This is a genomic window from Streptomyces sp. NPDC057617 (assembly GCF_042800555.1).
Taxonomy (GTDB): Bacteria; Actinomycetota; Actinomycetes; order Streptomycetales; family Streptomycetaceae; genus Streptomyces.
Genome location: NZ_JBHVGV010000018.1, coordinates 35382 through 91721, shown reverse-complemented (window position 1 = coordinate 91721; position 56340 = coordinate 35382). Strand labels below are relative to the sequence as shown.

At 71.2% G+C, this 56340-nt stretch carries 53 protein-coding genes and 1 riboswitch (1 of these 54 cut by a window edge); of the genes, 27 read left to right on the top strand and 26 right to left on the bottom strand.

The features are described from left to right. Both ACFU9P_RS32260 and ACFU9P_RS32255 read left to right on the top strand, forming a co-directional pair. A protein-coding gene (locus ACFU9P_RS32260) for an aldehyde dehydrogenase (NADP(+)) (protein ID WP_384087752.1) crosses the window boundary here: on the top strand, nt 1-794 show its 3' portion. 751 nt of this gene lie to the left of the window's left edge; only the last 794 of its 1545 coding nucleotides appear in the window; its start codon lies off the left edge, out of view; it ends in the stop codon at nt 792-794. Beyond that, nucleotides 787-1446 (top strand): DUF1349 domain-containing protein, encoded by a 660-nt coding sequence (locus tag ACFU9P_RS32255; RefSeq protein ID WP_384087749.1) that lies wholly within the window; start codon nt 787-789, stop codon nt 1444-1446. The genes ACFU9P_RS32260 and ACFU9P_RS32255 overlap by 8 nt, the downstream gene beginning before the upstream one ends. A gap of 141 nt (nt 1447-1587) precedes the next feature. On the opposite strand, the gene ACFU9P_RS32250 is transcribed toward ACFU9P_RS32255, so the two are convergent. Beyond that, complete coding sequence (locus tag ACFU9P_RS32250) at nt 1588-2490, bottom strand: alpha/beta hydrolase (RefSeq protein ID WP_384087746.1); 903 nt, start codon at nt 2488-2490, stop codon at nt 1588-1590. 79 nt (nt 2491-2569) lie between these two features. On the opposite strand from ACFU9P_RS32250, the gene ACFU9P_RS32245 reads away from it, so the two are divergent. Next, nucleotides 2570-3388, top strand: coding sequence for a TetR/AcrR family transcriptional regulator C-terminal domain-containing protein (locus tag ACFU9P_RS32245; protein ID WP_384087743.1), 819 nt, complete (start codon nt 2570-2572; stop codon nt 3386-3388). Between the two features lie 326 nt (nt 3389-3714). Continuing rightward, a complete protein-coding gene (locus ACFU9P_RS32240; protein ID WP_384087741.1) occupies nt 3715-4515 on the top strand; it encodes an SDR family NAD(P)-dependent oxidoreductase in 801 nt (266 codons plus the stop codon). 130 nt (nt 4516-4645) lie between these two features. Here ACFU9P_RS32240 and ACFU9P_RS32235 read toward each other — a convergent pair whose 3' ends face one another. Next, the gene (locus tag ACFU9P_RS32235) at nt 4646-5038 is read right to left on the bottom strand and encodes an ester cyclase (RefSeq protein ID WP_384087738.1); all 393 of its coding nucleotides are present in this window, start codon (nt 5036-5038) and stop codon (nt 4646-4648) included. A gap of 204 nt (nt 5039-5242) precedes the next feature. Here ACFU9P_RS32235 and ACFU9P_RS32230 point away from each other — a divergent pair, with 204 nt between their 5' ends. The 4 genes from ACFU9P_RS32230 to ACFU9P_RS32215 all read left to right on the top strand — a co-directional run bounded on the left by ACFU9P_RS32230 (nt 5243) and on the right by ACFU9P_RS32215 (nt 8546). Then, on the top strand, nt 5243-5824 hold the full coding sequence (locus ACFU9P_RS32230) for a TetR/AcrR family transcriptional regulator (RefSeq protein ID WP_384087735.1): 582 nt from the start codon (nt 5243-5245) through the stop codon (nt 5822-5824). 292 nt (nt 5825-6116) lie between these two features. After that, nucleotides 6117-6857: a DsbA family oxidoreductase gene (locus ACFU9P_RS32225; RefSeq protein ID WP_384087732.1), complete on the top strand. Its 741-nt coding sequence runs from the start codon at nt 6117-6119 to the stop codon at nt 6855-6857. Nucleotides 6858-6926: 69 nt separating this feature from the next. Continuing rightward, entirely contained in the window at nt 6927-7970 is a 1044-nt protein-coding gene (locus tag ACFU9P_RS32220) for an aminotransferase class V-fold PLP-dependent enzyme (protein WP_384087729.1), read from the top strand. Nucleotides 7971-8165: 195 nt separating this feature from the next. Continuing rightward, nucleotides 8166-8546: a VOC family protein gene (locus ACFU9P_RS32215; RefSeq protein ID WP_384087726.1), complete on the top strand. Its 381-nt coding sequence runs from the start codon at nt 8166-8168 to the stop codon at nt 8544-8546. Nucleotides 8547-8746: 200 nt separating this feature from the next. On the opposite strand, the gene ACFU9P_RS32210 is transcribed toward ACFU9P_RS32215, so the two are convergent. Further along, the gene (locus ACFU9P_RS32210; protein WP_376382661.1) at nt 8747-9235 is read right to left on the bottom strand and encodes a MarR family winged helix-turn-helix transcriptional regulator; all 489 of its coding nucleotides are present in this window, start codon (nt 9233-9235) and stop codon (nt 8747-8749) included. A 246-nt stretch (nt 9236-9481) separates the two neighbouring features. Here ACFU9P_RS32210 and ACFU9P_RS32205 point away from each other — a divergent pair, with 246 nt between their 5' ends. After that, nucleotides 9482-10546 (top strand): alkene reductase, encoded by a 1065-nt coding sequence (locus tag ACFU9P_RS32205; RefSeq protein WP_384087723.1) that lies wholly within the window; start codon nt 9482-9484, stop codon nt 10544-10546. A gap of 94 nt (nt 10547-10640) precedes the next feature. Here ACFU9P_RS32205 and thpD read toward each other — a convergent pair whose 3' ends face one another. From thpD to ectA, 4 genes are all read right to left on the bottom strand, one after another. After that, nucleotides 10641-11555: an ectoine hydroxylase gene (gene thpD / locus ACFU9P_RS32200; protein ID WP_376382617.1), complete on the bottom strand. Its 915-nt coding sequence runs from the start codon at nt 11553-11555 to the stop codon at nt 10641-10643. A 2-nt stretch (nt 11556-11557) separates the two neighbouring features. Then, complete coding sequence (locus ACFU9P_RS32195; protein WP_376382615.1) at nt 11558-11986, bottom strand: ectoine synthase; 429 nt, start codon at nt 11984-11986, stop codon at nt 11558-11560. A gap of 126 nt (nt 11987-12112) precedes the next feature. Then, nucleotides 12113-13471 carry a diaminobutyrate--2-oxoglutarate transaminase gene (gene ectB, locus ACFU9P_RS32190; protein ID WP_384087720.1) on the bottom strand — a complete coding sequence of 453 codons (1359 nt, stop codon included), beginning with the start codon at nt 13469-13471 and terminating at the stop codon, nt 12113-12115. Between the two features lie 330 nt (nt 13472-13801). Beyond that, the gene (gene ectA / locus ACFU9P_RS32185; RefSeq protein WP_384087717.1) at nt 13802-14422 is read right to left on the bottom strand and encodes a diaminobutyrate acetyltransferase; all 621 of its coding nucleotides are present in this window, start codon (nt 14420-14422) and stop codon (nt 13802-13804) included. 428 nt (nt 14423-14850) lie between these two features. Between ectA and ACFU9P_RS32180 the strand changes: the two genes are divergently transcribed. Continuing rightward, entirely contained in the window at nt 14851-15954 is a 1104-nt protein-coding gene (locus ACFU9P_RS32180) for an amidohydrolase family protein (protein ID WP_384087714.1), read from the top strand. Between the two features lie 308 nt (nt 15955-16262). Then, on the top strand, nt 16263-17231 hold the full coding sequence (locus tag ACFU9P_RS32175; protein WP_384087711.1) for an SCO1860 family LAETG-anchored protein: 969 nt from the start codon (nt 16263-16265) through the stop codon (nt 17229-17231). A 101-nt stretch (nt 17232-17332) separates the two neighbouring features. Here the strand turns inward: ACFU9P_RS32175 and cobC are convergent, their stop codons facing one another. The 3 genes from cobC to ACFU9P_RS32160 all read right to left on the bottom strand — a co-directional run bounded on the left by cobC (nt 17333) and on the right by ACFU9P_RS32160 (nt 19230). Next, nucleotides 17333-18394 carry an Rv2231c family pyridoxal phosphate-dependent protein CobC gene (cobC, locus tag ACFU9P_RS32170; protein ID WP_384087708.1) on the bottom strand — a complete coding sequence of 354 codons (1062 nt, stop codon included), beginning with the start codon at nt 18392-18394 and terminating at the stop codon, nt 17333-17335. Then, nucleotides 18378-18530, bottom strand: coding sequence for a hypothetical protein (locus ACFU9P_RS32165; protein ID WP_384087705.1), 153 nt, complete (start codon nt 18528-18530; stop codon nt 18378-18380). Before ACFU9P_RS32165 ends, cobC begins: the two co-directional genes overlap by 17 nt. 238 nt (nt 18531-18768) lie before the next feature. Next, complete coding sequence (locus ACFU9P_RS32160; protein ID WP_384087702.1) at nt 18769-19230, bottom strand: cobalamin biosynthesis protein; 462 nt, start codon at nt 19228-19230, stop codon at nt 18769-18771. A gap of 99 nt (nt 19231-19329) precedes the next feature. Between ACFU9P_RS32160 and ACFU9P_RS32155 the strand changes: the two genes are divergently transcribed. Further along, nucleotides 19330-20244, top strand: a complete 915-nt coding sequence (locus ACFU9P_RS32155) for a ZIP family metal transporter (RefSeq protein ID WP_384087699.1) — start codon at nt 19330-19332, stop codon at nt 20242-20244. Between the two features lie 122 nt (nt 20245-20366). Here the strand turns inward: ACFU9P_RS32155 and ACFU9P_RS32150 are convergent, their stop codons facing one another. The 7 genes from ACFU9P_RS32150 to ACFU9P_RS32120 form a co-directional block, all read right to left on the bottom strand. Then, nucleotides 20367-21758 carry a cobyrinate a,c-diamide synthase gene (locus tag ACFU9P_RS32150; RefSeq protein ID WP_384087696.1) on the bottom strand — a complete coding sequence of 464 codons (1392 nt, stop codon included), beginning with the start codon at nt 21756-21758 and terminating at the stop codon, nt 20367-20369. Next, nucleotides 21752-22351, bottom strand: a complete 600-nt coding sequence (cobO, locus tag ACFU9P_RS32145) for a cob(I)yrinic acid a,c-diamide adenosyltransferase (RefSeq protein ID WP_376382602.1) — start codon at nt 22349-22351, stop codon at nt 21752-21754. The genes ACFU9P_RS32150 and cobO overlap by 7 nt, the downstream gene beginning before the upstream one ends. Beyond that, entirely contained in the window at nt 22351-24609 is a 2259-nt protein-coding gene (locus tag ACFU9P_RS32140) for a putative cobaltochelatase (RefSeq protein WP_384087693.1), read from the bottom strand. The genes cobO and ACFU9P_RS32140 overlap by 1 nt, the downstream gene beginning before the upstream one ends. A 79-nt stretch (nt 24610-24688) precedes the next feature. Continuing rightward, on the bottom strand, nt 24689-26308 hold the full coding sequence (locus ACFU9P_RS32135) for a cobyric acid synthase (RefSeq protein ID WP_384087690.1): 1620 nt from the start codon (nt 26306-26308) through the stop codon (nt 24689-24691). Then, nucleotides 26305-27381: a cobalamin biosynthesis protein gene (locus ACFU9P_RS32130; RefSeq protein WP_384087687.1), complete on the bottom strand. Its 1077-nt coding sequence runs from the start codon at nt 27379-27381 to the stop codon at nt 26305-26307. Before ACFU9P_RS32130 ends, ACFU9P_RS32135 begins: the two co-directional genes overlap by 4 nt. Nucleotides 27382-27413: 32 nt before the next feature. Continuing rightward, nucleotides 27414-27556, bottom strand: a riboswitch (cobalamin riboswitch). A 97-nt stretch (nt 27557-27653) separates the two neighbouring features. Beyond that, entirely contained in the window at nt 27654-27890 is a 237-nt protein-coding gene (locus tag ACFU9P_RS32125; protein ID WP_384087825.1) for a hypothetical protein, read from the bottom strand. 37 nt (nt 27891-27927) lie between these two features. Continuing rightward, nucleotides 27928-29154 carry an anion permease gene (locus ACFU9P_RS32120; protein ID WP_376382595.1) on the bottom strand — a complete coding sequence of 409 codons (1227 nt, stop codon included), beginning with the start codon at nt 29152-29154 and terminating at the stop codon, nt 27928-27930. 180 nt (nt 29155-29334) lie between these two features. On the opposite strand from ACFU9P_RS32120, the gene ACFU9P_RS32115 reads away from it, so the two are divergent. From ACFU9P_RS32115 to ACFU9P_RS32085, 7 genes are all read left to right on the top strand, one after another. Then, nucleotides 29335-29997 carry a class II aldolase/adducin family protein gene (locus tag ACFU9P_RS32115; RefSeq protein ID WP_384087683.1) on the top strand — a complete coding sequence of 221 codons (663 nt, stop codon included), beginning with the start codon at nt 29335-29337 and terminating at the stop codon, nt 29995-29997. Nucleotides 29998-30183: 186 nt separating this feature from the next. Continuing rightward, nucleotides 30184-31311, top strand: a complete 1128-nt coding sequence (locus ACFU9P_RS32110; RefSeq protein WP_376382591.1) for an alpha/beta hydrolase — start codon at nt 30184-30186, stop codon at nt 31309-31311. A 132-nt stretch (nt 31312-31443) separates the two neighbouring features. Then, nucleotides 31444-32838, top strand: a complete 1395-nt coding sequence (locus ACFU9P_RS32105) for a hypothetical protein (RefSeq protein ID WP_384087680.1) — start codon at nt 31444-31446, stop codon at nt 32836-32838. A 295-nt stretch (nt 32839-33133) separates the two neighbouring features. Continuing rightward, the gene (locus tag ACFU9P_RS32100; RefSeq protein ID WP_384087677.1) at nt 33134-33994 is read left to right on the top strand and encodes a hypothetical protein; all 861 of its coding nucleotides are present in this window, start codon (nt 33134-33136) and stop codon (nt 33992-33994) included. A 97-nt stretch (nt 33995-34091) separates the two neighbouring features. Continuing rightward, nucleotides 34092-35690, top strand: coding sequence for an ABC-F family ATP-binding cassette domain-containing protein (locus ACFU9P_RS32095; RefSeq protein ID WP_384087674.1), 1599 nt, complete (start codon nt 34092-34094; stop codon nt 35688-35690). A gap of 454 nt (nt 35691-36144) precedes the next feature. Beyond that, complete coding sequence (locus tag ACFU9P_RS32090; RefSeq protein ID WP_046508694.1) at nt 36145-36366, top strand: helix-turn-helix domain-containing protein; 222 nt, start codon at nt 36145-36147, stop codon at nt 36364-36366. 130 nt (nt 36367-36496) lie between these two features. Beyond that, entirely contained in the window at nt 36497-37300 is an 804-nt protein-coding gene (locus ACFU9P_RS32085) for an enoyl-CoA hydratase/isomerase family protein (RefSeq protein WP_384087671.1), read from the top strand. A gap of 98 nt (nt 37301-37398) precedes the next feature. Here ACFU9P_RS32085 and ACFU9P_RS32080 read toward each other — a convergent pair whose 3' ends face one another. From ACFU9P_RS32080 to ACFU9P_RS32070, 3 genes are all read right to left on the bottom strand, one after another. Continuing rightward, on the bottom strand, nt 37399-38208 hold the full coding sequence (locus ACFU9P_RS32080; RefSeq protein ID WP_376382581.1) for a family 1 encapsulin nanocompartment shell protein: 810 nt from the start codon (nt 38206-38208) through the stop codon (nt 37399-37401). Then, nucleotides 38205-39323: a Dyp-type peroxidase gene (locus ACFU9P_RS32075; protein WP_376382579.1), complete on the bottom strand. Its 1119-nt coding sequence runs from the start codon at nt 39321-39323 to the stop codon at nt 38205-38207. The genes ACFU9P_RS32080 and ACFU9P_RS32075 overlap by 4 nt, the downstream gene beginning before the upstream one ends. Before the next feature lie 157 nt (nt 39324-39480). Then, entirely contained in the window at nt 39481-40194 is a 714-nt protein-coding gene (locus ACFU9P_RS32070) for a nucleopolyhedrovirus P10 family protein (RefSeq protein WP_384087666.1), read from the bottom strand. Nucleotides 40195-40289: 95 nt separating this feature from the next. Here ACFU9P_RS32070 and ACFU9P_RS32065 point away from each other — a divergent pair, with 95 nt between their 5' ends. The 5 genes from ACFU9P_RS32065 (at nt 40290) to amaP (ending at nt 42766) form a co-directional block, all read left to right on the top strand. After that, the gene (locus ACFU9P_RS32065) at nt 40290-40781 is read left to right on the top strand and encodes an Asp23/Gls24 family envelope stress response protein (protein ID WP_376382575.1); all 492 of its coding nucleotides are present in this window, start codon (nt 40290-40292) and stop codon (nt 40779-40781) included. An 87-nt stretch (nt 40782-40868) separates the two neighbouring features. Then, nucleotides 40869-41060 (top strand): hypothetical protein, encoded by a 192-nt coding sequence (locus tag ACFU9P_RS32060; RefSeq protein WP_217309248.1) that lies wholly within the window; start codon nt 40869-40871, stop codon nt 41058-41060. Between the two features lie 41 nt (nt 41061-41101). Then, complete coding sequence (locus ACFU9P_RS32055) at nt 41102-41461, top strand: hypothetical protein (protein WP_376382655.1); 360 nt, start codon at nt 41102-41104, stop codon at nt 41459-41461. Further along, complete coding sequence (locus ACFU9P_RS32050) at nt 41458-42183, top strand: DUF6286 domain-containing protein (protein ID WP_384087662.1); 726 nt, start codon at nt 41458-41460, stop codon at nt 42181-42183. Before ACFU9P_RS32055 ends, ACFU9P_RS32050 begins: the two co-directional genes overlap by 4 nt. A gap of 4 nt (nt 42184-42187) precedes the next feature. After that, nucleotides 42188-42766 (top strand): alkaline shock response membrane anchor protein AmaP, encoded by a 579-nt coding sequence (gene amaP, locus ACFU9P_RS32045; RefSeq protein WP_384087659.1) that lies wholly within the window; start codon nt 42188-42190, stop codon nt 42764-42766. Between the two features lie 507 nt (nt 42767-43273). On the opposite strand, the gene ACFU9P_RS32040 is transcribed toward amaP, so the two are convergent. The 5 genes from ACFU9P_RS32040 to ACFU9P_RS32020 all read right to left on the bottom strand — a co-directional run bounded on the left by ACFU9P_RS32040 (nt 43274) and on the right by ACFU9P_RS32020 (nt 51215). After that, a complete protein-coding gene (locus ACFU9P_RS32040; RefSeq protein ID WP_384087656.1) occupies nt 43274-44029 on the bottom strand; it encodes an SDR family oxidoreductase in 756 nt (251 codons plus the stop codon). 4 nt (nt 44030-44033) lie between these two features. Further along, nucleotides 44034-45941, bottom strand: coding sequence for a glycoside hydrolase family 15 protein (locus ACFU9P_RS32035; protein WP_384087653.1), 1908 nt, complete (start codon nt 45939-45941; stop codon nt 44034-44036). 55 nt (nt 45942-45996) lie between these two features. Continuing rightward, on the bottom strand, nt 45997-46803 hold the full coding sequence (locus ACFU9P_RS32030; RefSeq protein ID WP_384087650.1) for an SURF1 family protein: 807 nt from the start codon (nt 46801-46803) through the stop codon (nt 45997-45999). A 158-nt stretch (nt 46804-46961) separates the two neighbouring features. Beyond that, complete coding sequence (locus ACFU9P_RS32025; protein WP_376382565.1) at nt 46962-48026, bottom strand: DEDDh family exonuclease; 1065 nt, start codon at nt 48024-48026, stop codon at nt 46962-46964. A gap of 111 nt (nt 48027-48137) precedes the next feature. After that, nucleotides 48138-51215: an NACHT domain-containing protein gene (locus ACFU9P_RS32020; protein ID WP_384087647.1), complete on the bottom strand. Its 3078-nt coding sequence runs from the start codon at nt 51213-51215 to the stop codon at nt 48138-48140. Between the two features lie 127 nt (nt 51216-51342). On the opposite strand from ACFU9P_RS32020, the gene ACFU9P_RS32015 reads away from it, so the two are divergent. Then, on the top strand, nt 51343-52242 hold the full coding sequence (locus ACFU9P_RS32015; protein ID WP_384087644.1) for a sterol desaturase family protein: 900 nt from the start codon (nt 51343-51345) through the stop codon (nt 52240-52242). 21 nt (nt 52243-52263) lie between these two features. On the opposite strand, the gene ACFU9P_RS32010 is transcribed toward ACFU9P_RS32015, so the two are convergent. Continuing rightward, nucleotides 52264-53835, bottom strand: coding sequence for a S8 family serine peptidase (locus tag ACFU9P_RS32010; RefSeq protein WP_384087641.1), 1572 nt, complete (start codon nt 53833-53835; stop codon nt 52264-52266). A 247-nt stretch (nt 53836-54082) separates the two neighbouring features. Between ACFU9P_RS32010 and ACFU9P_RS32005 the strand changes: the two genes are divergently transcribed. Together ACFU9P_RS32005 and ACFU9P_RS32000 are read left to right on the top strand one after the other, a co-directional pair. Continuing rightward, on the top strand, nt 54083-54478 hold the full coding sequence (locus ACFU9P_RS32005) for a DUF485 domain-containing protein (RefSeq protein WP_376382557.1): 396 nt from the start codon (nt 54083-54085) through the stop codon (nt 54476-54478). A gap of 8 nt (nt 54479-54486) precedes the next feature. Further along, a complete protein-coding gene (locus tag ACFU9P_RS32000) occupies nt 54487-56127 on the top strand; it encodes a cation acetate symporter (RefSeq protein ID WP_376382653.1) in 1641 nt (546 codons plus the stop codon). The last annotated feature ends 213 nt before the right edge of the window (nt 56128-56340 follow it).

Here is a 56340-nt window from a genome sequence, read left to right as displayed (position 1 = left end):
CGGTGGTGGTCACCGCGGCGGCGGCGGCCGAGCGCGCCGAGCAGATCGGCGCCGGTCTGGCCGGCTCGATGACGCTGGGGGAGGGGCAGTTCTGCACCAAGCCCGGCTTCGTCCTGGCGCCCGCCGGAGCGGCCGGTGACCGGCTGGTCGCCTCCCTCACCGCCGCCGTCAGCGAGACCGAGCCCGGGGTGATGCTGGACCACCGGATGCGGGACGCCTTTGTCGCGGGCGTACGGGAACGGGCCGAACTCCCGGACGTGGACGCCCCGATCACCCCCGGCGCGGGCGGCGAGCACACCGTCAGCGCGGGCTTCCTGACCCTGCCCGCCGACGTCCTCGCCAAGGACGGGCCGCACGATCTGCTGCTGGAGGAGTGCTTCGGGCCGGTGACTGTGGTCGCGCGGTACGCCTCGACGGACGAGATCAGCGCCGTACTGGCCCGGCTGCCCGGCAATCTCACCGCCACGCTCCAGATCGCGGAGGCGGAGGCCGAGGGGGCCGTGCCCGGTACCGCCGAACTGCTCGCGGAGTTGACCCCGCTGGCCGGGCGGGTCCTGGTCAACGGCTGGCCGACCGGCGTCGCCGTCGCGCCCGCGCAGCACCACGGCGGGCCGTACCCGGCGACCACCTCGACCTCGACCTCGGTCGGCGCGACGGCCATCGAACGCTGGCTGCGGCCGGTCACGTACCAGTCCACCCCGGAGGGGCTGCTTCCGCCGGAGCTGAGGGAAGCGAATCCGCTGGGGCTGCCGCGGCGGGTGGACGGGCGGCCGGAGAATCCGGCGCATGAGTGAGGGGGAGGCGGGGGGTGTGGGTGGTTTCGCGGTGGAGCTTCCTGAGCCGGTAGTCCTTCCTGAACTGCCGTTTCCGCTGCGGGCGTACGGTCCCGAGGGCGCCTGGGCGTACGGGGACGGCGCGCTCACCGGCCGGGCGGGCGCCCGCCAGGACCGTTTCGTACCCCCGTCGTCGGAGTCCCTGGAACCGGCCTCCGACGCGCCCCGGCTCCTGGGCGTACCGGAGGGCGACTTCCGGCTCCACGCCCGGGTGACGGTCGGCTTCGACGCCGCCTTCGACGCGGGCGTGCTCTGTCTGGAGGTCGCCGAGCAGCAGTGGGCCAAGCTCTGTCTGGAACTCTCCCCCGACCACCCCACGATCTGCACGGTCGTCACCCGCGGCCACTCCGACGACGCCAACTCCTTCCAGGTGGCGGGCGACAGCTACTGGCTGCGCATCAGCCGTACGGGCAGGGCGTTCGCCTTCCACGCTTCCCCGGACGGCGAGAACTGGACATTCGTCCGCGTGTTCACGCTGGGCACGGCGGCGGAGGCCGCGTCGGCGCGGGTCGGGTTTCTGACGCAGTCGCCGAGGGGCGAGGGGTGCGCGGTGAGGTTCGACGGGATCGCCTTCAGGCCGGGGGGCCTTGAGGACCTGAGGGACGGAAGCTGAGGGGGCGTCTTGAGGGGGTGTCTTCGGGTACGGCGGCCGATCCCGGTCGCGGTGCCGGCGGCCCAGGTCCCCGAACCTCGACCGCCGGTCAGCGACTGACGGAACGTCGGGCGGGCTGGGGGTAATCGGGGGTTACGGAGGTCACGGGCTCAGCCGGGAGGCCAGCCAGGGCTTCAGTACGGGCAGTACGTTCGCGGGCTGCATGGCCTGCGTGTGGTCGAGCCCGTCCAGGACCCGTACATCCCATCCGGCGGCTTCCAACTCGGCGCGCTGGTCCATGACCGCGCCCGCGATGTCCACGGTCACGCCGCCCCAGCCCTCGCCGTACGGGATCTGGTCCGCCGACCCGGCGAAGCACAGCCGCGGGCAGGTGATCCGCGTCTGCGCGGCCCGGTCGTCGAAGCCTTGGAGCGCTTCGTACAACGTGACGAACTGGCGAGTCTGAGCTTCCGTCGCCGAGACTTCAACGGCGGACCAGTCGTAGGCGTCGGGGTCGCCGGCCGACTGCTCGGGGTACGACTGCGTGCCGGGGCCCGCGCCCGACGTCTTGTGCGCAGCCATTTCGTGGGCGGCCGTGGTGACACGGAGCATCTCGGCGTACGGGCCGCCGATGGGCGGGAAGCCGCCCATGACGAGCGCCGAGAGCCGGTCGGTACGGATCGCGAGCTGGAGCCCGCTCAGCGCCAGCCACGAGTAGCCGTAGTACGCGAACCGGTCCGCCCCCGCGGCATCGGCGACCGCCAGCAGATCGGCCGCGACATTGGCGGGGGTCAGGGTGTCCGCCTTGGGTGTCTCCATGACGTGGCCCTCGTAGGCGAACGCGACCACTCGGAACGTATCGCTCAGCCCCTCGACCAGAGACCGGCCCAGCGCGGGGTCCACGCCCCACCGCCGCAGCTCGTCGGCCTTCGCACCCTCGGCCGGCCTCGGGTCGACCGGGAGCAGAAGAGTGGGGCCGGTGCCATGGATCTCCAGCTCGATGGGACTTCCGTCGTGCAGTTCCGCTTCGGTCGGTTCCGCATCGGTCAGTTCCGCTTCGGTCATCGTTCTCTCCGGGATGGTTTCCGTAGGCTGTAAGGAGATCGGGCGAGTCACAATACCGTACGGCGTAAGGAATTCAATCGTGAGCATCATCGCAGGTCAGGGAGACGCGGCCGTATGCATGGCCCTGCTGTGGGCCGAACCGGGAGATCAGGGCCCGCGGACTGCTCCCGGCCCCAAGCCCGCGCTGAGTGTCGACGCCATCGTGGAAGCGGCGATCGCGGTGGCCGACGCGGACACCATGGCGGGCCTGTCGATGCGTACGGTGGCCGAGCGGCTGGGGCGCTCCTCCATGGCCCTCTACACGTATGTCCCCGGCAAGGCGGAACTCCTGGACCTGATGTACGACCGCGCCCACGCCGAACTGTCCAACGGCCACGACTTGGGCGAAGGCTGGCGGACGGCGGTGGAGTCCTGGGCCGGGGACCTCAAAGCCTTCTACCTGCGGCACCCCTGGGTACTCCAGGTCTCCTACGCCCGCCCGGTCCTGGGCCCGCACGAGCAGGCCGTCCTGGAATCACTGGCGGCCATCCTGTACGAAACAGCCCTGCCGGCCAGAACCCTGCGGGCCGTCGTCAGCTCCCTGTTCCACTTCGTACGAGGCTCCGCCCAAACAACCGCCGAGTCACGCCAAGCGGCATCGGCCACAGGCGTATCCGACCAGGCCTGGTGGACCACCCGCTCAACCCTCCTGAACGAGGTCGCTCCGGACTTCGCGGACCGTTTCCCCCTGTCAGTACGCCTGGCCAAAGAAAGCGCCGCTCCCCTCGACGGCGAGCCCGCCCCGTCCTGGGACCAGCAGCTCGACGACACCTTCACAGTCGGCCTGAAGGTCCTCCTGGACGGAATCGAAGCGACGAGCGGAGTCGGTCGGCGCGAAGTCCCGTTCAGCGACCGCTGAGACGCTCCGGTGCTCCGAGGAGCAGCAGGCGATGTACGGCACGACATCCGGCCGCCGTACCGCACCCGTCGGAGGCCGCTCACCCTCCGACGCCGACACATCAGGCCGGAGGGAAAATCGAACGGAGACTCGCATTCCGCCCTCTCGGGCCGCCTCCCGCGGGCGGCATGACCCGCATCGCCGACGTGACAACTTATATACCGTTCGGAATATAAGTCGCGGGGTCGAGGTTCCCCTCCGTGACGGCCGCCGCGACGAGAGCGTGGGAGGGCGTCGCACGTCATCAGCGCCCAGCACCGCCCGATCCGGGGCGACAGAAAGGCATCATGTCTGACACCGACCTGCGCGACATCGAAGCGCCCGACGCCCGTGAGTCCGACCGCGTCGCCGTTGTCACCGGCGCCAGCCGTGGCATCGGGGCGGCCATCGCCGGCCGTCTCGGCGCCGACGGGTACACCGTCGCAGTTCACTACCGCCAGGACTCGGCCGCCGCGGCCGACGTCGTCGAGAAGATCACCGCGGCCGGCGGCACGGCGTTCTCCTTCGCCGCCGACCTGGCCGCACCCGACACCGGCACCGCGTTCTGGACGTCCTACGACGCGGCTGCGGGCTCGCTGCGCGACGCGCCCGTGCGGGTGCTGGTGAACAACGCCGGGATCGCCCTGCACGGCACCATCGAGGAGTTCGGCGCCGAGGACTTCATCCGCCAGCAGCAGATCAACGCCACCGCGCCGTTCCTGATCATCAAGGCCGCTCTGCCGCGCCTGGCCGACGGCGGACGCATCGTGAACATCTCCTCGGGCACTTCCCGCGTCGCCCTCCCCGATCTCATCGGCTACACCATGACAAAGGGAGCCATCGACGCCCTCACGCTGCCCCTCGCCCAGCATCTCGGCCCCCGCGGCATCACTGTCAACACCGTCGTGCCCGCCACCACCGACACCGACATGAACGCGTCCTGGTTGCGCGGCAACTCCGAACTCGTCGCCGACATCGCCGCACAGAACGCCCTCGGCCGCATCGGCGAACCCGCCGACGTCGCCGACGTAGTCGCCCTTCTCGCCTCCCACGACGCCCGGTGGATCACGGGCCAACTCATCGACGCCACCGGCGGCTTCCGCCTGTAGGCGGTATCCCTCCGGGGACACAGGAGACATCCGAGTCGCGACATGGCCGACACACAACGAGAGCCCGGCCGGTGGCCGGGCTCTCGGAGGTGCGGTGGCTTCAGCTGCAGGCGAGGGTCGCTTCCGGAGGTCAGATGCCGAGTTGTCGCTGTACGGCCTGGGCGTCGATCAGGTAGTTCATCTCGTAGAAGCGTCCGTCACGCACCTTGTGGAAGGAGTACTCGGCGTACTCGATCGTTTCGCCGGTCGGAGCGACGCCGAACCACTCCTTCGCGGGGGTGCCCTTGTTGAACAGACGGGCTGCGACGCGGTCACCGTCGATGGCCACGTCCCGTACCCGCCAGGTGAAGTCCGGCACCGCGTCGCCGTGCCCCTTCAACTCCGCGATGACGTCGTCCCGCGTGACCGGCCGGCCGTTCTCGGTGAGCTCGTCATGAATGAACTCGGCCATCCGGTCGAACTCATGGGCGTTGAGCGCCTCGATGTAACGCTCGAAGACTTCGCGCACTTCCATCTCGGACATGCTGACCTCTCTGCCGCCCCGAACCGCGGGGCGTGTATTCGGACGATGATCGACCTGCGACGACGCCCTTCCACGAACTCGCTGCGGTGACTGCCGTCGTGGGTAGGAACCGAGAGTACAAGATTTCTATTCCGATCGGTATAGAAGTCGTGGATCACTACTCGGGAGTACGCTGCACACATGGCTGGTTCACGGAGCGCCGTCATGGGTCGGCCTCGAGAATTCGATATCGACGAGGCGCTCGAGCGCGCCATGCAGCTGTTCTGGGAACGGGGATACGAGGGGGTCAGCCTCACCGATCTGACCAAGGCCATGGGCATCACGAAGCCAAGCCTGTACGCGGCCTTCGGCAACAAAGAGGAGCTGTTCCGCAAAGCTCTGGAGCGCTACACCGAGGGTCCGGCCGACTACGGGACGCGCGCCCTGGAGAAGCCGACCGCGCGAGGCGTGGCCGAGGCGATTCTGCGCGGAGCGGTTCGGACCACGACGCGTCCCGGAGGCCCTGCGGGATGCCTGGTCGTGCAGGGCGCGCTGGCGTCGAGCGATGCGGGCCGGCCCGCGCACGACATGCTGGCCGAGTGGCGGAACGATTCGGGTCTACGCCTTGAGGAGCGCTTCCAGCGGGCCGTCGACGAGGGCGATCTTCCGCGCGACGCCGACCCCCGACAGCTCGCCCGATATGTCATGACGATGGCGTTCGGCATCGCCGTCCAGGCCGCCGGCGGCCTCGGCCGCGACGAACTCCAGGACATCGCCGACATGGCACTGGAGCGCTGGCTGCCGTAGCGGGCGTGCGGCGGACGCGCACGGGGCGTTCCGGTTGAACAAGCGGCACTCAAGCACCTGGTCGGCCACGGGCTGATCATCGAGCCGGAGTCCGGCCGCTCATCCTTGAAGCGTCAGCCCGCCGGCTGCGCCGTCCTGTCACGCATGCCGAGGCAGGGTTGCCCGCATCGCCAAGGGGCTGACCGGCAAGGGGAACCGGGTTCGCCCGGCCTCCGAGCGGGGGTGCTCGGGTAGGTGGAGGGGGCCTCCGTATGATGGGGAGCCGGTATGCCGGGCTGGGAGGAGCGGGCTGATGCGGGTGGAGATCTGGGGGGACATCGCTTGTCCCTGGTGTTATATCGGGAAGGCGCGGTTCGAGAAGGGGCTCGCGGCCTTCGCCCATCGGGACGAGGTCGAGGTGGTGTACCGCTCGTTCGAGCTGGATCCCGGGCGGGCCAAGGGGGACACCGGGCTGGTGACCGATCTGCTGGCGGAGAAGTTCGGGCGGACCCGTGAGGAGGCGCTCGCGATGGAGGAGCATGTGGCCTCCAACGCGCGGTCCGAGGGGCTCGGTTATGTGATCGAGGGGCGGGACTACGGCAGCACCTTCGACATCCACCGGCTCCTCCATCTCGCCAAGGCCCGCGGCCGCCACGACGAGCTGCTCGACCTCGCCTACCGTGCGAACTTCGCCGAGGAGCGTTCCGTCTTCGACGACGAGACCCTGGTCTCCCTCGCGGTCGACGCCGGTCTGGAGGAGGCGGAGGCCCGTACGGTCCTCGCGGACCCCGACGCCTACGCCGCCGACGTACGGGCCGACGAGCGCGAGGCCGCCGCGCTGGGGGCCAGTGGGGTGCCGTTCTTCGTACTCGACCGGCGGTACGGGGTGTCCGGCGGGCAGCCGGCCGAGCTGTTCACCCAGGCGCTGGAGCAGGCCTGGGAGAGCCGTGTGCTCACGCCGCTCGCGCCCGCCGTCCGGGACGAGGCCGCGGGCGGTGCCGTCTGCGACACCGACGGTTCCTGCGAGATTCCGCAGGCCGGAGCCCATTCATAAGGATCGCTTGGGTATGCCCATCAGAATTACGCAATTGACTACGAGGTGACCGGGTTCCAGGGTGGGTTCATGGACACCCTGGGAGGCGCCGAGTTCGCGCCGGAGATCACCTATCTCAACACCGCGAGCTGCGGCCTGCTGCCCCGCAGGTCCGCCGCCGCCGTACGGGCGCTGGCCGAGCTGAACGGGACCGGGCGGCTGGGCTCAGGCAGCTTCGAAACCGTCGACGCCGCCCGCGCCTCCTTCGCCCGGCTCACCGGAGTGCCCGCCGAACGGGTCGCCGTGGGCAGCGCGGTCGCCGTCCATGTCGGGCTGGTCTCGGCCTCGCTGCCGACTGGCGCCGAAGTCCTCTTCCCCGAGGGCGACTTCAGCTCGGTCATCAACCCCTTCGCCGTCCGCGGCGACCTCAAGCTGCGGTACGCGCCGCTGGAGGACCTCGCGGAGGCGGTACGGCCGGGCACCGCGCTGGTCGCGTTCTCCGCGGTGCAGTCGGCCGACGGCAGGACCGCCGATCTGGCCGCGGTACGGGCGGCCGCCGCCGCGCACGGCGCCCGTACGCTGGTCGACACCACCCAGTCGGCCGGCTGGCTGGCGGTGGACCCGGGGGCGTACGACTACACCGTCACCGGCGGCTTCAAGTTCCTGGTCTGCCCGCGCGGTACGTCCTTCCTCACCGTGCGCGAGGAGGCCCAGGACTCACTCGTACCGCTGCACGCGGGCTGGGTCTCGGGCGGGGACATCTGGGCCAGTACATACGGCCCGGTCGAGCGGCTGGCCGACTCCGCACGCCGTTTCGACGAGCCGGTGTCCTTCCTCTCGTACCACGGCGCCGCCGAGTCCCTCGCGCTGATGGAGGAGATCGGGACCGATGCGGTCCACGCGCACAACACTGCCCTCGCCGCCCGTTTCCGCGAGGGCCTGACCGGCCTCGGACACGACCCCGTCCCCGGGGACTCGCCGATCGTCTCCGTACCGCGCCTGACACACCGTCACCCCGACCTGGAGCGCGCGGAGGTGGCCGTCTCGGTCCGCGCGGGCTATCTGCGGGTCGCCTTCCACCTCTACAACTCCACGTCGGATGTGGACCGGGTGCTGGATGTGCTTGCGGGCTAGGCCGTGTCTCGAAGTCGGCTCACCTTCCGCATGGCCAAGGGCCTTGCCCCGCTGCCCGGACGGGGGCGGCCCTGAAATTGCTTCGCCCGTGCTCGTCTCGTCCGGTACGGTCGCGGGGTTGTTTTCGCTGCGGGGAGCGCATGAGGTTTGCGTGTGGCCTCCCTGGCGGTTCCCAGGCTGAGAGCGGGTTTGGTTATGGCGTGTCGTATCGGTGAGCTGGTGCTCGGTTGCCGCGAGCCCGAGGTGCTGGCGCGGTTCTGGTGCGAGGTCCTGGACTTTGTCGTGCTCCATCGCGAGCACGACGGCTCGATGGAGATCGGGCCGCGTGAAGGGTTCGGTGGTCCGCAGCCGACGATCTTCCTCAGCCGCAGGGATGAGCCCGAGAAGGGGAAGTCCCGGCTGCACATCGACGTCAACGCCACCGACCGCGATCAGGACGCCGAGCTCGAACGTCTTCTGGCACTCGGTGCGCGCCCGGCGGACATCGGCCAGACGGGGGAGGAGCAGTGGCATGTCCTTGCCGACCCCGAAGGCAATGAGTTCTGCCTGCTCAAGGCCCGCCTGAACCCACTCTGACACTTATCGGCCACGCCTCGGCACCAGCTACCCGGGGTCTGCCGGTTTGTCCTCAATCGCCGGACGGGCTCAAATATCCGGCGTGCGGCCGAAGCGCGGACGGGCGGGATTTCGCGGCCCGCGCCGGAAAGCGGCCCACCGCAGAATCAAGCCCGTCCGGCGATTGAGGACACAGGAGCCCGCGCCCGCGGAAACCCCCGCTACGCCCCGTCCCGCAGCAGACGGCCCTCCGTCCGGCGTTCCGGGCAGCCCTCCGTCTCCTTGCACAGGTTCTCCTCCACCTTGGCGAGCAGCCGCGCCAACTCCGTACGTTCGGCGCCGTCGAGACCCGCGAACGTGTGCTCCTCCAGGTCGGCCCAGGCGTCCCCGACCTCCCAGCGCAGTGCGCAGCTCTCCTGCGTCGCCTCGACCAGCACCGCGCGGCGGTCGTCGGGGTCGGCCGAGCGCTTCACATAACCCGCGTGGTCCAGCCGCTGGAGCATCTTGGTGACGGTCGAGGGGTCGAGGTCCATCGACTTGATCAGCTCGGACTGGCGCGCGGGGCCGGCGCTCCAGAGGCGCATCATCAGGAGTTCCTGGCCCGGATAGAGGCCGGTGCGCCGCAGCAGTTTGCCCGCCGCGATGCGGTGCAGCCGGGCGACGCGGGACAGGGCGTGGCTGAGCGGGCCGCCGCATGCGGCGCCGGGCACGTCGCCCGTACAGGCAGGGTCGTCCGTACGGTCCGACGCGCGGCCGTCCGTACGGTCGTCCGCGCGGTCCGACGTACGGTCCGGCGTGCGGTCCGAGGTCACGAGATCAGCTCCTGCGTCATGGGAACGAGTTTAGCTTGGCCGGCCAAGGAATGAGCTAGAGTCGTCCACTGTTGAATGCTTGGCCGACCACATATCCGGTCGGTCAAGCCTGTTGTGCCGCCATTTACCGCTCTGGGAGCCTCCATGACCACCGCGTTCGACCCGATCGACCTCTCGGGTACGCAGCTCGCCAACCGCATCGCCATGGCCCCGATGACCCGCAGCCGCGCCTTCGGCCCGGACCACTCGCCCACCGGTTCGACGGTGACGTACTACGCACAGCGCGCCTCGGCCGGTCTGATCATCACCGAGGGGACCCAGCCGTCGGTGGTGGGGCAGGGATACCCGGACACCCCGGGGCTGCACAGTGCCGAGCAGGTCGCGGCCTGGCGCAAGGTCACCGACGCAGTCCACGCCAAGGGCGGTGTCATCTTCGCCCAGATCATGCACGCCGGCCGGATCGGTCACCCGGACCTGCTGCCCGACGGACTGGTGCCGGTGAGCGCCTCCGCCGTCGCCGCGCAGGGGCAGGTCTACATGCACGACGGCCCGAAGGACTTCGTCACCCCGCGCGAGCTGACCTCCGACGAAGTACGGCAGACCATCGCGGACTTCGCCTCGGCGGCCCGCAACGCGATAGACGCCGGCTTCGACGGTGTCGAGCTGCACGGCGCCAACGGTTATCTGATCCACCAGTTCCTGGCCCCCGGCTCCAACCTGCGCACCGACGAGTGGGGCGGCTCCGTGGAGGGCCGTATCCGGTTCGCCGTCGAGGTGACGCGCGCGGTGGCCGAGGAGATCGGCGCTTCGCGCACGGCGATCCGCATCTCGCCCGGAAACCAGTACAACAGCATCGTGGAGCCCGAGCCGGACGCCGCGTACACGGCGCTCGTCAAGGAGCTCGAACCGCTCGGCCTCGCCTATCTGCACCTCATCGAGAACACGCGCGAGCTGACGACCGCCCTGCGCAAGCTGTTCTCGGGGACGCTCGTGCTCAACGTCGCGACCGAGGGGTTCACCGGCGCCGACGAACTGAAGCTGATCGAGGACGGTACGGCCGACCTCATCTCCTTCGGAGCGCTCTTCCTCGCCAACCCGGACCTGCCGGCGCGGCTGAAGGCCGGCGGCCCGTACAACACCCCTGAAATGGCGTCCTTCTTCGGGGGCGACGACAAGGGCTATATCGACTACCCGTCCCTGGAGGGCTGACGCGCGAGGGTGGGGCAGGCCTGTGTCGCCTGCCCCACCCGCCCCGTACGGAGTCCGTCGTATCAGCGCACCGTCGTACCGGCGCACCGCCGTATCAGCGCACCGGCGTGAAGTCCCGCGCCCCGATGAACTCCGGGCGCGGCGAAGGCGCCGCGAACGGCTCCACCGCCGTGTTCTCCACGCTGTTGAACACGATGAAGACATTGCTGCGCGGGTACGGCGTGATGTTGTCGCCCGAACCGTGCATGCAGTTGCAGTCGAACCAGGTCGCCGAACCGGCCCTGCCCGTGAAGAGCCTGATGCCGTGCCGGTCCGCCATCCGCGTCAGCGCCCCGTGCGAGGGCGTACCGGCGTCCTGCATCTTGAGCGACCGTTTGTAGTTGTCGCGCGGAGTCTCGCCCGCGCAGCCCAGGAACGACTGATGCGAGCCGGGCATGATCATCAGCCCGCCGTTGGTGTCGTAGTTCTCGGTCAGCGCGATCGAGACCGACACGGTCCGCATCCGCGGCAGACCGTCCTCCGCGTGCCAGGTCTCGAAGTCCGAGTGCCAGTAGAAGCCGGACGCTCCGAAGCCCGGCTTCACATTGATCCGCGACTGGTGGACATAGACCTCCGAGCCGAGGATCTGGCGCGCCCGGCCCGCCACCCGCTCGTCGCGTACGAGTCCGGCGAAGATCTCGCTGATGCGGTGGACCTCGAAGACCGACCGTACGTCCTGGGACTTGGGCTCGATGACCGAGCGCTCGTCGGCCCGTAGCCCGGGGTCGGAGATCAGCCGGTCCAGCTCGGCGCGGTAGAGCGCCACTTCGTCCGGGCCGATCAGTTCGTCCACGGTGAGGAAGCCGTCCCGCTCGAAGCCGCGCAGATCCGCCGGGGAGACAGGGCCCGCCTCGCCGGGCGCGGACCAGACGACGGGGTCCTGGCGCGGGGTGGTCACCTCGCGGGGGCCGCGGGTCGGATAGAGGTCGGTCCGCTCGGTGTCTTCCGTGCGTACGGGAGTGGTGGTCATCGTCAGACCTCCTCTGAGGGCTCTGCGGGGTGTGCGGCCGGCTCGGTCAGCAGCGGGTAGACGCCGTTCTCGTCGTGGTCCTCGCGCCCGGTCACCGGCGGGTTGAAGACACAGACACAGCGGAAGTCGGTCTTGGGACGGAGGGTGTGGCGCTCGTGCCCGTCCAGCAGATACATCGTGCCGGGCCGGATCCAGTGCGTCTCACCGGTCTCGTCGTCGGTGAGTTCGGCCTCGCCCTCCACACAGAGCACGGCCTCGATGTGATGGGCGTACCACATGGACGTTTCCGTGCCCGCGTACAGCACGGTCTCGTGGAGGGAGAAGCCGACGTTCTCCTTGGCGAGCACGATGCGCTTGCTCTCCCAGGTGCCCGAGGCCGACTTCACATGGCGGTCGGTGTTCTCGATGTCCTTGAACGATCGGACGATCACGGTGTGTTGCTGCCTTTCTGTGTGCTCTGTGTGCTCTGCGCGTTCTGTGCGCGTACGCCTTCTGCGCGCGTACGGGGGGTGCGGCTGCGGGTGTCACCGGGGGTGTCGCCGGGCGGGTACGGCATGTCAGGCCGTCTCCAGGACCGCGCGGGACAGCGTGCGCAGCCCCTCGTCCAGCTCTTCGGGGGTGATGGTGAGCGGCGGCAGCAGCTTCACCACTTCGCCGACCGGGCCCGACGTCTCCAGCAGCAGCCCCAGCTCGAACGCCCGGGCGCAGACGGCGGACGCCCGCTCCTTGTCGGCGAACTCCAGGCCCCATACGAGGCCCCGGCCCCGGAACTCGGCGCCCGTACCCACGTCCGTACCACTGCTCGTACGGCTCGCGCTGCTCGTACCGCTTCCGTTGCCCGTACGGTTTCCCTTGCCCGTACCGCTCCCGCTGCCGGCGCTTTCGGCGCAGATCGACGCCAGCGCGCGTTCCACCTGCTCACCGCGCGCGATGGTCTGCTTCTCCATCTGGCCGTCCGCCCAGTACGTGGTGAGCGCGGCGGCGGCGGTGACGAAGGCCGGGTTGTGGCCCCGGAAGGTGCCGTTGTGCTCGCCCGGCTCCCAGATGTCCAGCTCGGGGCGGAACAGGCAGAGCGACATGGGCAGCCCGTAGCCGCTGATCGACTTCGACAGCGTGACGATGTCCGGTGTGATGCCCGCTTCCTCGAACGAGAAGAAGGCACCGGTACGGCCGCACCCCATCTGGATGTCGTCGACGATCAGCAGCATGTCCTGGCGGCGGCAGAGATCGGCCAGCGCGCGCAGCCACTCGGGGCGCGCGACATTGACACCGCCCTCGCCCTGGACGGTCTCGACGATCACCGCGGCGGGCTTGTTCAGGCCGGAGCCCTGGTCCTCCAGCAGCCGTTCGAACCAGAGGAAGTCCTCGGTCCGCCCGTCCAGATAGTTGTCGAACGGCATTGGCGTGCCATGGACCAGCGGTATACCGGCACCGGCGCGCTTGAACGCGTTGCCGGTGACGGCGAGCGAGCCCAGCGACATGCCGTGGAAGGCGTTGGTGAACGAGACGATCGACTCGCGGCCCTTCACCTTGCGGGCCAGCTTGAGGGCGGACTCGACCGCGTTGGTGCCGGTCGGCCCCGGGAACATGACCTTGTACGGCAGGTCGCGCGGCCGGAGCACCACATGCTGGAAGGACTCCAGGAAGGCGCGTTTCGCGGTCGTCGCCATGTCGAGGCCGTGGGTGATGCCGTCGCGCTCGATGTAGTCGATCAGCGCGCGTTTCAGCACCGGGTTGTTGTGGCCGTAGTTGAGCGCTCCGGCGCCGGCGAAGAAGTCGAGGTAGCTGTGGCCGTCCTCGTCGGTGAGGCGGCTGCCCTGCGCCCGGTCGAACACGGCGGGCCAGCCGCGGCAGTAGCTGCGCACCTCGGACTCAAGGGTCTCGAAGACGCTCAGTGCGGGCGGGGTGATGGTCACAGGAATCTCCTGCCGATGGGGGTGGCCGATGGAGGTGGGGGGAGCCGATGGGGGGAGGGGCGCGGCGAGCGGGGGTGCGCCGGTGCGCACTCGGCCCGGGTGCCGACTCGTTCCCGTGCGGCTCGTTCCCGTGCGGCTCGTTCCCGTACGGGTCGGGCCTGTACGGCTCGGGCCTGTACGCGGCGGGGCCGTGCGGGTCGGGCCTGTGCGGGTCGGGCGTAGGGCTCTGACGTACGGCACTCGCGTGACGGCTGACAGGCGTACAGCTCTCGCAGCTCTCGCGTACGGCTGAGGGGCGGCCCGGCCCGGTCCGGTTGTGGCCCGGTGTGCTCAGGGTGTGGGACGGGCGTGCCCCGCGGCCCGGGAGACCCGCGCGGTACCTGGCCGCGCGGGCCCTGGGAGCGGGGAGAGCGGACCGATCCGGTACAGCACCTCCGGCTGGTGCGCCCCGTCACCGTCCCCGTCCGGGAACAGCCCTCCGTCGAAGAGGACCTCGCGCTCCAGCGCCGCGCCATGACGCGCGGCGAACGCCGTGAACAGCCGGTCCGAGGCCGTGTTGTCAGGGGTGACGGTCGTCTCGATCGCCGATATGCCCAGCTTCCGCACCACCCGGGCGGTGAGCGCGTCGAGCAGGGTGCCGGCGAGCCCGCGCCCCCGCCGCTCCCGGTCGACGGCCACCTGCCAGACGACCAGTGCGTCGGGGCGCTCGGGACGGATGTATCCCGTGACGAAGGCGATCGGTACTCCTCCGGCGTCACGGGCGACGACGGAAGTGGCGGCGAAGTCGCGGCACCACAGCAGGTAGCTGTACGAGGAGTTGAGGTCCAGGACCTCGGAGTCACGGGCGATACGCCAGATCGCGGCTCCGTCCTCCACTCGTGGGGCGTCGATCGTCGGGGATGGGGGGAATTCGCTTCGGGCGCCTGCAAAGTCTGCTTGTGCGGCGGTCATAGGTATTGAATTTACCCAGCGAAAACAAAAGATGCATCTTGAGCGGGGGTTGGGCAAGAGGCGGACTTGTGTTATCGCGCGTGCGCGGCTGCCCCTGCGTGCGTGGGTAAAGTTGGGTAGAATGTGCGCAGATTTCCGGGCGATATGGCGCCGATACGGTGCCGCCTGTGGGGTCGGTCACATCTCCGTAACGCCCGGGAAATCGCGGTGTTTAGGGCCGGGGAGAGCGGGCAGGCGAATAGGGGAAGCTGCCCGCGATAAATGACCTGCGCTCTTTTGTGTTTTTCGGTGTGTGCCTATTCGATATTCAAGAGCAGCAATTGATGTCGCTCGCGATTTCCGGGGCGCCTGTCCTGGCCCGCGTCCTGGCCGGTGGAAGGCGCCCACGGCCTCTTACGGTCCTGCCCGCGCCTCGTACAGTGCTGCCCATGAGCGATCACACGGTGCTGCGGGTGAAGGGGCGGGTGCTCGTCGGACCCGAGGAGGTCAGGGACGAGCTGTGGGTGGTGGGCGGCAGGATCACGTACGAACGCCCGTCCGGCGCCGCCGCCCGCGATGTCCGTACGGTCCAGGGCTGGGCGCTGCCCGGTCTCGTCGACGCCCACTGCCATGTCGGTCTGGACCACCACGGTGCCGTCGACGCCGCGACCAGCGAGAAGCAGGCGCTCGGCGACCGGGACGCGGGCGCCCTGCTGCTCCGGGACGCCGGTTCGCCCGCGGACACCCGCTGGATCGACGACCGCGAGGATCTGCCGAAGATCATCAGGGCGGGCCGCCATATCGCCCGTACCCGCCGCTACATCCGTAACTTCGCCCATGAGATCGAGCCCGAGGACCTGGTCTCGTATGTCGCCCGGGAGGCCAAGCGCGGTGACGGCTGGGTCAAGCTCGTCGGCGACTGGATCGACCGCGACGCCGGTGATCTGACCGCCTGCTGGCCGCGCCCCGAGGTCGAGGAGGCCATCGCGGAGGCGCACCGGCTCGGTGCCCGGGTCACCGCGCACTGCTTCGCGGAGGTCGCCCTGCGCGATCTCGTCGAGGCGGGGATCGACTGCGTCGAGCACGCGACCGGACTCACCGAGGACCTCATTCCGCTCTTCGCCGAGCACGGTGTCGCGATCGTCCCGACGCTGGTGAACATCGCGACCTTCCCGCGGCTCGCGGCGGGCGGCGCGAGCAAGTTCCCGCGCTGGTCGGCGCATATGAACCGGCTGTACGAGCGCCGCTACGACACCGTGCGCGCGGCGTACGACGCGGGCATCCCGGTCTTCGCCGGTACGGACGCGGGCGGCGGGCTCGCCCATGGACTGGTGGGTGCCGAGGTGGCGGAGCTGGCGAAGGCCGGGATCCCGCCCGTGGAGGCCATCTCGGCGGCGGCCTGGGGCGCGCGGCGCTGGCTGGGCCGGCCGGTGCTCGACGAGGGCGCCCCGGCGGATCTCGTGGTGTACGACGAGGATCCGCGGGCGGACGTACGGGTGCTGACCGCGCCGCGCCGGATCGTGCTGAACGGGCGCGTGATTGACGGAGCGTGACGCGAGGGCTGCCGACGTCGTTGAAGTGCCTTATGCGCGCTCGTCAGCGGCCCTTTGTCTGCGCTTCGGTGATGGGCCGGCGTACGCCCCCTGACCCCGACCTGACCCTGTTGTCGGTGGGGCGTCGAAGAACGCATGTGCCACAAGAATCGAATATTGGCCCGGAAACCCCACTTTGGAGTGAACTCACCCCAGGTGTCTGCCAGTTCACTCTTCGTGCGTAAAGATTCCGGTGTCTCGGTCGCCACCGCCGCGTGTCCCCGTTCGGCGGACCGGCGACGCCAAGTCTCTTGTGGGGGTTCCACATCGTGAACAGCAATACCTTCCGCATGCCCGTACGCCGGTGCGCCGGTGTCATGGCCGCCGCCGCGCTGGCGGCGGGGCCCGCGTTCCTCGCCGTACCCGCGCAGGCCACCGAGGGCCCGGGCAGCGGTACGGGCGGTACGGGCGGCACAGGCAAAGGGCGGGCGAGCGCGGTCGTACTGAAGACCGGCCTCGATGTGTCCCTGCTCAACAAGACCGTCCGGGTGCCGCTCAGGGCCGCGCTCAACGAGGTGCAGGCGCCCGCCAGTTCGGAGAAGACCGCGCTGACCGTCACGCTGGACGGCGTCGACGGCGGCAGTCCCGTGAGCGTGCTCCGCGCCGATGTGGCGACCGCGAAGGCGACGGCCGACGCGGGCAGGGCGGAGGGCTACACCAATCTCGCCCATGCGAAGGTCCATGTCCCCGGGCTGCCGCTGCTCTCGCTGATCGAGATCCAGGAGGTCACCTCCAAGGCGGTCTGCGAGGCGGGGAAGCGGCCGGTCGCCGAGTCCAATCTGCTGGGCCCGGTGACGGTCCTCGGCAAGCGGCTCACGCTCTCCACGGGCGGTACGACCCGTGTCGAGGTGCCGGGCGTGGGCGAGGTGACGCTCGAACTGTCCAGGACGAGCACCACATCCCGTACGGCAGCGGCCGCCGCGCTCGAACTCAGGGTGTCCCTGAACCCGCTCAAGCTGAATGTCGCGGAGGTCGAGGGTACGGTCACACTCGCCGGCGCCACCTGTGAGTCACCGGCGGCGCCGGAGCGGCCCACCGACCGGGCCGTTCAGCCCGAACAGCCGGAGCAGCCCGAACAGCCGGATCTGAAGCCGCAGTCCGCGGCCGAGCCGGCCGGGCCCGACCTCGCCGAAACGGGCGGCAACTCCGCGACGCCCTGGCTGGCGGGCGGCGCGGCCCTTCTGCTGGCGGCCGGCGGTGCGACCGTGGCCCTGACGCGGAGCCGCGCGAGGCGCTGAGTCAGTCGCTCCTCAAGCGTCGGACGGGCTGAGCAGCACAACAGCCCGTCCGGCGCTCGCGGACACAGTGCGACGCCCGCCCGGCGCCGCGCGCCTCCCTCTCAGCAGCCCACCGCCGTCAGCGACTGGTCCAGGGCCTGGAGGAAGCGGTTCGTCGTGGTGCGGTCGCGGACCGCCAGACGCAGCCAGTCGGTGTCGAGCCCCGGGAACGTGTCGCCCCGGCGGGTCGCGAAACCCAGGGTGCGCAGCCGCGCCCGTACCGCGTCCGCCCGGGTCATATGGGCGAGTACGAACGGCCCCTGCGCCGCCTCCACGGTCCGTATCTCGTCGAACTCCGCGAGCCCGGCCAGCAGATGGGCGCGCTCCACCGCCGTCCGGCAGGCCGCCTGCTCCGCCTCCGCGAGTGCCACGGGCGACATGCACGCCTCCGCCGCGGCCAGCGCGGGTGTCGAGACCGGCCACAGCGGCTGGGCCCGCCCCAGCGCGGACACCGTGTCCGGTTCGGCCAGGACATAGCCGATCCGCAGCCCCGCGAGCCCCCAGGTCTTGGTGAGGCTGCGCAGGACCACCAGCCCCGGCACATCCGTACGCCCCGCCAGCGCTTCCGGCTCGCCCGGCACCGCGTCCATGAACGCCTCGTCCACCACCAGCGTCCGGCCGGGACGGGCGAGCTTGGCTATGGCGTCGGCGGGGTGGAGCACGGACGTCGGGTTCGTCGGATTCCCGATCATGACCAGATCCGCGTCCTCCGGAACCGCCCCCGGATCGAGCCGGAAACCGTCCGCCACGTCGAGCAGCACGCGCCGTACCGAGTGGCCCGCGTCCCGCAGCGCCGACTCCGGCTCGGTGAACTGCGGATGCACGATCACCGGCCGTTTCACCGGCAGCGCCCGGGCCAGCAGCACGAACGCCTCCGCCGCCCCCGCCGTCAGCAGCACCCGTTCCACCGGCAGCCCGTGCCGCGCCGCGACCGCCGCCCGTGCCGCCCGCCCGTCGGGGTACGCGGCGAGCCCGGCCAGCGAGTCGGCGATCCGGGCACGCAGCCACTCCGGGGGAGTGCCCGTACGCACATTGACCGCGAGATCTATCAGCCCCTCCGCACCGTCCCACAGCTCGACATCGCCGTGATGGCGCAGATCATGGAGATCACCGCGCGTAGACATGGCGGCCGTCCGGGTGATCGCCGGACATGGATATGCCCATGTCAGGTACGGATACGAGGGTCCGGCAGGGCCGCTGCGGGTGCGGCCCTCGTGCGCGGGGCGCGACGCTCTCGATGGGCTGGTCGACGCGGGTCACCGGGCTCCCTTCCGAATGCCACCGGGGTACCGGGGCGTCATGGCGCGGCGCGCGGTCGCGCGTGGCCGCTGTTCTTTTCCGTTGTTCTATTCCGTCAACGGTTCTCGTCGGTCAACTGTTCACCGATGGCAGCTTGTCGCCACTGCCGGCCGCTGTCATCCACCGGTCGCAGTATTCATCGGTCCCTGTCATTCACCGGCCGCAGTATCCACCGGTCTCTGTCATCAACCGGCCGTCGTCATCGGCCGGTTTCTGTCGTCGACACCGACATCATCTCCGCTTCCGGCGGTTCCACTCCGCACCGGCCTCTGTACGCCACCGCACAGGTGACCGCCGCCGGCCGGCCCTCGGGACGCGATGTCCTTTTCGGTACGAGAAGTGCGCCCCCGCCCGCGAGCGCGGCGGCCTCCGCGACCGACGCCGTCCCCACCGCGGCCAGCGGCGCAGCGGAGGGATGGGGTACGGGGACGCTCGCCAGCAGACCGGCCGCGTACCCCCGTACCGGTAGGCCCAGCCGTGCGGCGGCCCCGGCGATCGCGGGGGCATCGGTCTTGGTGTCGACGGTCGCCAGCTCCACGACCGAGCCCGGCGCGAGCCCGGCGTCCCGCAGGGTCTCCTCGATCAGCCCGAGCACTTCCCCGACGGAAGCGGCCCGGCTCGCGCCCACCCCCACCACCAGATCCCGGTCCGGTGGCGGCACGAGCCTTGGCGGGGGCACGAGCCCCGGCGCCGGCGCGGGTCCCGGCGGCGCGGGTCGTGGATGTGCGGAAGGGCCGTCCGATCGGCTATGCAGGGGCGCATGGCCGTGTTCGTCGCGCTCGGCGCGTTCCTCATGACGCTGTTCGGCGGCTGGACGGCGCAGCGCGTCACCGACCGCCGCCATCTCGTACTGGGCCTGGCCGGGGGCCTGATGCTCGGTGTCGTCGGACTGGATCTGCTGCCGGAGGCGATGCGTGCCGCTGGTCAGGAGTTCCTCGGTGTGCCGCAGGCGCTGCTGCTCTTCGTGGGCGGCTTTCTCGTAGCCCATCTGGTGGAACGTTTGCTCGCGGTTCGTCAGGCCTCCCACGGCGCTGCCCCGCAGGAGAGCGCCGCGCAGGAGGGGCCCGTACCCGAGGCGGTCCCGCCCGGGGCCGTTTCGTACCCCGCGGGCCGGAGCGAGGGCCCCGGCGCGGCCCGTAGCACCGTTCGTGGCACCGGAGGCCGAAGGACCGATGCCCGAAGAAGCACCGCGGCCCGAGGCACCGCCCCCGGCGCCGGCAGCAGCGGCGCCGTTCGCGTGCCGCAGGTCGGGCTCACCGCCGCCGCGGCCATGGTGGGCCACAGCCTGATGGACGGCATCGCCCTCGGCGCGGCCTTCCAGGTCGGCGGCGGCATGGGCGCGGCCGTCGCCCTCGCCGTCATCGCCCATGACTTCGCCGACGGCTTCAACACGTACACGCTCACCAGCCTGTACGGGAACGACCGCCGCAGAGCGGTCCTGATGCTCGTCGCGGACGCGGTCGCGCCGGTCCTCGGCGCCGCCTCCACCCTGCTGTTCCACCTGCCGGAGGAGGCGCTCGCCAGCTACCTCGGGTTCTTCGGCGGCGCCCTGCTCTATCTCGCCGCCGCCGAGATCCTGCCCGAGGCGCACCACGAGCATCCGGCCCGCTCCACCCTGCTCTGCACGGTCCTGGGCGTGGCCTTCATCTGGCTGGTGGTCGGAATCGCCGGCTGACAGGGCAGAGCGCGCAGACCAGGCACGGCCCGCTGAGGCTGACAAGGCGGGGCTCGCTGAGCGGGCAGGACTTGCCGGCAGCGCGGGGCCCGCCGGCAAGGCAGGGCTTCTGCTCATTCTGCTCATTCCGTGCATTGCGCCACGAACCGCCGCGCCATCTCCGGCGCCGCCGCCCAGTGCGTATGCAGATAGCTCGCGTGCACACCCCGCCGTACGAATCCCTCCACCCGGCGGTCCGGATGTACCACGCCCCAGGCCGGAGCGTCCCCCGCGCCCGGTTCCAGTACCGTCCGGTGGAACTCGTGCCCGCGCACCCGGGTCCCGGCCCGCGCCAGCGCGCTGTCGCCGACGGCCACCGCCTCCCGGTAGCCCAGCGTCAGCCGCTCCGACATCCGCGCGTCGGCGGCCAGCACCCCGCACATCGGCTTCCCGTCCAGCGACCGCGCCAGATACAGCAGCCCGGCGCACTCGGCGGCCACGGGCGCGCCGGCGTGCGCCAGCTCCGCCACCGCCTTCCGCAGCGGCTCATTGGCCGACAGCTCCGGTGCGTACACCTCCGGAAAGCCGCCGCCGATCACCAGCCCCCTGGTCCCGGCCGGGAGTTCCTCGTCCCGCAGCGGGTCGAACGGTACGACGTCCGCGCCCGCCGCCGTCAGCAGCTCGGTGTGCTCCGCGTACGAGAAGGTGAACGCGGGCCCGCCGGCCACCGCGATCACCGGCCGCCCGCGCCCCGCGGGAACGGCCGGCCCGCCCGTTGGCTCCCACGCCGTCGTGTCCAGCGCGGGCGCGCTGCGCGCCAGCGCCAGCAGTGCCTCCAGATCGCATCCGGCCCGTACCCGCGCGGCCAGTTCGCGCGTCGAGGCGACCGCCTCCGCGCGCCGCTCGGCGACCGGCACCAGACCGAGATGGCGCGACGGCGTCCCCACCTGTCCGGTACGCCGCAGCACGCCCATCACCGGCACGCCCGACTCGTCCAGGGCCTCGCGCAGCAGCCGTTCGTGCCGGTCGGTGGCGACCTTGTTGAGGATCACCCCGCCGATCCGTACCTCCGGGTCCCAGGAGGCGAAGCCGTGCACCAGCGCGGCCACGGAGCGGGACTGCGACGAGGCGTCCACGACCAGCACCACCGGGGCCCGCAGCAGCTTCGACACCTGGGCGGTGGAGGCCAGTTCGCCCTGCCCGGACGCGCCGTCGTACAGCCCCATCACGCCCTCGACGACCGCCAGATCGCAGCCCGCCGCGCCATGTGCGAACAGCGGGCCGATCAGTCCGGGACCGCACATGTACGCGTCGAGATTCCGGCCGGGGCGCGCCCGCCCGCCGGCGGAGACGGCCCGGCCGCCCGAGGAGACCGCCAGCGCGTGATAGCCCGGATCGATGTAGTCGGGCCCCACCTTGTGCGGGGACACGGCGAGGCCACGCTCCGAGAAGGCCGCCATCAGCCCCGTCGCGACGGTGGTCTTGCCGCTGCCGGACGCGGGCGCGGCGATGACCAGCCGCGGGACGGTCACCACTCGATGCCCCGCTGGCCCTTCTGGCCGGTGTCCATCGGGTGCTTGACCTTGGTCATCTCGGTGACGAGATCCGCGAAGCCGACCAGCTTCTCGGGGGCGTTGCGGCCGGTGATCACCACATGCTGGGTCCCGGGGCGGTCCCGCAGCACCTCGATCACCTCGTCGGTGTCCACCCACCCCCAGTGCAGCGGATAGGCGAACTCGTCCAGGACGTACAGCTTGTGGGTCTCGGCCGCCAGATCGCGCTTGACCTGCTCCCAGCCCTCGCGCGCCGCCTCCTCGTTGGAGAGCTGGCTGTCGCGCTGCACCCAGGACCAGCCCTCGCCCATCTTGTGCCAGACGACGGGGCCGCCCTCGCCGCTCGCGCCCAGCACCGTCAGCGCCCGCTCCTCGCCGACCTTCCACTTCGCGGACTTGACGAACTGGAAGACCCCGACCGGCCATCCCTGGTTCCAGGCGCGCAGGGCGAGGCCGAAGGCCGCCGTCGACTTGCCCTTGCCCGGGCCGGTATGGACGAACACGAGCGGCCGGTTGCGGCGCTGGCGGGTGGTGAGACCGTCGTCCGGAACGGTTTCCGGCTGTCCCTTCGGCATTACGCGGCCCTCCTGGTGCGTCCGTTGCCTGCCGCTGTGCTTGCGGCTGCTGCTGTGCGTGCGGCTGTGCCTGCCGCTGTGTCCGGCTGTTGTGCGTCCCGCTGTACGGTCCGGTGTACGTCCCGCTGTGCGCCGCCGCGCTGTGCGTCCGCGCGCATGTCCCGTTGTACGTCCCTGACCAGGCCGGCGATGCTGTCGGCCCGCAGTTCGTCGAGGGTGATGGCCGCGCCCCCGAGCGCGGTGGCCAGCGAACCGGCCAGACCCAGCCGTACCGGCCCCGACTCGCAGTCCACGACCACCGAGGCCGTCCCCTCCGCCGCGTGCAGCCGGGCCGCGCGCTCCGCCAGCGCCACCGGACCGGGGCCGCCCGTCGCCCGTCCGTCCGTCACCACCAGCAGCAGCGGCCGGCGCGCGGGATCCCGCATCCGCTCCACGCGCAGCACGTCATGCGCCTTGAGCAGCCCGGCGGCCAGTGGCGTGCGCCCGCCCGTCGGCAGCGACTCCAGCCGGGCCGCCGCCGCGTCCACCGACGAGGTCGGCGGCAGCGCCACCTCCGCCTCCTTCCCCCGGAAGGTGACCAGACCGACCTTGTCGCGCCGCTGGTAGGCGTCCAGCAGCAGCGACAGCACGGCGCCCTTCACCGCGCTCATCCGCCGCCTGGCCGCCATCGACCCGGACGCGTCGACCACGAACAGCACGAGATTGCCCTCGCGCCCCTCGCGGGTCGCCTGCCGCAGATCGTCGCGGCGGACCACCAGGCCGGGGCCGCTGCGCCCGCGCGCCCGCTGGTGCGGGGCGGCCGCCCGTACGGTCGCGGAGAGATGCAGGCTGGTCAGGACGGACCTGGGGGTGCGCGCTCCGGTTGTCCTGCCGTGTTCGGTACGGGCCCGGGAACGGCGCCCGGCGGCGCCCTCGCCCAGCCCCGGCACGCTCAGCGCCTTCGTACGGAACGGCTCGGCGGCCCGTACGGCGGACTGCTCACGGGCACCGGCTCCCGCGCCCTGCGGCTGTGGTCGAGGCTCGGCTTCCACGGGCGTGTCGTCCTGGTCCGGCGCGGACTCCCGCGGTGTGTCGGTCCCTTCGGGCCTCTCGGGCGCCACGGGGTCCGGCTGCGGCTCCGGCTCCGGCGGAGTGCCACCGCCGCCGGACCCGTCGGGACCGCCGTTTCCGGGGCCGTTGTCCGGATCGTCGTCCCCACCGTTGCCGTTCTCTTCCTCGCCGCTCCCGTCGCTGCCGTCCTCTACCTCGTTCTCGAACTGCCCGAGCGTGTCGTCGAGTTTGTCCTCGTCGAGTCCCGGCGCGTCGAAGGGATTCCGGCGCCGCCGGTGCGGCAGCGCCAGCAGCGCGGCCCGCCGTACATCCTCGGCGTGTACGTCCGTACGCCCCGCCCACGCGGCCAGCGCCGCCGCGGTCCGTGCCATCACGATGTCCGCCCGCATCCCGTCCACCTCGAAGGCGGCACAGGTCGCGGCTATCCGCAGCAGCGCGGTGTCCCCGAGCCGCACCTCGGGCAGCAGGGCACGCGCCGCCACGATCCGCTCGCGCAGGGCGGTCTCCTCACCGGCCCAGCGCGCGGCGAACGCGGCCGGATCGTCGTCGTACGCGAGCCGCCGCCGTACGACCTCCACCCGCTGCTCCGGCTCCCGCGAGGCCGCGACCTCCACGGTGAGCCCGAACCGGTCGAGCAACTGCGGCCGCAGCTCGCCCTCTTCGGGGTTCATCGTCCCCACGAGCAGAAAGCGCGCGGCATGCCGTACGGAGACGCCCTCGCGCTCCACGTACGAGGCGCCCATGGCGGCGGCGTCCAGCAGAACGTCGATCAGATGATCGTGCAGAAGGTTGACCTCATCGACATACAGCACACCCCGGTGCGCGTCCGCGAGCAGCCCCGGCTCAAAGGCCTTCACGCCCTCCGCGAGCGCCCGTTCGATGTCCAGCGCCCCGACGAGCCGGTCCTCGGACGCGCCGACGGGCAGCTCGACCATCCTGGCGGGCCGCGACACACCCGGCTCGCTGCCGTGCGGCCCGTCAGGGCACCCCGCGTCCGGCGCGGCGGGATCGCAACTGAACCGGCATCCGGGCACCACCGCCAGCTCGGGCAGCAGCGCGGAAAGGGCCCGTACGGCCGTGGACTTCGCCGTGCCCTTCTCGCCGCGTACGAGCACACCGCCGACGGCGGGACTGACCGCGTTCAGCACCAGCGCGAGCCGCAGATCGTCCATCCCCACGACGGCGGTGAACGGATAAGGGGTGTTCATATGCTGATCGCTCCTTCGAGTGCGACGGTGCCGGTCACGAGCGCGGCGGTGCCGGTGGGCGGCGCCGGTACGGGGGCGGTCATGGAGCGCCCGGCGGAATGAAGGGCAGCCCGGCAGGCGCCCCCTCCTCGATCAGCCGCAGCAGCGCGTCCGTGTCCGCGTGCTCCTCGATGAGGTCACCGAGAAGGTCGAGCTGTTCCTCACGCAGCGCTCCGAAGCTGGTGCCGGGCGCGGGGACGAAGCGCCGGCCCGCCGCCCGCGCCACCTCCGTCAGGAACCGCCGCCGGAACGCGTCGCTCTCCAGCGCCCCGTGCCAGTGCGTGCCCTGGACCGGCCCCATCCGGCAGCCGTCCAGGGCCCGCCCCTCCGCGTCGGAGACAAAGGCGTCCCCTCCCCGTACGTCCGCGACACCGTGATGGATCTCGTACCCCTCCACCGCCTCACCGAGGGCGACCCCGGACGGTCTGGCCAGGGTCTTCGCGGGCTCGAACCGCACGCGTACGGGCAGCAGTCCCAGCCCCGCGACGGCGCCCGCCCGGGACTCCACCTCGTCGTCGATGTGCTCGCCGAGGATCTGGTAGCCACCGCAGATCCCCAGCACGGGGCGCCCCTCGGCGGCCCGCCGCGCCAGGGCGTCGGCGAGCCCGCGCTCCCGCAGCCAGGCCAGCGCCCGCACGGTGCCGCGGGTGCCCGGCACCACTACGAGGTCCGCGTCCGCCAGCTCCTCGGGCCGGTCCACGAACCGCACGACCACCCCCGGTTCCGCCGCCAGCGCGTCCACATCGGTGAAGTTGGACATCAGCGGTACGGCGCAGACCGCGACCCGCAGTACTTCCTCGCCGTACGGTCGCGCCGCCGGTGCCCCGCGCACGGCGCCGTTCCGGGAGACCCGCAGCCCGTCCTCCTCGTCGATGCCGAGGCCGTGCCGCCAGGGCAGCACCCCCAGCGTGGCGCGTCCGGTCAGACCGCGGAGCATCTCAAGGCCCGGCTCCAGCAGCGACACATCGCCCCGGAACTTGTTCACCAGATATCCCGCGACCAGCGCTTGGTCCTCCGGGCTCAGCAGTGCGGTCGTACCGAAGAACGAGGCGAAGACCCCGCCCCGGTCGATGTCGCCGACCACCATCACCGGCAGCCGCGCGGCCCGTGCGATGCCCATGTTCACAATGTCCGTACGGCGCAGATTGATCTCGGCGGGGCTGCCGGCGCCCTCGCAGATCACCGCGTCATGGGTGGCGCGCAGCTCCTCCAGGCACTCCAGGACGGGCCCGAGCAGGGCTTCCCGGCGCCCGCCGCGCAGTGCTGTGCCGGCCTGCGCTTCGCCGTTCGTCCCGGTTGTCCCGGGTGTTCCGAGTGTCCCGGCCGTACCGAAGAAACCCTTGGCGCTCAGCTCGCCCACCGGCCGCCCCATCAGCACCACTTGGCTGCTGCGGTCGCCACCGGGCTTCAGCAGTACGGGATTCATCAGCGCGGTCGGCTCCACCCGGGCCGCCTGCGCCTGCATCGCCTGCGCCCGCCCGATCTCCGCGCCCTCGCGCGTCACAAAGGAATTGAGCGACATGTTCTGCCCTTTGAAGGGCGCGACCTTCACCCCCCGGCGTACCAGCCACCGGCAGATCCCCGCCGTGACGACGCTCTTGCCCGCGTCCGAGGTGGTCCCGGCCACCAGCAGGCCACCGCCGAGCCCGCCCCGGCTCATCCGCGCCCCCATTGGTCGGCCGAGCCGATGGCCGTACGGTCTGCCGCGCCGTGTGTGGAGGCGGAGACGGAAGCGGTACGACGTATCGCGCCGTACGCGAACCGCCCCGCGATACAGGCCGCAAGGGCCAGCCCGCTCACCCGGCGCGACAGCCGTACCGCCCGCTCGATGTCGGTCGTCTTCACGGGCCGCCCCTCGCCGTTCAGCACGGGCCGGTGCTCCACCCGCCCGCCGTACGCCAGCGTCCCGCCGAGCCGTACGCCCAGCGCACCGGCGAACGACGCCTCCACCGGGCCCGCGTTGGGGCTCGGATGCTTCCGCGCGTCCCGCCGCACCGCCCGCAGTGCCCCGCGCGGATCGTCACCGGACACGACGGCCAGCGCGGCCGTCAGCCGGGCCCCGGGCCAGCCCGCCAGATCGTCGAGCCGGGCCGAAGCCCACCCGAACCTGCGATACGTGGCCGACTTGTGACCCACCATCGCGTCCAGGGTGTTCACGGCACGGAACCCCACGAGCCCCGGCACCCCCGCGACCGCACCCCACAGCAGCGCGCCCACAACGGCGTCCGAGGTGTTCTCGGCGACGGACTCCACGACGGCGCGGGCCAGCTCAGGACCGCTCAGGCTCTGCGGATCGCGCCCGCACAGATGCGGCAGCCGCTCCCTGGCCAGCTCGATGTCCCCGGCGTCGAGTGCCGCGCCGATGGCACGCGCCTCCCGGCCCAGGGACGTACCCCCGACCACGGACCAGGTGGCCACGGCGGTCAGCGCGACGGACGCGATACGGCCTGTCCTCGCGCCGCCCGTGCCCTCGGCGGCCCGGGTGGCGAGGAGCGCGAGGCCGACGGCGCCTCCGGCGCACACCAGGGTGTGCAGCGCGCCCCAGCCGCGGTGGTCGTGCCACAGCGCACGCTCGACGGCCCCCGCCGCCCGGCCGAACGCGGCCACCGGATGGCCACGTTGCGGATCGGCGAACAGCCGGTCGCCCAGAAGGCCGGCGGTGGCGCCGTACGCGAAGACCCGCTCGGCGGCCGAACCGCCACCGCGCACGGCGGACGAACCGCTGCCAGGCATGGCGACTTGTCCTCACTCAGGGTCCGCGCCCCGGCTCGACGTGGTGCGGCGGCGAGAGTTCCTGGCTCCTGGGACAGGGCTCCCAGTGACAGTGGCGGGACCGCGCCGGATTCGCACCGGCTTCCTCTTCTGCCGCCGTAAATGGCCCCGGCAGTCCACCACGCTGCGCAAACACCCGTCAACTCATCCTTGACCTGCGACGGGACAGTGTGCGGAGCCCCACACCGGCCGTGGTCCCGGTGGGAACGGCCCCGGAGCGGATCGGACGACGGTCAGGCGACGATCAGCCGGATCCCGTACGCCACGGCCGCCACACAGAGCGCGAAGCAGGCATACGCGCCCGCCCGCGCCAGCCCCGCCGTACCGGCTCCGCCCCGCCCGGTGGTGGCGGTGGCGGACTCGTACTTGGCGAGCCCCACCACGCCCAGGGTGAACAGGCCCACGAGCCCGACGGTCGCCGCCAGACTGACCCCGAAGACGGAACCGAGCGCCGCCCAGTCGATCTTTATGTCCATCTCGCTTTCCTTCCCTACGCCGTGGCGGTGGTCAGACCCGGGCGGTGCGCGCCGGTTCGCCCGTGCTGCCCGGAGGCGCCGGGATGGTGGTCGACAGGTCCCCCGGGGCTGCGGGCGAGGTGACGGCCGGGGCGGTCATGACACCCAGCTCCCCGGCCGCGGTCTCGTTGACATTGGTGTGGTCGACCGGGCGGCGGCGCGCGGCGAGCCAGATCGCGCCCGACAGCACGACCAGCGACGCGGCGACGACCGAGACACCCCAACTGCCCTGCCCGGTCAGGAACTCCGCGCCCGCGGCGACCAGCCCTGCGGCGGGCAGCGTCAGTCCCCAGGCCGCGAACATCCGGCCCGCGGTGGACCAGCGGACCGTACCGCCCCGGCGCCCGAGCCCTGCACCCATCACCGCGCCCGAGCAGGACTGCGTGGTGGAGAGCGAGAAGCCCAGATGCGAGGAGGCCAGGATGACGGTCGCGGCACTGGTCTGGGCGGCGAAGCCCTGCTGCGGCCGGAGATCGGTCAGGCCGGTGCCCATGGTGCGGATGATGCGCCAGCCCCCGAGATACGTGCCGAGCGCGATCGCCGTACCGGCGGAGACGATCACCCACAGCGGCGGATTGGAACCGGGGGCGAGGACGCCGCCGGTGACCAGCGCCAGCGTGATGACCCCCATGGTCTTCTGTGCGTCATTGGTGCCATGGGCGAGGGAGACCAGCCCGGCCGAGGCGATCTGTCCGGCGCGATAGCCCTTGGCGGTGGCCCGGTCGTCGGTGCGGCGGCCGATCCGGTACGTCAGCCTCGTGGCGAGCAGGGCCGCCAGACCCGCGACAACGGGCGCGGCCAGCGCGGGAATCAGCACCTTGGTGACGACGACACCGCCATTGACCCCGGAGGTGCCGACCGACATCAGGGTCGCGCCGATCAGTCCGCCGAACAGCGCGTGCGACGAACTCGACGGCAGCCCGAGCAGCCAGGTGAGCAGGTTCCAGAGGATGGCGCCGACCAGCGCCGCGAAGATCACCTCGGTCCTGATGCCGTTCTCGTTGATGAGCCCGCCGGAGATCGTCCTGGCCACCTCCACGGAGAGGAACGCGCCGACCAGGTTCAGCACGGCCGACATGGCCACCGCGGTCCGGGGTTTCATCGCGCCGGTCGAGATGGTCGTCGCCATCGCGTTGGCGGTGTCATGGAAACCGTTGGTGAAATCGAACACGAGCGCCGTCACGATCACGATCCCGAGCAGCAGTGTGATGTGTTCCATGTACCCAGTACCCAGGCAATCGTGTGGGGTCGGTGGCCTCGGTGAACGTAGGGAGTCAGGGTGAACGGAAGATGAACTCCGGGCGCCTTTACGGTGTCCCGAATCGGCGCCGTGTGCCTCCGTTCGAGTGTCCCGGAGATCGGTGCGCGCCCGGGCCGGCGCTGCTGGCAGGATCGCCGTATGACCGATCAGCAGACACAGGACGCGATCGCGCGCGCATGGCGGGATCTGGTGGACACCGCCCGCAGAACGGCCGCGGAGGGACTGGTCGTCGGCACCTCGGGCAATGTGTCCGTACGGGTCGGGGAACTGATCCTGGTCACGCCCAGCGGAGTCCCGTACGAGCGGCTCGGCCCCGGGGACGCCGTCGGGGTCGATACGGACGGCCGCCAGGTCCTCGGCGAGTTCACCCCGACGAGTGAGCTGCCCCTGCACCTCGCGGTTTACCGCAGCACCTCCGCGCAGGCCGTGGTCCACACCCACGCGGTGCACGCCACCGCCGTCTCCACTCTCGTGTCCGAACTGCCGCTGATCCACTACATGTCGGCGGCGCTGGGCGGCCCTGTCCGGGTCGCTCCCTACGCCCTGTACGGCACGGACGAACTGGCCGCGGGGATGCTCGACGCCCTGCGCGGGCGCAGCGCCTGTCTGCTCCAGAACCATGGCACGGTCACCTACGGCGCCACCCTCGCCCAGGCCTACGACCGCACCGCCCAGCTCGAATGGATGGCGCGTCTCTGGCTCACCGCCAGCTCGCTGCCCGGCCGCACGCCGTCCCTGCTGTCCGAGGACCAGCTCGGCGAGGTGGGCGAGAAACTGAAGGGCTACGGCCAGAAGCCCTGACCCGGTCCCGCGCGCGTGCCGGCCCGAGCAGGACCGGGGCGGTCGCGGGCGTGCCCCGGACCCGGGTGAGCGTGCCCCGGACCCGGGTGAGCGCGCCCCGCGCTTCCACCGCCCCGCTCCCGTACCCCCGCACCCCGACGGACGCGCCCGGTGGCCGGGGCGGGCGGGGGTGACGACACTGGGACCGTGCGCCCGGCTACAGCGACGGCAGCGGCCGTCTCCACCGTGATCGGCGTCGGCGCGGCAGCGGTCGCGGCCGGCCGGCTCGCCGGTGACGCCGCGCTCAAGGCCTCGCCCGGGCGTCCCCTGCCCGGCGACCCGCGCCTGACCGTGCATGCCACGGCCGCCGGGCAGATCACCCTCACCCGCTGCCTCGCCTCCCTGCGCCCCGGTGTGTACGGCATCGAGGGCCGGGGCCTGCACGCCGTCGTGGGACCGGTCCTGGAGGGCGTCCCGCACGCGGCCGACACCGTCGTACGGAGACTGGAGCGCGTCGGCCACGGCACCCTCGTCCCCGGCTCGCGCGTCCGGATGACCCCGCAGGTCCACACCGGCGACCCCACCACCGCCCTCGGCCTCGACTTCCGGGACGAGCGGATCCCGGGCGAACTGGGCTTCCTGCCCGCCTGGTTCGTACCCGGAGCGCGCGACACCTGGCTGATCACCGTGCACGGCCTGGGCACCACCCGCGAGCACCCGCTGAACGTGATGGAACTGCTGGCCGGGCTCCAGGTCCCCGTCCTCGACATCACCTACCGAGGCGACCCCGGCGCTCCCCGCTCCCCGGACGGCCTCGGGCATCTCGGCGACTCCGAGTGGCGCGACCTCGACGCGGCGATCCGCTACGCAGTCCGTTACGGCGCGGAGCGGCTCATCCTGTACGGCTGGTCCACCGGCGCCGCGATGGCCCTGCACGCCGCCGCCAACTCCGCGCACAACGAGCGGATCTCCGGGCTCGTGCTCGACTCGCCCGTACTGGACTGGGAGGCCACCCTGCGGGCCCTGGCCACCGCCCGCCGCACCCCCAACCCGCTGCTGCCCCTCGCCGTCAGAGCGGCCCAGGGCAGGACCGGACTCCACGGCGACCGGCTGCTCCAGGCCGCCGACCCCCGCCAGCTCCATGTCCCGACACTGATCATCCACGGCCCCGACGACACCCTCGCCTCCTGGGACCCCTCCCGTGAACTCGCCGCCCTGCGCCCCGGACTGATCGGTCTGCACGCTGTGGCGCACGCTCCGCACGCGGCGATGTGGAATGCGGATCCGACCGGTTACGAGGAGGCCCTCCGCCGCTTTCTCGTGCCCCTCATGTAGCCGCCCAACAGGCCTCTTGCGTCCCTTCCGTGCCCACCCGAGGCACCTGCGTAAGAGGCCCCCGAGCCGATCCGGTACCGACAGGACAGGTTCCGTTTGGGCTTTCGGGCGGTCACCGGGAAGACTGCTCCCGTGACGTCCCGAAAGCCTGATGAGCAATTGGCGCGCAACTCCAGACTCCGACTGGTCCGCCCCCGGCCGTTGACCACGGCTCGACGGGCCGTGAGCGACGGACGCAATCGTCCGGTCCCCCGGCCGCCCGAGGGCACTCCGCCCGGGGCGGAGCTGGCCCGCCAGGCGAGGGAGGTCCTCGCCGACGCGGTACGGATCGCCCGCTGGGCGGCCGTCGGCCGCGGCCCCGGCACCGGACCCTTCGACGCGGCTGCCCAGGAACGGGCCGCGGCCGCGCTGGAGCTGACCCCGGACCAGGTGCGCGCGGGCTGGGACCGCGCCCGGCTGGCCGGACTCGTCGAGCTGCACGGCGGCACCGTACGGCCCGGCTGGCGGCTCCAGGCCTGGGACCGCGACGACAGCGCCGTCCAGCGCGGCTGGGTGGCCCTCCTCGACGCCTGGTCGCTCGTCCACCCGGCCCCGGACGGTGTCGCCGCCTCCACGGTCGCCGAGGTCGTCGAAGCCGTCCCCCAGGTGCTGTCCCTGCTCCAGCTCTCGAACGGGCCCGTGCTCGTGCCGGCCCTGCTCGACCTGCTGCGCCAGCGTGTCGCGGAACTCCACGAGGAGCGCTGCGAGGTGCCGTACGAGCCGCAGCCCGACCCGGCGGAGCCGGCCCCCGGCCCGCCGGACGAGAGCCTTCTTCCGCCGCTCCTCGACTGGGCCCTGGAGGGCCTGGCCGCCGTCGGCGCGCTGACCCTGGGGGAGGGGCAGGCCACGCTCACCCCGCTCGGCAGCTGGGCGGTGTGGGTCAAGCTGGAGCAGATCTGTGTGGCTGCTCAGAGTCCGGCGGGGAATATCGAGCAGTCCGCCCAGCACATGCTGCGGGGCTGTGCCCGGCTCACGCCGGGGCCTGCCCGTGCCGAGTACCGTGCGTGGCTCGCCGCCCGTACGGTCGGCAGTGCCGTCACCGAGCTCCTCGCCGTCGCGCGCGGTGAGGACGCGCTGCTGCGGGGGCTGGCCTTCGAGGCGCTGCGTGTCGTCGGCGCGCCCGCCGAGGCCGGCGTGCGCACCGCGGCCCGGGAGCCCTCGCTGCGGCCTTATGCCCTGCTCTGGCTGGCGGAGTACGAGGGCGCCGACCCCGAGGACGCTGCCGATGTCCTGACCCGTGAGGAGTCGACGTGGCTGTGGGTGGACACCGCGGCGGCCGTGGCCGATCACGGTGAGAGCGATCTGCTGGTCCGTCACCTGGACTCGGCCGTGCAGGGCAATGTGCCGGCCCTGCTGGACGAGGTACGGGCCGTCGGGCACCCCCGTACCGTCCAGGTCCTGGTCGCCCTCGCCGCCGCACACCCGGACCCGGCCCTCGCCAAGGCCGTGCGCCGGGCCGCCTTCCAGGTGCACACCGGAGGCTCCTGACCCGTCGCCGCAGTGACCGGGGCCGGGCCCGGCTGTGATGTGGATCTCAGTTCTCAACATGGATCCGAGTCTGGCAGCCACCACTGACAATTAGCCCGAATGGGGGATGTGTCGGGCGGGGCCCGCCGTGTCGCGGCCGGTCCCGGCCCGGTCCCGGCGGCCCCTGGCTACGCTCGCGCTGATCGAGACCGCTGGTACCGGAACAGCAACCGGTGGTACCGGAAGAACCGCTGGTGCCGGAAGAGCGGACGAGTACCGGCGAGCGACCGAAGAGCGAACAGGGACCGGGGGAACAGTGACCGTTCCGTCCACGACCGCGGTGCCGGCCGTCCCGCCGCCAGCCCCGCACACCCGGCCCCCCGCCGAAGCCCCGGACGCCCCACAGGCCGTCACACCCCCCGCCCGGCGTCGCCTCGGCACCCGCCGCGGCGTCCGGTTCGCGCTCGCCGTCGTCCCCGCCGTACTGGCCCTCCCCCTGGTGACCGCGGCCCACCACTCCCGCCAGGCCCCCTTCGGCGACCGCCTCACCTCCCGCCCTGCCGCGGCCCCCGCCCCGCCCTCCGGCCAGGACCCCGTACTGCGGGCCGTGGGCCCCCGGGTCGAAGCCCACGACCGCCTCTCCGGCGCGCTGCGCTGGGTCCATGAGCGCTCCGGCCGCCGCCCCCTCGCCGTCGCCGCCGCGCCCGGCCATGCCTTCGCCCTCTGGAACGACGGCCTGGTCACCGACACCGAGAGCGCCAACGGCCGGGCCGTGCGCTGGCACCGGGCACTTCCCGGCCTCGCCGACTGGCTGGCCGCCGCCCCCGGCCGCGGAGCCGGAGTGCTCCAGCTCCTCGACCCCGAGGCCCGGATGCTCGCCGTCGTCGCCCCCGAGCGCATCACCGCGTACCGCACCGAGGACGGAGATCTGCGCTGGGTGCTGCCCGCCGCCCGCGGCTGCGCCTTCGACCCCGGACGTCATGTCCGTACGGGCGGAGCCCTGCTCATCGCCCAGCCGTGCGCCGGGAACACCGCGTGGACCGCGGAACTCAAGGCCGTCGACGGACTCGGCAGGATCGTGCCCGGCCGTACCCCCCTCGGCAACGATCTCCCGGGCCACCGCCTGCCGGAGCTGCCCGAAGACGGGCAGCGGAAAGCAGTTGCGCGGCACGGTTAGACTGGCTCGCATGGCATTTCTCCTTGCGCATTAGCCGGCGTCGAAGAATCCCTCCGCCTGCCCTCTTCCGCCGTCCACACCGCCCTGGAGTCTTTCCGTGATCACCGCAACCGGCGTAGAGCTGCGCGCCGGCGCCCGAGTCCTCATCGAATCCGCCTCGTTCCGTGTCGCCAAGGGCGACCGCATCGGTCTCGTCGGCCGCAACGGAGCGGGCAAGACCACCCTCACCAAGTGCCTCGCCGGCGAAGGCATGCCTGCCGCGGGCGCCATCACCCGCTCCGGGGAAGTCGGCTATCTGCCGCAGGACCCGCGCACCGGAGACCTCGACGTCCTCGCCCGCGACCGCATCCTCTCCGCGCGCGAACTCGACTCCGTACTGCGGAAGATGCGCGAGAACGAGGACCGGATGGCGAACGGCAAGGGCGCCACCCGCGAGAAGGCGATGAAGAAGTACGAGCGCCTGGAGACGGAGTTCCTCACCAAGGGCGGATACGCCGCCGAGGCCGAGGCCGCCACCATCGCCGCCGCGCTCGGTCTGCCCGACCGGGTCCTCGGCCAGCCCCTCCACACCCTCTCCGGCGGCCAGCGCCGCCGGGTCGAGCTGGCGCGGATCCTCTTCTCGGACGCCGACACCCTGCTCCTCGACGAGCCCACCAACCACCTCGACGCGGACTCCATCATCTGGCTGCGCGACTACCTCAAGACCTACCGCGGCGGCTTCATCGTCATCTCCCACGATGTCGAGCTGGTCGAGACCGTCGTCAACAAGGTCTTCTATCTGGACGCCAACCGCGCCCAGATCGATGTCTACAACATGGGCTGGAAGCTGTACCAGCAGCAGCGCGAGGCCGACGAGAAGCGCCGCAAGCGCGAGCGTGCCAACGCGGAGAAGAAGGCCGCCGCCCTCAACTCCCAGGCCGACAAGATGCGCGCCAAGGCCACCAAGACCGTCGCCGCGCAGAACATGGCCCGCAGGGCCGAGCGGCTGCTGTCAGGACTGGAGGAGGTACGCCAGTCCGACAAGGTCGCCAAGCTGCGCTTCCCCGAGCCCGCCCCCTGCGGCAAGACCCCGCTGACCGCCGAGGGCCTGTCGAAGTCGTACGGCTCCCTGGAGATCTTCACCGATGTGGATCTCGCCATCGACAAGGGCTCCCGGGTCGTCATCCTGGGCCTCAACGGCGCCGGCAAGACCACCCTGCTCCGGCTGCTGGCCGGGGTCGAGAAGCCGGACACCGGACGGGTCACCCCGGGCCACGGCCTCAAGCTCGGCTACTACGCCCAGGAGCACGAGACGCTCGACCCCGAGCGCTCGGTCCTGGAGAACATGCGCTCCTCCGCGCCCGATCTCGACCTGGTCGAGGTCCGCAAGACGCTCGGCTCCTTCCTCTTCTCCGGCGACGACGTCGACAAGCCCGCCGGGGTGCTCTCCGGCGGTGAGAAGACCCGGCTCGCGCTGGCCACCCTCGTCGTCTCCTCCGCCAATGTGCTGCTGCTCGACGAGCCGACGAACAACCTGGACCCGGCCAGCCGCGAGGAGATCCTGGGCGCGCTGCGCACCTACAAGGGCGCGGTCATCCTCGTCACCCACGACGAGGGCGCCGTCCACGCGCTGGAGCCGGAGCGGATCATCCTGCTGCCCGACGGGGTCGAGGACCTCTGGGGCGCCGACTACGCGGACCTGGTCGCCCTGGCGTGACCGTACGGGCCCGGGCATGACCGTACGGTGACCCGGGCCCCCGCCGTACGGTCGCGGTCGTGCGGTGACCCGGCCGTACGGTGCTCCATCGGGCGGTCCGGACCTGCTCCGGACCGTGATCGACTCTGTGATCGACTCCGTATGGATCATTCGGCTCAGCGGTGATCCATCATCTGTGTGAGGACGTCTCGTACCCCCGGCGTGCCGCGCGACGAAGAGTGCTCTCTGTCACATCATCTGCCCCGCCCGCCGGCGTACGCCGCTGACCTGGCACTTCGACCCGTATACGGGGCACAGGTAGGTACGGGCAGGTCCGGAACCGGGGATTCCGGTCCTGCGGGAAGCTTGAACTCTGCCAAAGCTTGTCGTACGGACCTTGCCGAATGGGTGGCCAGGAGGCCCGTAAGGGGTGATCATGAGAAGTCCAGAGCGCACTTCCCATGAGGAGGCACGGGTGGCCGAGACTCTGAAGAAGGGCAGCCGGGTAACCGGCGCCGCGCGCGACAAGCTCGCGGCAGACCTGAAGAAAAAGTACGACAACGGTGCGAGCATCCGGGCGCTGGCCGAGGAAACCGGCCGCTCCTATGGATTCGTTCACCGGATGCTCAGTGAGTCCGGAGTCACGCTGCGGGGACGCGGCGGAGCGACGAGAGGCAAGAAGGCCACGTCGGCCTGACGCGCCGGGTGCGCTCCTCCCGGCCACCGGTTCGGACGGTGGCCACCCGGGTCGATCACATGGTCGCCCAGGTGGTTACTGTGCAGTCACTCAGCTCCCTGTGCTGACTGTCCGAACCGGAGGCGCCTGTATGACTTCGCTCGAACCACATCACGGACCAGTGCTCGACAAGGACGGCGTACGGCTCACCGTCGAGGACGCGGTTGCCACGGTGACACTGACCGTTCCGGACAAGCGCAACGCCCAGTCTCCCGCTCTGTGGCGGGCGTTGACGCAGGCCGGCCGGTCGCTGCCGGGCAGTGTGCGGGTCGTGGTGGTGCGCGGTGAGGGCAAGTCCTTCTCCGCGGGCCTCGACCGGCAGGCGTTCACCCCCGAGGGGTTCGACGGGGAGCCGTCCTTCCTGGAGCTGGCCCGGGGGTCGGACGCTGATCTCGACGCGGCCATCGCCTCGTACCAGGAGGGCTTCGTCTGGCTGCGCCGCAATGACATCGTGTCGATCGCGGCCGTCCAGGGGCATGCGATCGGCGCCGGTTTCCAGCTCGCCCTCGCCTGCGATCTCCGGGTCGTCGCGTCGGACGTGCAGTTCGCCATGCGCGAGACAAGCCTCGGTCTGGTCCCCGATCTCACCGGCACCCATCCGCTGGTGAGGCTTGTCGGCTATGCCCGCGCGCTGGAGATCTGCGCCACGGGCCGCTTCGTCCACGCCGAGGAGGCGGAACGTACCGGGCTGGCCAATCTTGTGGTGCCCGTCGACGAACTCGACGCCACCGTCCAGGATCTGGCGGGGGCGCTGCTTGCCGCGCCCAGGGACGCCGTGATCGAGACCAAGGCGCTGCTCCGGGGCGCCATGGGCCGCTCCTTCGAGGAGCAGCGTACGGCCGAGCGCGCGTCGCAGGCCCGGCGGCTGCGCGACCTGGCGGGCCTCGCGGACTGATACGGACCGGAAGGCGATGGATACAGCACGGAACGCGACTGATACGGTACGGAAGCGGACTGATACGGCTGATACGGCTCGAAAAGCGCGGCTTCCGGTCACAGTTGCGGTGTCGCGGTGAGTGCTACCGCGGCCTCGCTCGTGTACATCAGGAAGGTCAGCGTCTCCTGGAAGTAGAGCCGTACGCTCGTGTCGTCGTGGGAGAGATAGCCGATCGACACGTCCTGGCCGAGGCGTAGTTCGAAGTCGCCGCCCCGTGTGGACAGCAGGAACGCTCCGTCGATGGCGGGTGCCCAGACGATCTCGCCGTCCAGCACCCGGTCGATGTGCTTGTGGATCGGATAGCCGTGGTCGGAGGTCTCGTTCACGGCGGTGTACGCGTCGGCGCTGAGGGCCAGGGTGTACGGGCCGCCCACGCCCGCCAGCCGCAGGGTCGACACGGCCTGGCTGATCGCGTCCGGATAGTCGCGCACCTCGGCCGGCAGGGCCAGCTCCGGGTGGGAGGTGCTCTGCCGGATGCCCGCGATGCCCGCCGCCGCGTACCCCTCGAAGACCGCGCGGTCCTCGGCGAACGCGATCCTCCGGGCGGCGTCCTTCACCGGCTGCCAGTCCGCGTCCTTCGCGCCGCGCTCCACATCGTCCACCTCCGCGCGGTCCACCGTGAACGGCACCCGCAGCTCGACGACCGGCCGCGATACGCGCGTATGCGCGATGACCCCGTCGGCCGGCGGGTCGACGGCCCGGAGACGGCCGGTGCCGACCGCCGCCATCCCGGACCCGGCCGGCTCGGGCACGTCGACGATCCGGCGGGCGGCCACATGGCGCTTGAAGGTACGGCGTGCCTCCTCCTCCAGATCCGCCCAGGCGGCGTCGGAGACGGGCGCGAGTTCACGGTGCAGGTTCTTCATCGAGGGTGCTCCTCTTGAGGGCGCCCGAGGTCAGGGCGTCTGAGGCCGCCGATCCCGAGCGAGCCGTCAGTGACCGGGCCGACCGGGCCGCCGGCGACGCGTACGGCCTCCTGGACCATCTCGTCGGCCTTCACGGTCTCTGTCTCCGCCTGCTGCGTCTCCGCGCCCGGCGGGTCCGGCGGGTCGTCGAGGAAGTCGGCGCTGGGCGCGAAGAACAGCGTCCCCGTCACGGCCGTGGAGAAGTCCAGGATCCGGTCGTGGGTGGCCGGCGGACTGCCGAGGAACATGTTCTCCAGCATCTGCTCGGTGACATCGGGCGTACGGGCGTAACCGATGAAGTACGTGCCGAACTCGCCCCGCCCGGCGCTGCCGAACGGCATGTTGTCGCGGAGGATCTTGCGCTCGGTGCCGTCCGGGTCCGTGATCGTGTTCAGCGCGACATGCGAGTCGGCCGGTTTGACCTCGTCGGCCAGCTCGATGTCGGACAGTTTCGTACGGCCGATCACCAGCTCCTGCGCCTCGACCGGCAGGGCGTTCCACGCGTCGAGATCGTGGACGTACTTCTGCACGATCACATAGCTCCCGCCGGCGAACGCGGCGTCCTCGTCACCGATCAGCACCGCGGCCCGCGCCACCGGGCCGACCGGGTTCTCGGTCCCGTCGACAAAGCCCAGCAGGTCACGTACGTCGAAGTACTTGAAGCCATGCGTCTCGTCGCGGACCGTGACCGCGCCGCGCAGCCGGTCCATGATCGCGGTGGCGAGGCTGAAGCAGAGGTCCAGCCGCGCGGCCCGGACATGGAAGAGCAGATCACCGGGGGTGGAGACCGCACGGTGGCCGGTCTCCCCGACGAGTTCGCGGAAGGGGTGCAGTCCGGCCGGGCGCGGCCCGCCGAACAGCCGGTCCCAGACCTCGGAGCCGATACCGGTGACACAGCTCAACTGGCCTTCCGGGGCGCGGAAACCGACCGCGCGCTGGAGTCCGGCGAGGTCGGGGAGCAGTTCGCGTACGACCGGCTCGCCGCCCGGGTCGACCGTCACCACCAGGAAGATGGCCGCGCCGGTCAGCGGGCTCAGCACCGGTTGCGGGATCACCTCCGGGGCGGGACAGGCCATCGGCTTCGTACCTCCTCGCGCAGGAGCATGGCTATACGGCGTACGCACAGAGCCCCCGGCCTGACCTGCACCATTGTCCTTCGGGGTACGCGCCCCCGCATCCGCTGGCCGTACGGTCCGGGGCTCCGTACGGTCCGGTCCTGTACGGCCGGGTTCCTCAGGGCGAGACGCCCACCGCCGTGACCAGCACCGCCACCGACGGCCCGCCCGGCGCGGACGCGGCGACCTCCTTCCGTACCGCCCGGGCCACCTCCAGCGGATGGTGCCCCGCAGCCGTCGCCACCTCGACCAGGACATGCCCCGGCCGGTCGGCCGCCGGGCCGCTCAGCGTCCGGGTGAGACGCGCGACGCCGGGCACCGCGGCGGCCGCTTTGAGGGATTCGAGAGCCTCATCGGAAGCGGCCGCAGGTGGCTTCGCAGGTTCAGCCGTACGTTTCGGCGGCTTCGGCGGCGCGTCCAGCAGGGCCGTCACCCGCAGATCGACCTCCGCCACCCGCAGCCCCAGCCCCTCCGCCGCGCGCGCGGCCAGCACTGCGCGCAGCCGGCCGGCCACGGCGGGCAGCGGCTCGTCCGTCATGTCCGTGAACGCCTCGCCGAACTCCGCCTCGATCCGCAGTTCCCCGGGCGGCAGCGCGCTGGGCGGCGGCGGTACGGCGGGCCGCTCCGCCGCGGCCGGGTCGGCGAGCGACAGCCGTACCGTACCGAGCACCGTGCCCGGCAGCCCGGCCGCGGCCCGCCGCAGCTCGGCCACCGCCGCGCGTTCCGCCAGCCACGCGCCGTCCGCGGCGCCGCCCAGCGGAAGCAGTCTGCCCAGGCCGAGCAGCCGCCGTACCGCGGTCTGCCAGCCCTCCGAACCGCGCACAGTCGTCATTCCTCCAGCCTGCCGCATCCACGGCGCGGTACGGGGCAAGCGGACCTAGGCTGAGGAGCGGAGTCCCACCACCGCCCCGGAAGGGATGAATGGCGATGTCAGACACCACCCCTCGCAACCAGTCGGCGCCCTCCGCCAAGGAACTGCCGGGCGAGGACGGGCGGAAGCCGTCCGTCACCAAGCGCGGGGGAGGCGCTCCGGCGACCCGTGGCCGTACCACCATCGCCGATGGCGTGGTGGAGAAGATCGCCGGGCTCGCGGCCAGTGATGTGCTGGGTGTGCATGCCCTGGGCAGCGGTATCTCCCGTACGTTCGGCGCGGTACGGGAGCGGGTGCCCGGCACCACCAGATCCGTCAGCCGAGGCGTGAAGGCCGAGGTCGGCGAGGTGCAGACGGCGCTCGACCTGGAGATCGTCGTCGACTACGGCGTCTCGATCACCGAAGTGGCCGCCGCCGTGCGGGAGAACGTCATCTCGGCGGTCGAGCGGATGACGGGGCTTGAGGTCGTCGAGGTCAATATCGCGGTCAGTGACGTCAAGCTGCCCGACGAGGAAGATGAAGAGGAGCAGGACTCGCGGCTCCAGTAGGCCGCGGCTTCCGGCCGGCCGCCACGGCGGGGTCATCGTGGGGGCGCGGGAGCGGGAAGCGGCGCGGAGCGGGAAGAGGAGCGCACGATGAGCATGGCGGTGGTCGGCCTGTTGGCCGGTATGGCGCTCGGATTCGCCGGATACTTCGGTGGGTTCGGGGCCTTTGTGCTGGTGGCCGCGCTGGGCGCGATCGGCTTTGTGGTCGGGCGGATCGTCGACGGCGATCTGGAACCCGGCGACTTCTTCCGCAGCCGTGACCGCGACGACCGGCGGCGGTGACGTGGGTGGCCGGTGACGTGGTCGGCGGTACGGCCGACGGCATGGCCGGCGACGTCGCCGGTGACCGGGTCGCGGCGGGTGAGCGGGGGGCGACCACGATCGCCGACCGGGTCGTCGCGAAGATCGCCGCGCAGGCGGCGCGGGAGGCGCTCCCGGGCGTACCGGAAGGGGGCGCTCCGCCGCATGCCACGGTCACGGTGCAGCGCGGGGTCGCGTATGTACGGGTCGGGGTCGAGCTGGACTATCCGTCCGACATCGGGGGACAGTGCGGTGCGGTACGGCGCCGGATCGCGCAGCGGGTGCGGGCGCTGGCGGGGATGGATGTGCCGGAGGTGGTGGTGCGGGTGGACCGGCTGCACTCGGTCCAGGCGCGGTTGACGGCGTTGGGGAGGGTGCGATGAGCGATACGGGGCAGGGGCCGGGGCCGGGGGAGAAGGGGGCGGCCGGGCCGGAGCCGGTGAGTGGTTCTCCGGGCGAGCCGGAGGGGGGCGGCGGGCGGGGTGGTCTGCTCGCGCTGGACCAGTCGGACTCCGCGACCCGCTACGAGCCCCGGCCGACGCTCTCCCCCGAGGAGGACCACAGGGGCCGCCGCTTCTGGTCCGCGCGCCGTATCCCCGCGGCGCTCACCGCCCTGGTCGTGCTGGGGGCCACCGGGCTGCTGCTGTACGACGTCGCGGCGGTACGGGCAGGCCGGCCCGCGATGTCCTGGCGCCGCCGGCTCGCCGACGAACTGGCCAAGCAGTCGCTCGACGGGACCTGGGTCCTGGTCGCCGCGTGCGTCGCGATGGCGCTCGGGCTCTGGCTGATCGTGCTGGCCCTCACCCCGGGGCTGCGCCGACTGCTGCCGATGCGCCGGGACGTCACGGACGTACGGGCCGGGATCGACCGGGACGCCGCCGCGCTGGCGCTGCGCGACCGGGCCATGGAGGTCTCCGGGGTGCAGTCCGCGCGGGTACGGGTGGGCCGCTCCCGGGTGACGGCGCGCGCCCTCTCCCACTTCCGTGAACTCGACGCGGTACGGGCCGACTTGGACGAGGTGCTGGCCACCGGCATCGGCGAACTGGGCCTGGCGAGGCCGCCGGTGCTGACGGTACGGGTGCGCAGGCCGGTGAAGAAGGGGTGACGGGATGATCCGGGTGGTGAACCGCGTACTGCTGGCGCTGATCGGCCTGGCGCTGCTGTGCGCGGGGGGTGCGGTGCTCGCGCGGGGGCTGGGGTGGGCGGTGCCGGCGTGGTGGCCGTACCACAGCCCGCACGATGTCCTGCTGAGCCATGCGAACCGCGGACGGTACCGGAGCGACGCCTGGTTCTGGCCGATCGTCATCGGGGTCCTGGCGGTGCTGGTGGTCCTGGCGGTGTGGTGGCTGCTGTCCCAACTGCGGCGGGCGCGGCTGGCGGAGGTGCTGGTCGACAGCGGCGACGGGCAGGGCGCGCTGTTGCGGGGGCGCGCGCTGGAGAGTGTCCTGGCGGACGAGGCGGAGTCCCTGGACGGCGTGGCGCGCGCCAACGTCCGCCTGACGGGGCGGCGTTCGGCGCCGTCGGCGCGGATCCGGCTGCTGCTGGAGCCGCATGCGTCGCCGTCGGAGTCGCTGAACCGTCTGGCGACGGAGACGTTGGCGCGCGCGAAGGAGTCGTCGGGGCTGTCGGCGCTCCCGGCGGAGGTCCGCCTACGCGCAGCGCGCCACACCCCGGAACGAGTCACCTGACGCGGTCCCCGGCCCCGGCGGAGGGCCGCTGCGCGGGCCCGAAACCGGGGCGCTGCCCCCGCCCCTGCGGGCCTGCCGCTGCGCGGGCTTTTCCCCTACCCCGCCCCTTCCCGAAACCGGGGCTCCGCCCCGGACCCCCACCAAGAGGACCCTACCCCCGACCACCTTTGTCTGCCGCTACGCGGAGGCAAAGCGGGGCGCAGCCCCGAACGCGGGGCTGCGCCCCGGACCCCACTGGGGGCGCTGCCCCCGGACCCGGACCCGGGGCCGTACCCGCTGAGCCGCCGGGGCGGCGCCACCTGGGTCGCGGTGCGGGGCTTCCCGACACCCGGGGCTTTGCCCCTGGCCGGCACGTGCCGCCTGGTCGAGTACCGGGGCGGAGCCCCGTACTCCCGGGGTCCGGGGCAGCGCCCCGGTTCGGGGAGGGGCGGGGTGGGGGAATGCCCCGCGCAGCGGCGGGGCCGGGGCTCGGCCCCGGGTTCGGGGAAAAGCCCGCAGTGGGGCCGGTCAGAAGCCGTGGCGGGCGCCGCCGTCTATCGGGAGCATGATGCCCGTCAGGTACGACGCCGCCGGCGACAGCAGAAACGCCGCCGTCCTCCCGAACTCCTCCGCCCGCCCATACCTCCGCATCGGTATCCGCGCACTCGCCACCGCCCGCGCCCCCTCCGCGTCCCCCGACAGCGCGTCCAGCTCGCGCACGCGGTCCGTGTCGATGCGGTACGGCAGCAGCCCCAGCACCCTGATCCCGCGCGGACCCAGCTCGTACGCGAGGGACTTCGCGAAGCCCGCCAGCCCCGGCCGCAGGCCGTTCGAGATCGTCAGGCCCGGGATCGTCTCGTGGACCGAGGCCGACAGGACGAAGCCGATGACACCCCCGTCACCCAGTTCCGCCGCTGCCTCGCGCGCCAGCCGTACCGCCCCGAGGAAGACCGACTCGAACGACTCCCGCCACTGCTCGTCCGTATTGGCCGTGGGCGACCCCGGCGGCGGGCCCCCGACACTGATCAGGATGCCGTCGAAGCCCCCGAACTCCTGGCGCGCCGCCGAGATCAGACGCTCCGCCAGGTCCGGGTCCGCGTTGTCCCCCGCCACCCCGTACGCGCCGGGGCCTATCGCCGCCACGGCCTTCGCGACGTTCTTCTCGTCCCGCCCGGAGACGACGACCTTCGCGCCGTCCGCCACCAGCGCCTCCGCGCTCGCGCGGCCCAGCCCCCGCGACGCACCCGTTATGACATAGACACGGTCTTTCAGCCCAAGATCCATGGGCCTATCCTGCCGTGCACTCCCCGGCCAGCCTCAGGGCGGTCGTCACAAGTCCGATATGGCTGAACGCCTGGGGAAAGTTGCCCAGGTGGCGACGCGTCACCGGGTCGTACTCCTCGGAGAGCAGCCCCACGTCGTTGCGGAGCGCGAGCAGCCGCTCGAACAGTTCCCGTGCCTCCTCCGTACGCCCCGTCATGTGCAGCGCGTCGGCCAGCCAGAACGAACAGGCCAGGAACGCCCCTTCCTCGCCCGGCAGCCCGTCCACCTCCACGAGCCCGTCCACGCCCCCGAGCGCATCCGCGCCGGCCGCGCCGCTGTACCGGCGCAGCAGACCGCCGTGCCCCAGCTCCGCCCGTACCGCGTCGACCGTACCGATCACCCGCGGATCGTCCGGCGGCAGAAACCCCACCCGCGGAATGAGCAGCGTCGCCGCGTCCAGCTCGGCGGAACCGTACGACTGCGTGAAGGTGTTGCGCGCCGGGTCGTACCCCCGGTCGCACACCTCCCGGTGCACCTCGTCCCGCATCGCCCGCCACCGCCCCGCGTCCCCGATGAGCCGCGGGTCGCTGTCCAGCGTCTTCGCGGCCCGGTCGGCGGCGACCCACGCCATCACCTTGGAGTGCACGAAGTGTCGGCGCGGCCCCCGTACCTCCCACAGCCCCTCGTCCGGCTCGCGCCACTTCGACTCCAGGAAGTCCAGCAGCGTCGTCTCCAGCCGCCAGGCGTGCGGTTTCGGCGGAAGACCGGCCTGCCGCACCAGATGGAGCGAGTCGATGACCTCCCCGTACACATCGAGCTGGAGCTGGTCGACCGCGCTGTTGCCGGTACGGACCGGGGCGGAGCGCGCGTACCCGCTCAGCCAGGGCAGCTCGCTCTCCGGCAGCCGCCGTTCGCCCGCCAGCCCGTACATGATCTGAAGGTCGGCCGGATCGCCGGCGACCGCGCGCAGCAGCCAGTCCCGCCAGGCCGCCGCCTCCTCCAGATACCCCGCCGACAGCAGCGCGCCCAGCGTCAGGGTCGAGTCGCGCAGCCAGCAGTAGCGGTAGTCCCAGTTGCGCACACCGCCCAGGTCCTCCGGCAGCGAGGTGGTCGCCGCGGCGACGATGCCGCCCGTCGGACCGTACGTCAGCGCCTTGAGCGTGATGAGGGAGCGCATGACGGCGGCTCGGTACGGACCGCCGTACCGGCAGCGCGCCGCCCACGCCGCCCAGTCGTCCAGGCACTGCGCCAGCGATTCGAACGGGTCGGCGCGCGGCGGGCGCTGCTCGTGCGAGGGGTGCCAGGTGAGTACGAAGGCGACCCGCTCGCCCGCGGCGACGGTGAACGACGAGCGGGTACTGAAGTGCTGCCCCCAGGTTCTGACCTCGGGCTCGCTGCGCAGCCATACGGAGTCCGGGCCCGCGATCGCCAGCCGGTGGCCCTCCGCGCGCCGCATCCAGGGCACGACGGAACCGAAGTCGAAGCGCAGCCGCACCGTGCCGCTCATCTCGACCGAGCCGCTGACGCCCTCGATGATCCGGACGACGTCGGGGGCGAGATCGCGCTGCGGCATGAAGTCGATGACCTTGACCGTGCCGGCGCCGGTCTCCCACACGGATTCAAGGACCAGCGTCTCGCCGAGATAGCCACGCCGGGTGCAGTTCCCCGCGCCCGTGGGAGCGATCCGCCAGTGGCCGTTCTCCTCGGTGCCGAGCAGCGCGGCGAAGCAGGCCGCCGAGTCGAAGCGGGGGAGGCACAGCCAGTCGATGGAGCCGTTCCTGCCGACCAGGGCGGCGGTCTGGAGATCGCCGATGAGCGCGTAGTCCTCGATGCGTTGCGTGGTCACGCCAGGGCTGTTCCCGAAGCGCCGGAGCGCTAAGCAGGGCGGCGGGGCGGGGGCGGGGGAGAGGCACGGGGCGCGGGGGGTGATCATCGGGTGGCCCGATGGTCTTACTACCGTACGGTCGGGCTGTCCGGCCGTCGGACCATCAGGCGGTCGCGGGCGCGCGCTCCGGCTCGGATCCGGCCCCGGACTCCTCACGCCGGGCCGCCGCGTCCCGGTCGCGCTTCTCACGCCGTACGAGAATCACCCAGCCGACGGGTACGGCGGCGGCGAACAGCCACCACTGAACGGCGTACGCCATGTGCGGCCCGATCGAACTGTCGTCCGGCGTCGGGATCTGCTCGGGGGAGCCGCCGGCCGGTACGGGAGCGGTCAGCTCGACATAGCCGCCGAGGACGGAACGGCCCAGGGCCTTCTGCTGCCGCTCGCTGTTGATCAGCATCACCTGGCGCGGCGGCAGATCCTGTACGTCCCTGATCCCGGTGACCGCCGCCGTCTCGTCGGCCTTCAGCCGGCCGGTGACGGTGACCTCGCCCTTGGGCGCGGCCGGAATGTCGGGGAAGGCGTGCTGGTCGCCGGGGGAGGGGATCCACCCGCGGTTGACGATGACGGCCCGCCCGTCGCTCATGATCAGCGGGGTGAGGACGTGATAGCCGACCTGGTCGTCGGCGGAGGTCCTGCGGCGTACGACGACCTCGTGCGCGGTGTCGAAGCGGCCGGTGGCGGTGACCGTACGCCAGTAGTCCGCGCGCGGGACGGTGTGCCCGGGGGAGGTCAGCTCGGTGACCGGGACGGGCTTCGCCTTGAGGTTGTCCGCGATCAGGGAGTTCTGGGCGACCCGGTGCTCGTGCCGGTGAAGCTGCCAGAAGCCCAACTCGATCATCGCGGGGATGAGGGCGAGCGCGAGCAGGGTGAGGATCACCCACTGCCGGGACAACAGGAAGCGGTACACGCCATCGACCGTACCCGGCGGCCGGTGGCCGCCGGACGGCGGGTCGGTTGTGGACGATCCGGACAGGGGACAGGGGACAGGGGACAGGGGACAGGGGACAGGCGGCGGGGCGGCGGGGCGGCGGGGCGCCGGGCGGGTCACGGGCGGGTCGCGCCCGGTCACCCGTCCGCGGACGCGGGTACGGACGCGGGTACGGACTCCGGCGCGGCGGCTCGTACGGCATCGGGCGCGGCGGCCGGCGCGGGCACCGAGCCGCGCGCCGGGGCCACGTCCCGCAGCAACTGCGTGAAGGCCGCCTCGTCCATCACCGGCGTACCGAACGACGCCGCCTTGACCGTCTTGGACGTCGAGGACTCCGGGTCATTGGTCACCAGCAGACTGGTCAGCCGCGACACACTCGTCGCCACATGCAGCCCCGCCTCGATCGCCCGGTCCTCCAGCAGCTCCCGGTCGACCGAGGTGTCGCCCGAGAACGCCACCCGCATCCCCTGCACCAGCGCCCCGCCCGGCTCGTACCGCCCGGGGTTCGGATACGGACAGGCGGGCCGCTTGCGCGAGGGGCGCCAGCTCGTCGGCCGGTACGCAGGCTGATAGCCGACCCGGGGCCGCGCCGGGGCGTCCGCCCACTCGGTGAGCGGCCGGCACTCCAGCAGCGGCAGCCGTACGCCGTCGCGCGCGGCGGTGTGCAGGCTCGGCCGGAACGCCTCGGCCAGCACGCGCGCGTCGTCGAGCGCGTGGTGCGCCCGCCGCTGTACGACACCGAAGTGCGCGGCGAGCGTCTCCAGCTTGTGATTGGGCAGGGGCAGACCCAGCTCCTTGGAGAGCGCGATGGTGCACAGCCGCTGCCGGGTGGGCGCGGCCCGGCCCGCGCGCGCGTACTCCCGGGCGATCATCGACCAGTCGAAGATCGCGTTGTGCGCCACGAGCACCCGCCCGTCGAGCCGCTCGGCCAGCTCCCCGGCGACGTCGGGGAAGAGCGGGGCCTCCGCCAGCACCTCACTCGTCAGCCCATGGATCCATACGGGCCCCGGATCGCGCTCCGGGTTGACCAGCGTGTACCAGTGATCCTCGACCTCGCCCCGCGCGTCCAGACGATAGACGGCAGCGGACACTATCCGGTCGTCGCGTGCGAGTCCGGTGGTCTCCACGTCGACGACCGCGTACCCCTGGGGGTAGGCGGCCGGCCATGTCGCTGAGGTCGTCAGGTCGTCGAGCATGGTCACAGAGAATACGTCCCGCCACCGACAAACCTGACGCCCGGTCGGTCCGTCGCACTGGAACCCGCCACCCCGTCAAGCCCCTTCCGTAGATGGCGAAAGGAGCTGCCGGGGGCTCTAACCTCCTCGGATGATGCGGTCGGGCGGGAAGAGGTCTTCCCCGGTGACAGGGGTGTCGTCGTCCGTGAGTGTGATGGTCAGATTCCCAAGGTCGGCCAGCGGACTCAGATCGAGGGGAGGTCCTGTCTGCGCACATGAAGAAAGGTGGAGGGAGGCGAGCTTGGGCAGGTCACGGAGTGGGCCGAGCCCATCCGGAATTTCGCACTCCCACAAATAGAGCATCTCTAGACTGGTGAGATGGCTGATCTGTCGGAGGTCGAGCCGGTGCTGGTGCTGGAGTTGCAGGGCTTCCAGTCCCATGAGAGAGGAATGCTCGCTGAGCTGACGGATCTGAGTCGTGCCGGATAGCGTGAGGAATTGAAGCCCGGGCCAGCATTCTATGCCTTCTAGATTCACATAGCTCGCTTGGCGAAAGAGGGAAAGGCGCGTGAGCTGCGGCCCCATCGGCAGCTCGCCCACGCTCTCGACGAGCAGAGGGAAGGAGAACGTGACGTCCCGAAGGTTCGGCATGTCACGAAGTGCTTCCAGCGAGATGTCATGGTGCACGTCGTACAGAAAGATGTACGTGGTTCCGAGAACGGTCAGCGGGGTCAGGTCTCGTACCGCGGGGCTGCGTCCGAGGGAGAACTCCGGAAGGCGCGGAAGAGACGCGAGGGCGGACAGATCGGTAAGCGCGTCATTGTCGATGAGAGAGATTTCCTCTGGACTCTCCAGCGCGAGCAGAGGTGTGAGATCCGTGTGATCACCATTGATCTCCACTCGGCGAGCTTTGGGGATGTGTCGCAATGCCCGAAGCTGCTCCGGGGTCCGTACGCGGAGGTAGGTCTTCCGCCAGTCCTGCGCGGACAGGACGGCCTCGGCATACGTCTCGCTCTTGAACGAGCCCCATGCGTTGGATATCTGTTCCGCGACCATGGGGCGCGCGTCCTCGCGAAAACGCGATATTGCCTCGAAAGCCGCATCCCCCTTGGCGAGCGCCGCTGTTCGCACCACCGCCGCCGCGGTGCGCTCATCCAGCCCCGCCGGGCCCGGCAGCAGTTCAAGCACCAATTCGCCCGCCTTCGCCAACTCCTCTGCCTCCTGGAGACTTCGCGGCGGGATCAGTTCCGCCGTCCGGGCCTCCACCTCTCCCCGTACCTCCGGATCCAGCTCCGGTGCGTGCTCCAGACACGCCGCCGCCACCAGGACCAGCCGGTGCCGCAGCCTTGGCGCGCGGTCGGCCCGACGTAGCAACCGCTTCAGCAGCCGCGCCCGTTCGTCCGGTCGTGCGTGGCCCACCGCCATCCGCACCACGTCGTCCCACTGGTCGTCATGCGCGTTCTGGGCCAGCACGCCGAAGTCGCGGCTCTCGACCGCCGCCTTCGCGCCCAGGTAGTCCTGGAAGGTCCGGTGGACGAAGTCGACCGCGCCCGGCATCGGTTCGCGCAGCAGACCGCTGCGGATCAGCAGATGGGCGAAGACCTGTTCCGCGTCGCCCTCCACCTGAGGCATGGCGGCGAGCCACTCGCCGACCATCTCCACGGCTTCCTCGCGCACCGCCTCCACCTGCCCGTTGCGGATCAGCCAGTACGCGAGCCGTTGCAGTAACGCCGTTTGCTCGTCCCGGGTCAGGTTCACGCCCTCGACGCTGACGATCTCCCGCTCGGTGTCCCGGCGTACGAGCAGCATCTCCAGGGCCGCGTCGTACAGCTCCTTCCTGGCTCGGGGCAGTTGCATCCTGCGGTCCCGGTTCAGGGCGCACAGCAGGGCACACATCAGCGGGTTCGTCGCCAGCCGTCCGAGGTCCCGGCGGGTCATCACCGCCTGTAGGAGGGACTTCTCGTACGTATCGAGCTGGGCCCGTTCGGCGTCGGTGACGCACTCCAGCCGTGCCGCACCGTGCCAGTGGCCCACGAACGACTTGATGTCGTCGCGTTCCATTGGCAGCAGCGAATGCGGAACGAAACCCTGCCCCGACAGCCAGTCCTCCGGCACCGCCGACGGCCGGGTCGTCACCACGTAACGGGCCTGTGGATAAGCCGCGACCAGGGACTTCAGCCACGTTTCCGTACGGGCCCTCAGCCGCGTCGGAACTTCGTCCACACCGTCGACGAGGACCAGCGCCCGCCCCTCCGTAAGGAGGTTCTCCGCCCACCCGGCCGGCGCGGTCAGCGGCACGCCGGAGGCCCGCAGGAAGTCCTCCGGCATCGGCAGTGACTCCGATGCCGTGAACGCGCGCAGGCGCAGGACGAAGGGCACGCACCGGTTCCAGTCGGCGAGTTCGGGATGGAAGCTGCGCCGGGCCGCGTTCAGCGCGAGCCACTGCACCAGCGTGCTCTTGCCCGAGCCTGCCGGGCCGCGCAGCAGTAATCGGTCCGTGGTCGTCAGCGCCTGTTCGGCGGTGACGGTCGTGGGGCCCGTGCGCGGGAGCCCGAGCCCCCTGCGCTCGCCGCTCACCGACAGACTGATGTACGCCGTGTCCAGCGGCCAGTCCCGTCTCGACCGGCCCAGCGTCAGCCCGAACAGCTCCAGCCGCCCATGGGTACGGGCCACATACTCGCCGTACCGCTCCTCGAACGTGAGCGCCGCCGCGTCCGGTCGCGGCCCCACCCGCTCCCGTACGTCCTCGATCAGCTCATGCGTCCGGCTCGTCGCCCTGGTCTGCTCGACCGCCGCGCGCGCGGCGAACGAGGGCTGTGACGTGAGCTGTTCCACCACATGCGCGCAGCACAGGCCGAGCAGCTCCTCGTACAGGTCCCCGGCGGGACCGGGATGCGGTGTGCGTAACTCCGCCGCCAGCCGCGCCGGATCCAGGTCCAGGGCGAATAGTCGCTCGGGCGTCAGTTCGCCCGCCGCCGCGAAGGAGGACCGTACGGCTTCGAGGGCTGCCAGGCGCTCGTTCTCCGGCAACCGCGTGTACGAATCCTTCAGCCTGCCCGCGAGCACCTTCGCCAGCCGGTCCGGTGACGCCGGTTTCGGCAGCGGGCGTACGGGAGAGGCCACGAGGCCCGCGCCCGGCTTCGGCAGGAGCACCGACTTGGCGACCGCGCCGACGACCGTACCCGCGAGACGCGCCACGACAACTTCCAGGCTCACTGAGACCGTTCCTCCCCCGACGACGGCTCGTCGGCAACGCGGTCTGACAGGATCCCACGGCACGGCTCTCATACTTGTCGGTAACAACATCTAGCCCGGCGCCCGCGCCCGCCTCTACCGTGCTCGCATGCCGTCGAACCTGCCCGATGTCGTGCTGTGGTCGATACCCGCGTTCGTGCTGCTCACCGTCGTGGAGATGGTGAGTTACCGGTTCCATCCCGATGAGGACGCCGAAGGGTACGCGGTCAAGGACAGCGTCACCAGTGTCACCATGGGGCTCGGCAGTCTGGTCTTCGATCTGCTGTGGAAGCTGCCGATCGTCGCGGTCTATACGGCGGTCTACGCGCTGACCCCGCTGCGGGTGCCGGTGGTGTGGTGGACCGTTCCGCTGATGCTGCTCGCACAGGACTTCTTTTACTACTGGTCGCACCGCGGGCATCATGTCGTGCGGATCCTGTGGGCCTGCCATGTGGTCCACCACTCCAGCCGCAAGTTCAATCTGACGACGGCGCTGCGCCAGCCCTGGACCTCGCTGACGGTATGGCCGTTCTACGTTCCGCTCATCGCGTGCGGGGTGCATCCGGCGGCGCTGGCGTTCTGCTCGTCCGCGAATCTCGTCTACCAGTTCTGGGTGCACACCGAGCGGATCGACAAGCTGCCGCGGGCGTTCGAATACGTACTGAACACGCCGTCCCACCACCGGGTGCACCACGCGTCCCAAGGGGGCTATCTGGACCGGAACTTCGGAGGGATCCTGATCGTCTGGGACCGGCTGTTCGGATCGTTCGTGGCCGAGACCGAGCGGCCCGTCTACGGGCTCACCAAGAACATCGGGACGTACAACCCGCTGCGGGTCGCCACCCATGAGTACGCGGCCATCGCCCGCGATGTACGGGCCGCGCGCGGCTGGCGGGAGCGGGTCGGGCATGTGGTGCGCGGGCCCGGCTGGCAGCCCGTACGAGCCGTGCCGGCGCCGCTCACGACGGAGACGAACGCGGGCCGCCCCGGAGGACGGCCCGCGCGATGATGTGACGGTGGTGCGTAATGCCTACTTGCGCACCGCGTCCAGGGCGTCGACCAGACCGGCCCCGTAGAAGCTGTTGTACTGCTTGCCGCCCTCGCAGACGGCGTCGACGGTGCCGTCACCGTCGATGTCGTACGGCGTCGTGCAGGGCACATCGTCCGCCTGCGCGGTCAGCAGTGCCTTGATGAGCGCCGGCGAGGCGTGCGGGTGCGTCGACTTGAGGAGCGCGGCGACACCCGCGACATGCGGGGAGGCCATCGACGTACCGGCCATGTAGCCCCAGTTGCCGCCGGGCAGCGGGCCGAGGATCAGACCGCTGGTGGCCGGCGGGGCCGGGGTCTGGTAGCGGGTCGAGTCGCCGCCCGGGGCCGCGATGTCGATGACGCCGTAACCGTGGTTGGAGAACGAGGACTTCAGGCCCTTGGCGCCGGTGGAGGCGACAGTGACCACACCCGGCAGCTGGGTCGGGATGTCGAAGCACTCGGACGGGTCGATGACCCGCTCGCCCGGGGTGGAGTCGTTCGGGCTGACCGGGTCGGTGATCGAGTCGGCCGCGAGGTCGTAGTTCTCGTTGCCCGCCGCGGCCACATTGACCGTGCCCTTGCTCTCGGCGTACCGCGTGGCGCGGGTGATCGCCTCGACGAGGGCCTTCTGGTCCGGGTCGTTCTTGCAGTTGAAGTACCACGGGTCGGTGTAATAGCTGTTGTTCGTCACATCGACACCGTGCTCGGCGGCCCAGATGAAGCCGCACACGACGGCCTCGGTGTAGAAGAAGCCGGCCGTCGTGGAGACCTTGATGCCGGACACCTTCACACCCGGCGCGACACCGGTGACGCCCACGCCGTTCTTGGCGGCGGCGATCTCACCTGCGACATGGGTGCCGTGGGGGCTCTCCTCGGCACTCGGACGCCAGGCGCCGTCCGTCGTGTCGGGCTTGCCGCTCACGCAGTTGACCGACGCGCTGCGGTCGAAGTTCGGCGCGATGTCCGGGTGCGTGTCATCGACACCGGTGTCGATGACAGCGACAGTGACGTTCCTGCTGCCGAGGGTCTTCTCGTGTGCCTTGTCCGCCTTGATGGCGGGCAGGTCCCACTGCAACGGCTCCAGCGGGTCCTGAGCGAGGGGCGCCCCGCCCTTGGCCGTCCGCGCCGCGTTCGCCTTCTTCGCGGAGTCGGCCGCGAGCGCGACCTCCTCGGCGGTGAGGGCACGGGGCGTACCGACGTCCGTGGTGGACTGCGCGGGCAGCGGTGCGGTGCGGGTGGCACCGGCCGATTCGACGCCCTTCACCTTGCGTATCGCCTGGGCGAAGCCCGGGTTCTGCGAGGTGACGACGATGACACCTATCTGGTCATAGCTGGTGACCACAGTGCCGCCGGCCCGGTCGATCGCCTTCTCGACCGACTTGACGGTGGAGTGTCCACCACGGGTGTTGACGACGTACGACAGCTTCGGGCCGTCCGTGGCGACCGCGTCGGAGCCGCCGCCGGCCGGTGCGGCCGTGGCCGCGGTGGCAGGCAGGAAACCGAGCGAGACGGTGAGCGCCAGACCTACGGGCAGCGCGAGTACGCGCTGCCGTCTGGATCCCAGATGAGCCATGGGTTCTCCACATCATCCGTGAGACCGTCCCCGCGCAGGCTTGCGCGTAGACGGGTACATGACGAGCGAAGTTATCGCTGATCATTGGTGCTGTTCAATCACTTCTGAATCATTTCCAGAACAAAAAGAGCGGTGTTGAACCGCTTCGCCATGCCTCCCGTGCCGTTGTCAGGGGGACGAGTGACAATCCGCCCTCCGAGAGGTCCCCATGGCCAACCCGACCGCACCCGCGTCACGAGGAGATTCCGTGGCTACCGATGCACCGCCGCCCGAGGGCGGTACGGACACCAGCCCAGCCCCGTCCACAGCGGACGGGCCCACGACGGCCCAGCCCACGACGGCCCAGTTCGTCGAGGTGCAGGAGAGCGAGGAGTTCGGCGAACTGCGCCGTACGTACCGCTCCTTCGCCTTCCCGCTGACCATCGCCTTCATCGCCTGGTACCTGCTGTACGTCCTGCTGTCCAACTACGCGGGCGGCTTCATGGGCACCAAGCTCTTCGGCAACATCAATGTCGCGCTGGTCCTCGGCCTGGCGCAGTTCGCCACCACGTTCCTCATCGCCTGGTACTACGCCCGGCACGCCTCCCGCAAGCTCGACCCGAAGGCGGATGCCATCAAGTCCCGTATGGAGGCGGACGCGTGAGCCACTCGATCCAGCTACTCAGCCAGCCCGCCCCGCTCCAGCTCGCCGCCGCCTCGGACGCCAGCGAGCACCGGCCGCTGATCATCACCCTCTTCGGGCTCTTCGTCGCCGCGACCCTGATCATCACCGTCTGGGCCGGCCGGCAGACCAAGAACGCGTCCGACTTCTACGCGGGCGGACGGCAGTTCTCCGGTTTCCAGAACGGACTCGCGGTCTCCGGCGACTACATGTCCGCCGCCTCCTTCCTCGGTATCGCCGGCGCCATCGCCCTCTTCGGCTACGACGGCTTCCTCTACTCCATCGGCTTCCTGGTCGCCTGGCTGGTGGCGCTGCTGCTCGTCGCCGAACCGCTGCGCAACTCCGGCCGTTACACCATGGGTGACGTCCTCGCGTACCGGATGCGCCAGCGGCCCGTCCGTACCGCGGCCGGCACCTCGACCATCGTCGTCTCGATCTTCTATCTGCTGGCGCAGATGGCCGGCGCGGGCGTGCTGGTCTCGCTGCTGCTCGGTATCACCAGCGACGCCGGGAAGATCGCCATCGTCGCGCTGGTCGGTCTGCTGATGATCGTGTACGTCACCATCGGCGGCATGAAGGGCACCACCTGGGTGCAGATGGTCAAGGCCGTCCTGCTGATCGCGGGCACTCTGCTCATCACCTTCCTGATCCTGCTGAAGTTCAACTTCAACCTCTCGGACCTGCTGGGCACGGCGGCGAGCAACAGCGGGAAGGGAGCCGCCTTCCTGGAGCCCGGCCTCAAGTACGGTGCCACCGCCACCTCGAAGCTGGACTTCATCTCCCTCGGCATCGCGCTGGTCCTCGGTACGGCGGGACTGCCGCACATCCTGATCCGCTTCTACACCGTGCCCACCGCCAAGGCCGCCCGCAAGTCGGTGATCTGGGCCATCGGGATCATCGGAGCGTTCTATCTGATGACGATCGTGCTCGGCTTCGGCGCCGCGGCGCTGCTCAAGCAGGACGACATCATCGCCTCCAACAAGGCGGGCAATACGGCCGCTCCGCTGGCCGCCCTGGAAATCGGCGGCGGCGCCGGCTCGACCGGGGGAGCGATCCTGCTGGCCGTGATCTCGGCGGTCGCCTTCGCCACCATCCTCGCGGTGGTCGCCGGACTGACCCTGGCGTCCTCGTCGTCGTTCGCGCACGACATCTACGCCAATGTCATCCGGAAGGGCCAGGCGAGCGAGAAGGAGGAGGTCCGCGCGGCCCGTTGGGCGACCGTCGCCATCGGCGTGGTCTCCATCGCGCTCGGGGCGCTCGCCCGCGATCTGAATGTGGCCGGTCTGGTCGCGCTCGCCTTCGCGGTGGCCGCCTCGGCCAATCTGCCGACCATCCTCTACAGCCTGTTCTGGAAGCGGTTCACCACACAGGGAGCCCTCTGGTCGATCTACGGAGGCCTGTCGTCGTCCGTGCTGCTGGTGCTGTTCTCGCCGGTCGTCTCGGGCAAGGCGACGTCGATGTTCCCCGATGCCGACTTCCACTTCTTCCCGCTGGAGAACCCGGGGCTGATCTCGATCCCGCTGGGCTTCCTGCTCGGCTGGCTGGGCACCGTGCTGTCCAAGGAGGAGCCGGACCAGGGGAAGTACGCGGAGCTGGAGGTCAAGTCCCTCACCGGCACCGGGGCCCACTGAGCGGGCGGGGCGAGTTCCTGACCGTACGGGCGGGTCACGCTGATCGTACGGGCGGGTCAAGCGCCCCTTACGGAGCACCCTTTCGCGGCCGCGTCGTAGAGCCTTACGAAATGGGCGCGCAGTTTCGTGCAGTTTCCCAAAATTTCCCCGCCACGCCCTGGAGGAAACGTCCCCCCTGGATTTGTAAGGGGCTTAAGTGGGTTCAAGAGGGTC

What these genes read in the sequence shown, in the direction of transcription:
- ACFU9P_RS32135 (WP_384087690.1), bottom strand. Translation starts at nt 26,308, where the DNA reads ATGAGCCGGGGCGGGCTCGGCGGTGGCCTGCTGGTGGCCGGGACCACC.
- ACFU9P_RS32220 (WP_384087729.1), top strand. Translation starts at nt 6,927, where the DNA reads ATGGACACCCTGGGAGGCGCCGAGTTCGCGCCGGAGATCACCTATCTC.
- ACFU9P_RS32120 (WP_376382595.1), bottom strand. Translation starts at nt 29,154, where the DNA reads ATGGAACACATCACACTGCTGCTCGGGATCGTGATCGTGACGGCGCTC.
- ACFU9P_RS32180 (WP_384087714.1), top strand. Translation starts at nt 14,851, where the DNA reads ATGAGCGATCACACGGTGCTGCGGGTGAAGGGGCGGGTGCTCGTCGGA.
- cobC (WP_384087708.1), bottom strand. Translation starts at nt 18,394, where the DNA reads ATGTCTACGCGCGGTGATCTCCATGATCTGCGCCATCACGGCGATGTC.
- ACFU9P_RS32050 (WP_384087662.1), top strand. Translation starts at nt 41,458, where the DNA reads ATGAGCGATACGGGGCAGGGGCCGGGGCCGGGGGAGAAGGGGGCGGCC.
- ACFU9P_RS32010 (WP_384087641.1), bottom strand. Translation starts at nt 53,835, where the DNA reads ATGGCTCATCTGGGATCCAGACGGCAGCGCGTACTCGCGCTGCCCGTA.
- ACFU9P_RS32040 (WP_384087656.1), bottom strand. Translation starts at nt 44,029, where the DNA reads ATGGATCTTGGGCTGAAAGACCGTGTCTATGTCATAACGGGTGCGTCG.
- ACFU9P_RS32155 (WP_384087699.1), top strand. Translation starts at nt 19,330, where the DNA reads ATGGCCGTGTTCGTCGCGCTCGGCGCGTTCCTCATGACGCTGTTCGGC.
- ACFU9P_RS32240 (WP_384087741.1), top strand. Translation starts at nt 3,715, where the DNA reads ATGTCTGACACCGACCTGCGCGACATCGAAGCGCCCGACGCCCGTGAG.
- ACFU9P_RS32080 (WP_376382581.1), bottom strand. Translation starts at nt 38,208, where the DNA reads ATGAAGAACCTGCACCGTGAACTCGCGCCCGTCTCCGACGCCGCCTGG.
- amaP (WP_384087659.1), top strand. Translation starts at nt 42,188, where the DNA reads ATGATCCGGGTGGTGAACCGCGTACTGCTGGCGCTGATCGGCCTGGCG.
- ACFU9P_RS32075 (WP_376382579.1), bottom strand. Translation starts at nt 39,323, where the DNA reads ATGGCCTGTCCCGCCCCGGAGGTGATCCCGCAACCGGTGCTGAGCCCG.
- cobO (WP_376382602.1), bottom strand. Translation starts at nt 22,351, where the DNA reads ATGCCGAAGGGACAGCCGGAAACCGTTCCGGACGACGGTCTCACCACC.
- ACFU9P_RS32070 (WP_384087666.1), bottom strand. Translation starts at nt 40,194, where the DNA reads ATGACGACTGTGCGCGGTTCGGAGGGCTGGCAGACCGCGGTACGGCGG.
- ACFU9P_RS32205 (WP_384087723.1), top strand. Translation starts at nt 9,482, where the DNA reads ATGACCACCGCGTTCGACCCGATCGACCTCTCGGGTACGCAGCTCGCC.
- ACFU9P_RS32225 (WP_384087732.1), top strand. Translation starts at nt 6,117, where the DNA reads ATGCGGGTGGAGATCTGGGGGGACATCGCTTGTCCCTGGTGTTATATC.
- ACFU9P_RS32065 (WP_376382575.1), top strand. Translation starts at nt 40,290, where the DNA reads ATGTCAGACACCACCCCTCGCAACCAGTCGGCGCCCTCCGCCAAGGAA.
- ACFU9P_RS32215 (WP_384087726.1), top strand. Translation starts at nt 8,166, where the DNA reads ATGGCGTGTCGTATCGGTGAGCTGGTGCTCGGTTGCCGCGAGCCCGAG.
- ACFU9P_RS32255 (WP_384087749.1), top strand. Translation starts at nt 787, where the DNA reads ATGAGTGAGGGGGAGGCGGGGGGTGTGGGTGGTTTCGCGGTGGAGCTT.
- thpD (WP_376382617.1), bottom strand. Translation starts at nt 11,555, where the DNA reads ATGACCACCACTCCCGTACGCACGGAAGACACCGAGCGGACCGACCTC.
- ACFU9P_RS32035 (WP_384087653.1), bottom strand. Translation starts at nt 45,941, where the DNA reads ATGATCACCCCCCGCGCCCCGTGCCTCTCCCCCGCCCCCGCCCCGCCG.
- ACFU9P_RS32115 (WP_384087683.1), top strand. Translation starts at nt 29,335, where the DNA reads ATGACCGATCAGCAGACACAGGACGCGATCGCGCGCGCATGGCGGGAT.
- ACFU9P_RS32060 (WP_217309248.1), top strand. Translation starts at nt 40,869, where the DNA reads ATGAGCATGGCGGTGGTCGGCCTGTTGGCCGGTATGGCGCTCGGATTC.
- ACFU9P_RS32230 (WP_384087735.1), top strand. Translation starts at nt 5,243, where the DNA reads ATGGGTCGGCCTCGAGAATTCGATATCGACGAGGCGCTCGAGCGCGCC.
- ACFU9P_RS32140 (WP_384087693.1), bottom strand. Translation starts at nt 24,609, where the DNA reads ATGAACACCCCTTATCCGTTCACCGCCGTCGTGGGGATGGACGATCTG.
- ACFU9P_RS32130 (WP_384087687.1), bottom strand. Translation starts at nt 27,381, where the DNA reads ATGCCTGGCAGCGGTTCGTCCGCCGTGCGCGGTGGCGGTTCGGCCGCC.
- ACFU9P_RS32085 (WP_384087671.1), top strand. Translation starts at nt 36,497, where the DNA reads ATGACTTCGCTCGAACCACATCACGGACCAGTGCTCGACAAGGACGGC.
- ACFU9P_RS32235 (WP_384087738.1), bottom strand. Translation starts at nt 5,038, where the DNA reads ATGTCCGAGATGGAAGTGCGCGAAGTCTTCGAGCGTTACATCGAGGCG.
- ACFU9P_RS32015 (WP_384087644.1), top strand. Translation starts at nt 51,343, where the DNA reads ATGCCGTCGAACCTGCCCGATGTCGTGCTGTGGTCGATACCCGCGTTC.
- ectA (WP_384087717.1), bottom strand. Translation starts at nt 14,422, where the DNA reads ATGACCGCCGCACAAGCAGACTTTGCAGGCGCCCGAAGCGAATTCCCC.
- ACFU9P_RS32250 (WP_384087746.1), bottom strand. Translation starts at nt 2,490, where the DNA reads ATGACCGAAGCGGAACTGACCGATGCGGAACCGACCGAAGCGGAACTG.
- ACFU9P_RS32055 (WP_376382655.1), top strand. Translation starts at nt 41,102, where the DNA reads ATGGCCGGCGACGTCGCCGGTGACCGGGTCGCGGCGGGTGAGCGGGGG.